This window comes from Streptomyces lunalinharesii, assembly GCF_039532155.1.
In the GTDB taxonomy this organism is placed as follows: domain Bacteria; phylum Actinomycetota; class Actinomycetes; order Streptomycetales; family Streptomycetaceae; genus Streptomyces; species Streptomyces lunalinharesii.
In genome coordinates this window covers 319955-376271 of the sequence record NZ_BAAARK010000006.1, presented here as the reverse complement: position 1 = coordinate 376271, position 56317 = coordinate 319955, and the positions used below count along the sequence as shown (strand labels likewise).

Genomic DNA, 56317 nt, shown 5'->3' with positions numbered 1-56317 from the left:
CCCAGCCGCGTGCACTGATCCCGTATGTCGTCCGGCACCTCAACCGCCATGGCCACGTCCCCCTCGTCTTCTTCCGCACCCCATCGATGGCGAGGTCAGATTGTCACCAAAGCCGCGGTGACGCGAGCGGTTGACGTGTCGCGGCGCGCGCGTTCACGTGCGTGGTGTGAGACGGATCAGGGCCGCCGACACCAGCGCGAGGACGCCGCACACGCCCCACAGCAACAAGTAGGCGTTCAGTGACGGCAGTTGTGTGGAACGGGTCAGCAGGCTGCTGAAGACCGCGGCCGCCGCGGCACCGGCGATGCTGCCGCCGGCCGTCTTGAGGTTGTAGTAGACGGCGGTCGAGGCCGCCGCCCGGTCGCGCGGGCTGCCCTCGGTGATGACCGTCGGCAGTCCGCTGACCGCGAGGCCGATGCCCGCGCCCGCGAGCATCTGCCCGGCGTACCAGGTCGCCATGACGGCGTGCCCCGCGATCTCCACCGCGAAGCCGGCGGCCACCAGGAGGAACGCCAGGGTGAGCATGGCGCGGTAGCCCAACACCCGGCCCACGGCGGCCGAGGCGCCGGCGGTCAGGAAGCTGATCAGGGCCGGGACGGCGATCCACAGGCCGATCTGCCAGTGCGGCAACCCGAAGCCGTACCCGGCCTCTTCGGGAGCGGCGTCGAGGAAGGCGACCGTGATGCCCTGGCCGCCCAGGACCACGACGCCCGCGGCGAAACCGCAGGCGAACGCCGGCGAGATGGCGCGGCTCGCCATGGCCCGGACGTCGACCAGCGGTTCACGGCTGCGCAGCGAGGAACGCACCCACAGGGCCAGGGTCACCGGTGCGAGCAGTAGTCCGCCGAGGACCAGTGGGGAGAGCCAACCCCGTTCGGTTCCCTGGGACACCGAGCCGAGCAGCAGGGTGAGGCCCAGGCCGAGCAGTACGGCGCCCGTCCAGTCCATCCGTCCGCCCGCCAGCCGCAGCGTCTCCGCGATCCGCGGGGTGAAGGCCAGTGCGAAGCCCGCGGCGGCCAGCACCGCCAGGTACCACAGCACCGTGCGGCCGCCACCGGTAACGGACGCCAGGGGCCCCGCCGTCGCCGTACCGGCCGTCGCCCCCAGGATGAGGGCCGCGGCGAGGAGACTGATCGCGCGACGGCTGCCCGCGGTGTCCAGGCGGTCCCGCACCAGTCCGACGGAGAGCGGGAGCAGGGAGCTGAGCGGGCCGAGCAGGAGACGGCCGGCGAGGAACAGCTCCAGCGTCGGCGCCACGGCGCACAGCAGCGAGCCGACGGTGACGGTCCCGAGCGCGATCCGCAACATGCGGCGGTGGCCGTGCAGATCGCCCAGGCGTCCGAAGGCCGGTACGCACACGGCGGCGGAGAGGAACTGCGCCGCGGTGATCCACATGGCCGGGCCGGTGCCGATGTGCAACGTGTCGCGGATGACGGGCAACAGGGACACGACACTGCCCTGGAGGAACCCGTCGAGGAGGACGAAGACGAGGAGGGGGCCGATGAGGGCCGAGGGAACGGACACGGACACACTGGGGGCAACAACCGTGCTCATGGCACTCCAGGGCAGTTCACAACCGACGGTCGCGGCGGACCGGTCCGCGGCGACGAAGGCATTGCCGGCGCCGTGCCGGCGAAACCCGACCACCCCACAACATCGCCTTCCCGGGCGACGCGATTGCGCTGTGTGAGGGACGGCCCTGTGCCTTCGGGCCCCCGTTCGGCACGTTGACCGTTGGGCCGACCGGAGTTCGCGTGCGTTTCCCCGCGGGACCCGCCGTTGCCGGCCGTCGCGCCGGGCGTCGAGGGCCGTTGCGGTGCGGGCCCGGCGATGCGCGCGCCGCGCTCCCGGGATGGCCGCCTATGATCCGTTTTCGGATACGGATACGGACGCGGACGCGGGCACGGGTTGGCGGGTTTCGGGATCGGGGATGCGGATGGGCCCTTCCTCCACGCGGTGGCCCCGGTACGTCTCGTTCCTGCCGACCGCCATGATCGTCGGCGGGATCCTCTGGAACCTCCTGTCGCCACGCGAGTACTGGGGCGACTACCTGCTGGTCGCCGCCGTGACGGTGGCCGGAGCACTGCTCTCGTTGCGGCACACGATCGTGGCGGCGGTGGCCGTCGTGGTGGTCGAGGCGGCGCTGCTGTTCGCCGGCGGATACCTCGGCAACGTCACCGCAACGGCGATCGAACTGGCCAACCTGGCGTTCACCGGCCTCATCGCCGTCGGGGTGAACCGGGTGGTCGCGCGGCACGGACGCCGCCTGGCGACCGTCCGGTCCGTGGCGGAGGCTGCCCAATGGGCCGTGCTGCCTCCGCCGCCAGCGCGGGTCGGCCCGTTGGCCGTCGCCGCGCTCTACAAGGCCGCACAGATCGAGGCGCTGATCGGTGGTGACGCCTACGCCGTGCAGGACACCCCCTACGGCACCAGGCTGCTGATCGCCGACGTGCGCGGCAAGGGCATGGGCGCGGTCGGGGTGGTGGCCGTACTGATCGGCGCGTTCCGGGTGGAGGCGGACCAGGCGCCCGACCTCGCGGAGTTGGCCCGCCAACTGGAGCGCGCCCTGCTCAAGGAGGGCGCGCGGCGGGAGGAGGAGATCCAGTTGGAGGGGTTCGTCACGGCGCTGCTCGGCGAGATCCCTCCGGACGCCGACGAGGTGCGGCTGTTGAACTGCGGCCATCCCGCCCCGTACCTCCTCGACGGCGGATCCGTCGCCACGTTGGAGCCCGGCGAACCGGGCCACCCCCTGGGCATGAGCGGCCTCGGCGTGCCCCAGGCCGCCCCGGAGACCTGGCCGCTGCCGCCGGGCAGCACCCTGCTGCTGGTGACCGACGGGGTCACGGAGGCCCGGGACCGTACCGGGGCCTTCTACGAACCGGCCGATCGGCTCCGCGGCCGGGGCCCGTTCCGGCAACCGCACCAAGTGATCGACACCCTGGTGCGCGACGTCGAGCGCTGGACCGGCGGCCCCCGCGACGACGACATGGCGATCCTGGCCCTCACCCGGACCACCGGCGGCCCGACCGGTCGCTGAGCGCGCCCGTACCGGACCGCACGCCCGCGATCTGCGGTCGACGCCGACGAACTTTCCTGGGACGCCGACGGGGTGGGTACGGGGGGCCGCGACGGAAGGCCGCTACACGGGCGGTCGCCGGGCGGTCAGGACCGGGCCTGCTCGACGCGGGCGCGCAGAGTGGCGGCGAACTCCTCGGCGCGGGAGAGCTGCACCCGTAGGTCCTCGATCTTGTGGGCGGCCGCGGCCTCGTAGGCGCGGACGCGCTCCAGCAGCGCCTCGCGCTCGCCCCGTTCCGCACCGGTGGGAGTGCCCCGGGCGTCGAGCCGGTCGGTGACCTCCAACAGGTCCCGCATCTCGTCGAGGGTGAAGCCGAGCGGCTTCATGCGGCGGATGACCATGAGGCGGGCGACGTCGGTCTCGGTGTAGAGGCGGAAGCCGCCCTGCGAGCGGGCCGAGGGGATGACCAGGCCGGTCTCCTCGTAGTGGCGGATGGTGCGCAGGGACAGTTCGGTCCGTGCGGAGACCTCGCCGATCTGCATGTGCTCGCTGCTCACGTGGGGCCCTCTCGCGGCTGTGCGGTGGCCGGGAGGCCGCCTTCCATCCCTACCCTAACGTTAGGGTAGAGTTCCGCTCCGGAAGAGGGCCCGGTGCCCTCTCTTCTCGTGCGGTCGGCATCCGGTGCCGTCCGCCCCGCCGGGACCGACGTCGCTCCCGGCGCACGTCATCGAGCCCGTAGGAGCGCGCACGTGTCCATGGTGCCCGGCGCCGCTGCCTGCCCGCCGTGACCGACGGCCGTTCGTAACGGGCGCCTCCCGGGCCACCGGCCCCGACGCCCGGCGCCGCCGCGCCCCGAGGCATCCCGCCTGCGTGCTGGTTCCGCCGCAGGCCCCGCACGGGTCGTCCGGATCCGCTGCGCCTCTTCCCGCACGCCCGCCCGGGCGTGCCCGAGCATGACGGGTAGTCCTCCTTGTCCTCCACCGCACCGTCCCCGGACGCGCGCCGGGGCCCGCACCTGCGCCGGCCGTCCTGGGCGTCCCCGAAGGTCTTCCGCACGGAGGTCCTGGCCGGCCTGGTCGTCGGTCTGGCGCTGATCCCCGAGGCGATCTCCTTCTCCGTGATCGCGGGTGTCGATCCGACGGTGGGGCTGTTCGCGGCCTGCACCATGGCCATGGTGATCGCCTTCGTCGGCGGGCGCCCCGCCATGATCTCGGCCGCCACCGGCGCCGTCGCGCTGGTCGTCGCGCCCGTCGTCCGCCAGCACGGCCTCAACTACCTGATAGCCACCGTGATTCTCGCCGGCGTCTGCCAGATCGTCCTCGGCGCGCTGGGAGTGGCGAGACTGATGCGGTTCGTGCCGCGTCCGGTGATGGTCGGCTTCGTCAACGCGCTGGGCATCCTGCTGTTCGCGGCGCAGCTCCCCAATCTCCGTGACGTGCCGTGGCCGGTGTACCCGCTGGTCGCCGCGGGCCTGCTGATGATGGTGTTCTTCCCGCGGCTCACCAGGGCGGTGCCCGCGCCGCTGGTGTCGATCGTGGTCCTGACCGTCGTCACGGTCGCGGCCGGGATCGCCGTGCCGACCGTCGGGGACAAGGGCAAGCTGCCCTCGTCGCTGCCGGTGCCCGGCCTGCCGGACGTGCCCTTCACCCTGCACACCCTCACCGTCATCGCGCCGTACGCGGTGGCGATGGCCGTGGTGGGGCTCATGGAGTCGCTGATGACGGCCAAGTTGGTCGACGAGATCACCGACACGCGTTCCAACAAGACCCGCGAGTCCGTCGGTCAGGGCATCGCCAACATCGTCACCGGGTTCTTCGGCGGCATGGGCGGTTGCGCGATGATCGGCCAGACGATGATCAACGTCAAGAACGGGGCCCGCACCCGCCTTTCGACGTTCCTCGCCGGTTTCTTCCTGCTCGTCCTCTGCATCGTGCTGGGCCCGGTCGTCTCCGAGATCCCGATGGCCGCGCTGGTCGCCGTGATGGTGCTGGTCTCCGTCGGCACCTTCGACTGGCACTCCGTCAAGCCCGCCACGCTGCGGCGCCTGCCGTTCGGCGAAACGGCCGTCATGGTCATCACCGTCGCCGTCGTCGTGGCCACCGACAACCTGTCCATCGGCGTGGTCGTCGGCACGATCACCGCCATGGTCGTCTTCGCCCGCCGCGTCGCCCGGTTGGCGAACGTCACCGCCGTCACCGACCCCGACGGCGGCCAGGTCGTCTACGCGGTGACCGGTGAACTCTTCTTCGCCTCCGTCAACGACCTCGTCATGGAGTTCGACTACGCGAACGATCCCGACCGGGTCGTCATCGACCTCTCCGCGGCACACGTGTGGGACGCCTCCTCCGTCGCCGCCCTGGACGCCATCGAGACCAAGTACCGGCAGCGCGGCAAGGACGTCGAGATCATCGGTCTGAACGCGCCCAGCGCCGACCTGCACAGGACGCTCAGCGGGGCGGTCGCGGGCGGCCACTGACCGGTCGCCGGGCCCGGGGAGGGCGTGCGGCGCCGCCACCCCGCCCGCGCCGCCGCGCGGCCGGGGCGCCCGCGTCCGCCTCAGGAAGCCCCCCGCGACAGGTCCAGGGCGATGTCCACGATCAGGTCCTCCTGGCCGCCGACCAGGCCGCGGCGGCCGGCCTCGACCAGGAGGCTGCGGGTGTCCAGGCCGTAGCGGGCGGCGGCGTCCTCGGCGTGCCGCAGGAAGCTGGAGTAGACGCCGGCGTAGCCGAGCGAGAGGGTCTCCCGGTCGACCCGGACCGGTCGGTCCTGGAGGGGGCGGACCAGGTCGTCGGCGGCGTCCATCAGGCGGAAGAGGTCGCAGCCGTGCCGCCAGCCCATGAGGTCGGCGACGGCGACGAACGCCTCCAGGGGGCAGTTGCCCGCCCCCGCCCCCATGCCGGCGAGGGAGGCGTCCACGCGGCGGACGCCGTGCTCCACGGCCACCACCGAGTTGGCGACGCCGAGTGCGAGGTTGTGGTGGGCGTGGATGCCCAGCTCGGTGCCGGGGTCCAGGACGTCGCGGTAGGCGCGGATCCGGTCGCGCACCCCGTCCATGGTGAGGCGGCCGCCGGAGTCGGTGACGTAGACGCAGTGCGCGCCGTAGGACTCCATCAGCTTGGCCTGTGCGGCGAGGGTCGGCGGGTCGGCCAGGTGCGCCATCATCAAGAACCCCGCGACGTCCATGCCCAGTTCGCGGGCGGTGGCGATGTGCTGGGCGGCGACGTCGGCTTCGGTGCAGTGGGTGGCGACGCGCACCGAGCGCACGCCCAGGGCGTGCGCGCGCTTGAGTTCGGCGAGGGTGCCGATGCCGGGCAGCAGGAGGGTGGTGAGGGTGGCGTGCCGCACCACCTCGGCGGCGGCCGCGATCCACTCCTCGTCGGTGTGCGCGCCGGGTCCGTAGTTGATGCTGGAGCCGGCCAGGCCGTCGCCGTGGGCGACCTCGATCGCGGCGACGCCCGCGGCGTCCAGGGCCCCGGCGACGGCCCGGACGTGGTCGATGCCGTACTGGTGCCGGAGGGCGTGCATCCCGTCCCGGAGGGTGACGTCCTGTACGTAGAGGTCGTGGGTCATCGGGTGGTCAGCCTCTCCGCGACCCGCAGTGCTGCGGACGTCATGATGTCCAGGTTGCCGGCGTAGGCGGGCAAGTAGTGGGCGGCGCCCTCGACTTCGAGGAAGGTCGAGACCAGCTGTCCGGTGGCGCCGGCGAGGGTGGTGAGCGGGTCGTCCGGGCGGATCGGGCGGATCTGGACCTCCTGCTTGAGCCGGTATCCGGGCACGTAGGCGGCGACCTCGGCGACCATGGCGTGGATCGCCGCGGTGAGGGCCGTGCCGTCGGCGGACCCGTCGACCACGCAGTGGACGGTGTCGCGCATCAGCGGTGGCGGATCGGCCGGGTTGAGGACGATCACGGCCTTGCCGCGGGCCGCGCCGCCGACGACCTCCAGGGCGCGGGCGGTGGTCTCGGTGAACTCGTCGATGTTGGCGCGGGTGCCCGGGCCGGCGGAGCGCGCCGAGATCGAGGCGACGATCTCGGCGTAGCGGACCGGGGTGACGCGGGAGACCGCGGCGACGATCGGCACGGTGGCCTGGCCGCCGCAGGTGACCATGTTGAGGTCGGGCGCGCGCAGGTGCGCGTCGAGGTTGACCGGCGGGACGACGTACGGGCCGAGGGCGGCCGGCGTGAGGTCGATCAGCTGCTTGCGGTGGGGCGCCAGCACCGCGGCGGTGTGCCGGTGGGCGGCGGCGGAGGTGGCGTCGAAGACCAGCGCGATCTCGTCGAAGTCGGGCCGGGCGAGGAGGCCGTCGACGCCGTCGTGGGTGGTGGGGACGCCCAGGCGGCGGGCGCGGGCCAGGCCGTCGGAGGCCGGGTCGATGCCGGCCAGCAAGGCCACCGTCAGCACGTCGGAGGTCCGGAGCACCTTGATCATCAGGTCGGTGCCGATGTTGCCGGACCCGACGATGGCGACCTTGGTGCGGGGCTGGTCGGGGCTCATCGTGCACCCGCCCCCGGCACCGTCGGGCCGAAGAAGCGGCGGGCGTTGCCGCCGAGCAGGGCCGCGCGGTCCGCGTCGGTCAGGCCGGTGCAGGCGCGGATGGTCGCACCGGGCTCCTGCTCGCCGAGCGGGAACGGGAAGTCGCTGCCGAGCATGACCCGTTCGGTGCCCATCACGTCCAGCAGCAGCCGCAGCGCCCTGGGATCGAAGACGGCCGAGTCGACGCAGAAGCGGTCGGTGTAGAAGGAGGGCGGGTGCGGGGAGTCCGCGCGGACGAGGTCGCGGCGGTGCCAGGCGTTGTCGGCCCGGCCGAGGAGGTAGGCGAAGCTGCCGCCGCCGTGGCAGAAGCACATCCGCAGCGAACGCGGGAGCCGTTCGAACCCGCCGGACAGGATCAACGACAGCAGCGAGAGCTGCGTTTCGGCCGCCATGCCCACCAGCCACGGCAGCATGTACCCGCGGGCCGTCCGGTCGGCGCCGAGCATGTCCCACGGGTGGACGAGGACGGGCATGTCCTGGTCGGCGCAGTGCGCGAGGAACGCCAGGAGGTCGGCGTCGTCGAGGTAGCGCTGCCCGACGTGGTTGCCGATGTGCACGCCGCGGTGGCCCGCCGCCTTGGCCCGGGTGACCGCGGCGGCCGCCGCCGCGGCGTCCTGCAACGGGACTTGGCACAGCGGCAGCAGACGGTCCGGGGCCTGTCCGCAGAAGTCCAGGATCCGCTGGTTGACCAGCTCGCACCAGTCGACGGCGCGGGCCGGGTCGGCGGCGTAGCCGAACAGCAGGGGAGTGGAGGAGACGGCCTGGACGGCGACGCCGGAGCGGTCCATGGCCGCGAGCCGGCTGCCCGCCTCCCACAGTTCGGCGCTGACCGGACGGTACGCGTCGGTGCCGCTCATCATCGTGCCGGTGCCGTCCCCCGCCTCCCGCAACCACGGCTCGCCGGCGCCGGCCAGGACGCGGCTCTCGGCGCGCGAGATCCGGGGGAAGAAGTGGGTGTGGACGTCGAAGACGCCGGCCGGTCCCGGGCGTTGGGCGGGGGTGCGGGGGTGCGCGTCGGTGGCGGTCACGGGACTCCGTTTCGAAAAGGCCCGTGGGCGGGCCGGCCAGGGGGTTCCGGCCCACCCACGGGGGCATGGCGGGCCCCTACCGGGGCGGGAGGGGGAGGGCTCCCCGGGTCAACCGCGGGCGCGGCGGACGGTCTGCGGGCGCTGGTGCTCCGGCCATTGGGCACCGGGGTGCCGGGCGCCGCAGTGCGGGCAGGAGCGTTCCCCGGCGTAGAAGCCGCGGAAGACCGGCGGCAGGTCGTCGACGATCGACCGGAGCTGCAACTCCGCCCGGTGGACGAGGTGGAAGCACTCGGTGCAGTACCACTCGAAGGCGTCCCTGCTGCCCCTGGGGCGGGCGAACTCCACCACCAGGCCGATCGAGCCGGGCTCCGGCCGCTGCGGGGAGTGCCGGACGTGCGGCGGCAACAGGAAGACGTCGCCCTCGTTGATCTGCACGTCGACGGGGGGCCGGCCCTCCGCCTCCATGACGCGCAGCACCATGTTGCCCTCCAGCTGGTAGAAGAACTCCTCGATCGGGTCGTCGTGGAAGTCGGTGCGCTGGTTGGGGCCGCCGACGACGGTGACCACGAGGTCGCTGTCCTGCCAGACCTGCACGTTGCCGACCGGCGGCCGGAGCAGTTCGCGGTGCTCCTCGATCCACCGCTCGAAGTTGAACGGCACGCCCATCGCCAGTTGGGGCAGGGTCATCTCTCGCGCTCCTCGGGACTCGTGGTCGGGGACGGACGGGCGGGACGCGGCTCGGTCAGTGCGGACGGTCGGCCCGACACGGGAGGTACGCGGTGCACGCGATCTCGACGAGCAGGTGCGGATGGGGCAGTTGGTGGACCGCGACGGTGGTACGGGCCGGTCCCGTCTCGTCGAAGTACTCGGCGTAGACCTCGTTGTAGCCGCCGAAGTCGTGCATGTTGACCAGATAGGCGGTGAGGTCGACCACGTCACCGAGGTCCCCGCCGGCCGCCCGCAGCAGATCGCGGAGGTTCTCGATGACCGCGCGGGTCTGCTCGCGGACGTCGACGCGGGTGACGCCCAGGTCGTCGGCTTCGGCGCCGGCGAACGTGCCGTCCGGCCGTCGGGAACTGGTGCCGGAGACAAAGACGAAGTCGCCGGCCCGTCGCAGGTGCGGGAACCGCCCGCGCGGTGCCGCCTTCCCCGCGACCACGATCGCCTCGCTCATACCGTCGTCACCGCCACGCTGCCCAGGCCCGCGCCGGAGACCCGGACGTGGGCGTCGCGGGGGAGCGGCACCGCGGCGGTGGCGGCGCCGGCCAGCACCACCCAGCCTGGTTCCAACGGGATGCCGGCCCGTTCGGCGAGCCGGGCGGCGGCGCGCAGCGAGCGCATCGGGTCGCCGAGGATCGCGGCCGACGAACCGGTCCGGGTGAGCCGCCCCTCGATCTCCAGCACCAGGCCGATGTTGTCGATGCCGCCCAGCTCGCGGGGGTCGTGCCAGGCACCGACGCCGAAGGCCGCGGCCGAGGCGTTGTCGGCGATCACGTCGGGCAGGGTGAACGCGAAGTCGCGGTAGCGGGAGTCGAGCACCTCGTAGCCGACCGCGACGCCCGCGACCGCGGCGTCCACCTCGACCGCCGACCGGACCCGGCGCCCGATCAGGAACGCGATCTCCGGCTCGATGCGCGGTTGGATCAGCCCGCTCAGGTCCAGCGTCGACTCCACCAGCATGCTGTCGGTCAACAGCCCCCAGATGACGTCGTCGACCCCCATCTGGACCATCTTGGCGCGGCTGGTGAAGCCCATCTTCACGCCGATCAGCCGCTCGCCGCGGGCCGTGCGACGGGCCAGGACGGCCCGCTGGACCCGGTAGGCGTCCGCGACGCCGAGCGGCCCGCCGTCGGTGAGCGGGGCGATCGCCCGGACGCTCCGCTCGGCGTCGTCGAGCGTCGCGGCCAGCTCCTGTACGTCGGTCATGCGGTGGTGCCTTCCTCGCTCGCGGCCCCGTCGTGGGCCGGCTCCTCAGGGGCGAACGCGACCCGGACGTCCCCCAGGCCCGCGATCCGCGCCTCCAGCACGTCTCCGGGGGCGGTGCGGACCATCGGGCCCAACGCACCGGTCAGCACGGTGTCCCCGGCGCGCAGCGGCTGCCCGCACCGCACCAGGGCGTCGGCCAGCCAGAGCGCCGCGTTCAGCGGATGGCCCAGGCAGGCCGCGCCGGCCCCGGTGGACACCTGCTCGCCTCGGCGCTCCAGGACCATGCCGCACAGCCGCAGGTCCACCTCGGTCAGCCGCGTCGGACGGTTGCCGAGCACGTACATCCCGCAGGAGGCGTTGTCGGCGACGGTGTCGGTCAGGGTGATGTCCCAGTCACGGACGCGGCTGCCCACCACCTCGATGGCCGGCAGCGCGAAGGCGGTGGCGCGCAGCAGATCCGTGACGGTGTGCCGTTCGTGGGTCAGGTCCCGCTCCAGGACGAGGGCGACCTCCGCCTCCGCCCGGGGCTGGAGGACCGCGCCGGCCGGGACCTCGCCGCCGTCCGGCACCGCCATGTCGCCGAAGAGCACCCCGAAGTCCGCGCTGGAGACGCCTAGTTGGTCCTGCACGTCCCGCGAGGTCAGGCCGATCTTGCGGCCCACCGGCCGGCGCCCGGCGGCCAGCCAGGAGCGGGTCACGATCTCCTGCACGGCGTACGCCTCGTCCGGGCCGTCGATCAGCTCGCGCACCGGTGCGCAGGGCGTGCGGGTGGCGTGTGCGGCCAGCAGTCGACGGGCGGCGGCGCCGACGCCGGTCTCGGTGCGGGGGTTCGCCGGGGCGACCGGCACGGTGCTCACCCGCCGATCCGGACGCAGACGTTGGTGGGCTCGGAGAAGAAGTCCAGCGAGTGCTCGCCGCCCTCCCGGCCGATCCCGGACGCCTTCCGGCCGCCGAACGGGGTGCGCAGGTCGCGCAGGTTCCAGCAGTTGACCCAGACGATGCCGGCCTCGATGCGCGGCGCCACCCGGTGCGCCCGGGACAGGTCGCGGGTCCACACGGTCGCCGCCAGCCCGTAGGGGCTGTCGTTGGCGAGCCGGACCGCCTCGTCCTCGGTGTCGAACGGGGCGACGTGGCAGACCGGTCCGAAGACCTCCTCGCGGACCGCCCGGGCGGTCGGCGGCAGCCCGGTCAACACCGTCGGCTCCGCGTAGAACCCCCGGTCCCGCGCGTCGCCGAAGACCGGGGTGCCGCCGCCGGCGACGACCGTGGCGCCCTCCTCGACGGCGAGCCGGAAGGACGACAGCACCTTGTCGCGATGGCGCGCGGAGATCAACGGCCCGTAGTCGGACAGCTCGCGGGCCCGGGCGCCCAACGCGGCGACGAACGCCTCGAAGACCGGGCGCTCGACGTAGACCCGCTCGGTGCACAGGCAGATCTGCCCGGAGTGGGTGAACGCGGAGCGGACCGTGCCGGCCACCGCCTCGTCGAGGTCGGCGTCGGCGAAGACCACCGCGGGGTTCTTGCCGCCGAGTTCGAAGGAGACCGGGGTGACGTGGTCGGCGGCGGCCCGCATGATGGCCGCGCCGGTCGCCGACTCGCCGGTGAACGCGATCGCGTCCACGTCCGGATGCGCCGTGAGGAACTCGCCCGCGGCGCCCGGCCCGTGCCCGTGCACCACGTTGAACGCGCCGTCCGGCAGCCCCACTTCGTCGATCACGTCGGCCAGCAGGGTCGCGGTGGAGGGGGTCTCCTCCGAGGGTTTGGCGACCACGGCGTTGCCGGCGGCCAGGGCCGGGGCGACCTTCCAGGTGAGCAGCAGCAGCGGGAGGTTCCACGGCGCGACGACCGCGACCACGCCCAGCGGGCGGCGGACGGTGTAGTTGAGCGCCTGTCCGCCGCCGCCGCTCCAGCCCGGCACCTCGGTGAGGTAGGCCCGCTCCGCTTGTGCGGAGAGCAGGTCGGCGTAGGAGCGGAAGTTCCCGATGGCCCGCGGGACGTCGACGGTGGCGGCCAGCTCGCGGGACTTGCCGGTGTCGGCGGATTCGGCCGCCACGAACGCCTCGAAGCGCCGCTCGATGCCGTCGGCGATCATTCGCAGGGCGGCCGCCCGCTCCGGCGCTGCGGTGGCGCCCCACGGGCCCTGTAGTGCCCGGCGCGCCGCGCGCACCGCCGCGTCGACCGTTGCGCGGGACGCCTCCGGGACGCGTCCGACGACCGACCCGTCCGCCGGGTCGACGAGCGGGAATCCGCCGTCGGACGCCTCGGACGCCTCGGATTCCGGGGGCAGGAAGGCCCCGCCGATGTAGTGAGCCGGCTGCATGCCGATACCGCTCCTCTCGCTGCGTCCCGGGCCGGTGGGCTGCCGACCCGTGGCGCCATCCTTCGCCCTCGGAGATATGCTCGTCCAATACCAATTCGCGTGACTGATATAGCTATTTAGTTATGTCTGGGGCGCCGGGCCGGTGGGGGAGTGCGGGATGGAGTTGCTGGACGGACGGCTGAAACTGCGGCACCTGGTGCTGGCGGTGGCCATCGAGGAGCACGGCAGCCTGCTGCGCGCCGCCGAACACCTGCGGCTGGCGCAGCCCGCGGTCACCCGCAGCCTGCGCGAACTCGAAGGGATCCTGGGCGTGGAGCTGTTCGTCCGCGGACCCCGCGGGGCGACCCCGACGCTGTTCGGCACGGCGTTCACCGAGCACGCCCGGTCGGTCCTCGCCGAGCTGCGGCGGGCCGGCGAGCGGATCAGCGGCCTGGCCGACGGCGCGGTCGGCACGGTGACCGTCGGCACCCTGGTCGCCGGTTCCAACGTCCTGCTGCCCAGGGCCGTCGCGGCACTGAAGGCGGCCCGGCCCGGCATCACCGTCGTCGTCCAGGAAGCCACCTTCGACGCCCAGGTGCCGCGGCTGCTGGACGGCGAGGTCGACCTGGTCCTGGGCCGCCTGAACCCCATCGACGACCAGCCGGCGCTCCGTCAGATCACCCTCTACCGCGAGCCGGTGCTGCTGGTCGCCCGGCCCGGCCACCCGGTCCGCTCCCGCCCCGGCCTGACCCTCGCGGACCTGCTCGACCACCCGTGGGTGGTGCCGCTCCGGCAGACCGCCCTGCGGCAGGAGCTGGAGCAGGTGTTCCACGACGCCGGCCTGCCGCTGCCCGGCAACCTGGTCGAGTGCAGCTCGGCGCTCACCGTCCGCACACTGGTCCGCGACACCGACATGATCGCGGCACTCCCGGAGTTGGTGGCCCGTACCGACGGCGAGATCGCCCCGCTGCCGGTGGCGCTGGAGCCGGTACGGCGCACGGTGGGCGTCACCCTGCCCGACCGTCGGCCGCTCACCCCCTCCGCCCGGTTGATGCTCGACCACCTGCGGGAACAGGCCGCCGAACTGACCGGCCCGCGGGACGACCCGCCGGCCTGACCCCGCTGGCCTGACCCCGCCCCGCCGCGGCCCGACCGCGCCCGGACCGCTGGCCCGCATCGCCGCATCCGGGATAGAACGTCCAAAGCAGCTGACCGGGAACGCACGCGCGGGGAAGGTGAGCACGATGACACAGGGAAACGAGCACGTGGTGGCCACGGGCCGGGGCCGGGTCCGGGGTCGGGGCGAAGGGCCGACGGTGGCCTACCGGGGGATTCCGTACGCCGCGTCCCCCGTCGGGGCCCTGCGGTTCGCCCCGCCGCAGCCCGCACCGCGGTGGTCGGGGATCCGCGACGCCGCGCGCACCGGACCCGCCGTGCCGCAGCGGCCGTCCCGGCTGGAGGCGGTGATGGGCCGCCGCACCCCGGACTGGGACGAGGACGGCTGCCTGACCCTGAACGTCTGGACCCCGTCGCCGCGCGGCGCGCAGCCGGCGGCCCGGCCCGTCCTGCTGTGGTTCCACGGTGGCGGGTTCAGCAGCGGCTCGGCCGGTTGGGACTGGTACGACGGCGCCCGGCTCGCCGCCCGCGGCGACCTGATCGTCGTCACCGCCAACTACCGCCTCGGGCCGCTCGGTTACCTCCACCTCCCGGACATCGGCGCGGACAACGCCGGCACCCAGGACCAGATCGCGGCGCTCGGCTGGGTTCGGGACAACATCGCCGCGTTCGGCGGCGACCCGGACGCGGTGACCGTCGGCGGCCAGTCCGCCGGTGCGTTCTCCGCCCTGGCGCTCGCCACCGAGCCGCGCACCGCCGGACTCGTCCACCGCGTCCTGCTGGAGAGCGGCCCCTGGGCCCTGTCGCCGCAGGACCCGGCACTGGCCGCCGAACACGCCCGGGCGTACCTGCGCCTGCTGGACCTGGCCGACGAGGCCGACCCCGGCCCGGCCCTGCGCGCCCTTCCCGTCGACCGACTCCTTGCCGCCTACGGCACGTTGGCGGCGCAGGTCGCCCGGTTCGGCACCGTCGCCCCGGCGATGTACCCGGTACTGGGCGGCGCCGGCGCCAGCCGCACCTGGCGCGACGCCCTCACCGCGGGCGCCCTGGACGGCAAGGACCTGTTGATCGGCACCACCCGCGACGAGATGACCGCCTTCATGGGGCTCGATCCGCGCGTCCAGTCCCTCAGCCGCGCCGACGCACTGGCCCTCCTGGCAGACCAGGCACCCGGAGAAGGCGAGGCCGAGCGCCGCTACCAGCAGTACGCCAGGCAGCTCCCCGGCGCCACCCCGGGCCGGATCGCCATCACCGCCAAGACCGATGCCGAGTTCCGCAACGGCGCACTGGAAATCGCCGACCACCACGCCACCGCAGGCAACCGCACCCACGTCTACCAGTTCGACTACGTCGCGCCCGGTGCCGACAACCCTCTCGGTGCCTGTCACTGCGGCGAACTCCCCTTCCTCTTCGGCACGTTCCACCACTACCCGGACAGTCCCATGCTGGGGCGTCCGGACGCCGCCGCCCGCGCCCTCGGCGACGTCTTCGCCGACGCCGTCACCTCCTTCGTCACCAGCGGCGCCCCGCACGGCATCCCCGCCTACGCCCCCGCCGCCCCGGACCGCATCCGGCACTTCGCCCCGGCCGCCGACGGGCCCGCCGGACGCTGAGCGCGCCCCGAACCGTCGCGGCGGGCCGCCCCGGTCACCGACCGGCCAGGCCGGCCGCGGCGGCCCGCCGCACCAGCACCAACTGCTGGGCCAGCAGGACCACGCCGAAGTAGACCAGCACGGTGACCGCGCCCAGTCCGGCCGCGACCCCGGTGTCTATCAGGAAGTGCTGCCCCAGCCCGACGCCCCACAGCGCCGCGGTCAGCGGAGTGCCCCGCCGCACGATCCGGTCGCCGCGCACCGACAGCCGCACGGTGAACGCCCGCACCGCCGCCAGCAACACCCCCACGGCCAGGCTCGCGACGACCAGCGCCCCGTCGCCCCAGGACAACGGATGCACCGTGACGTACCAGCCAGTCTCCACCGCACCGATGGTGAGCAGCACCAGGCCGATCGGGGACCGCTCCCGCAACGGCCGCTCCACGAGTTGGCGGGAGACCAACCACAGCAGCACGACGGCGGTGACGGCGAGATTGGTGGCGGTGGGATCGTCCATGGCTCCAGGGCCTTCCGTGCGAGGAGGTGTGCGGGCGGCGGTGTGCCGGCACCTCCCACCTTGCGGGCCCGACCACCGCCCGCGGATCGGCCACCGGGGTGGAGAAAAGGGTGGAGATCGCATCGGCCCGGTGCGGCCCGCCGGACGGATGACGGCAGGATGGAGTGGTGCGGAACGACAACGACGCGACCGGGCCGCCGGCCGGCGGCTTCCGGGACGGTCTCGACGGCGCCCGCCTCCGCCGGCTCGCCCTGAACGCCCTGGCCATCGGCCTGGCGTTGACCTTCGACGCCTTCAGTACCCACCCGCCGTGGCACAACGCACTGTTCGGCGCGCTCCTCGGGGTGTGGGCGCTCACCGCGGCCCTGCGGCACGTGCTGGCACGCCCGTGGCCGGACGTGGCGTGGAGCGTGTTGCTGATCGGCGGCGCGACGTGCGCCGGCCTCAGCCCCACCGACCCGTCCGCCCCGGCCTTCGTGGGGGCGACCGGCCTGTTCCTGCTGATCTCGACCGTCGAAACGCCCGCGCCGTGGATCAGCGGTGCCCTCGCGGCCGGTGTCGTCGGCTTCGTCCTCGCCCACGCCGCCACCGGAGGGGAACCCCGGGTCGCCGTCTCGGTGTTCATCTCGGGCGTGACCGGCGGCAGCTTCGGCTTCCTGGCCCGCATGAACGGCCTCGACCGGCGCACCGAACGCAGCACCGCCGAGCGCCGCGCGGAGCAGGCGGTGCAGGAGGAACGCGCCAGGATCGCCCGGGACATCCACGACGTCCTGGCCCACTCGCTGGGTGGCCTGGTGATCCAACTGGACGCGCTGGAGGCGGTTTCGGTGGCCCGCGAGGCCGATGACGACGTGGTGACCCGGGTCCGCGGCGCACGCGCCATGGCGGCGGACGGCCTGGTCGCCGCCAGACGGGCCGTGGACGCCCTGCGCCGGCTCCCCGCAGACGTCGATGCGGCGCTCGGCGACATCGTGGCCGGCGTCCGCGCGTCGGGGATGACGGTGGACGTCGACGTCCGGGGCGAGGCGGCACGGGTGCCGGTCCCGGTGGCGGAGGTGATCGCCTCGGTGACCGTCGAGGCGCTGACCAACGCGCGCAAGCACGCCCCGGGCGCCCCCGTCGCGGTCGTCGTGACGGCGGGTCGGGACACCGTCCTGCTCCGCGTCACCAACCGCCTGCACCCGATGGCGCGGCAGCCGGAACCCGGCGCCTCGGGCGGCCATGGCGTGCCCGGAATGCGGGAGCGCGCGGAGATCGTCGGCGGCAGACTGACCGCCGGCCCGGTGCAGGGGGAGTGGAGCGTGGAATGCCGGGTGCCCTATGAGTGACCGGCCGATCCGCGTGCTCGTCGCCGACGACCAGGCCGCGGTGCGCGACGGGTTGGTGACCATCCTGGAGCACGAACCCGACGTCGAGGTGGTCGGCTCCGCGGCGGACGGCGCCACCGCCGTCGCCCTCGCGCGCCGCCTGTCCCCGGCCGTGGTGCTGATGGACCTGCGGATGCCCGGGGTCGACGGCATCGCCGCCACCCGCGCCCTCACCGCACTGGACCCGCCGCCGGCGGTGCTGGTGCTGACCACCTACGCCGACGACGCCTCCGTCGTCGGTGCGCTCCAGGCGGGCGCCGCCGGCTACCTCACCAAGAGTGCCGGCCGCGCGCAGATCGTCTCCGCCCTCACCGCGACCGCCGACGGCCACCGCACGTTCGCCCCGGAGATCGCCTCGGTCATGGTGCGGGGCCTGACGCACCGCACGGCCCTGGAGCGGATCGCGGCCGCGCACGCCCTGACCGTGCAGGAGACCCGGGTCCTGGAACTGCTCGGCGAACGACGCACCAACCGCGCCATCGCCGAGGTCCTCTACGTCTCCGTCGCCACCGTCAAGACCCATGTCAACAACCTCTTCGGCAAGCTCCGGGTCGGCAACCGCGCGGAGGCCGCGGCCCTGGTCGAGCGGTTCCGCGCCCACGGCCCCTGACCCGCCCGACCGGCGTTCACCCCGCCGGTGCCGGCGCCGACACCGCCACCGGAAGCTGCCGCAGCGCGTGCGACCGGAACGACTGCCGCCACTCCAACTCCCGCTCGGGTACGGCGAGTCGGAGGTCGGGGAACCGTTCGAGCAGCGTGCCCAGCGCCACCCCGATCTCCATCCGGGCCAGCGACGCCCCCAGGCAGTAGTGCAGGCCGTGCCCGAGGGCGAGATGGGAGGTGTCGGCCCGGTGGATGTCGAAGACCTCCGGTTCGGGGTAGCGGTCCGGATCGCGGTGGGCCGAGGCCAGCCCCAGCAGTACGGTGTCCCCGGCCGGGATCCGCACACCGGCGATCTCGACGGCTGCGGTGGGGAACCGGCGGATGGCCATCTGGTTCGGGTGGGCGTAGCGCAGCAACTCCTCGACGGCGTCCGGCATCAGTTCCGGCCGGCTGCGGAGCGTCGCGAGGTGCTCGGGGTGGCGCAGCAGGGTGAGCAGCCCACCGCTGATGAGGTGCTGGACGTTCTCGGTGCCGGCCATCAGCAGCAGGAAGGCCAGCGACACCAGTTCGTCCTCGCTCAGCCGGTCGTCGGCGTCCCGCGCGGCGATCAGCGAGGACAGCAGGTCGTCTCCGGGAGCGGCCCGGCGGGTGCGGATCAGGTCCAGCAGGTAGCGGTGGATGCGGTCGATCGCGTCGGCGGTGTCGCCGGGGTGCGCGGGCGCGTGCATGGCGGCGACCCAGCGGGAGAACGCCCTGCCGTCGGCCTCGGGCACGTCCAGGAGCTGGCCGATGACGACCAGCGGCAGCGGGTTGGCGAACTCCGCGAGGAGATCGGCCGTTCCGTGTTCCGCGAGGCGTTCGGCCAGGCGGTCGGCGTAGTGGGCGGCCGCCGTCACGACGCGGTCGCGGAGCCGTTCGACGTGCCGGGGCGTGAACCCCCGGGAGACCAGCCGCCGCAGCCGGAGGTGGTCGTCCGGGTCGATGTTGAGGAGGTTGGCGTCCAGGGCGGGCGGCAGGGAGAAGCCCTGGTAGCCGTTGCGGGAGCGGGCCTTGTTCACCGACAGGAGGGGGTCGGTGAAGGCGGCCCGGACGTGTTCCTCCCGGGTGACGAGCCAGGCGTGCGAGCCGTCGGGCAGGACCACCTTCAGGACGGGGCCCGACGTCCGGAGCCGGGCGTAGACCGGGTACGGATCGCGGAAGAACCCGGCGTCGAAGGGCCGGTGGACGTCCGCAGCGGGTGCGGGGGCGGGGTCCTGACGTCCGCGACGCGGGCGTTCGGGGTCGGCGGTCCGTTGGGTCGGCTCGGTCGTGGGACGGTTCACGGTGACGGGCTCCGGGGTCTGTGGGGCGGTGGTTGGCGAGTCGGCCGACCCGCCGGCGTGCGCGCGGCCGGCGTGGCCCGTGCCGGATGCCGGAACAGGGTCGACGGCGATGATCGCAGAAGGCAACCCGCGGGCCGCCGCCTGCGTCTTCACCTCAAGGCCGGCCACGCCCGGTGACCACCACGTGGCGGCCCGGCCGACGCGCCGTCAACGGGACGGACGTTCCCCGAGCGGCGGGAGCACAGGAACCGTCGCAGGCAACGCAGACGAAGGAGAGTACGTGACCGACAAGCAGTCCGACGCCCCGGAGCAGGCGCCGGTGGAGGACGTCCCGTGGTGGGCGACGCTGGGTCCGATAGGCGGCGGGATGCTCGTCCTGCTCGGACTGGGGCTCGGGGCGTTCGTCCTGCTCCGCGACGCCGACGGATCCGACGACTGGGCGCACCTCTACGGGGCCGCCAAGGTCGTGGCCTTCGGCTGCGTGGCCGGCGGCGGGGCGCTGCTCGCGCGCCGGCGCGGCCGCAACGGGGGCGAGTAGGCGCAGCCGCGGGCGGGGCTTCGACCTCGTCCGAAGCCCGTCCCGCGGCATGGACCCCGCCCAACGCCACCTCGACGGAACGGACTTCGCCCGCGCACCTCGCCGGCGTCGGCCCGCGAAGGCCCCGAGGCGGGCGGGGTGGGCGGGGCGGGACGGCTCGACGCGGCGGCCCGGAACGGGTACACCGGCCGGTGCCACGTCACTACGAGGAGGGACCTGCGGGCCGCCGCGACCGTTGAACGGTCCGGGGACACCGCACCCACCGAAGGAGCGTCACCGCATGAGCACCCTCGACATCCTGTCCGCGGACGAGCGCCTGATCGTCGGCACCGTGCGCGACTTCGTCGACGACCACGTCCGGCCGGTCGTTCGGGAACTGGAACACGCCGACACCTATCCGGGCGCGCTGATTGAGCTGATGAAGCAGCTCGGCGTCTTCGGACTGGCGGTCCCGGAGGAGTACGGCGGCACGCCGGTCTCCACCCCGTGCTTCGTCCTGCTCACCGAGGAACTCGCCCGCGGCTGGATGAGCCTGGCCGGCGCGATGGGCGGGCACACCGTCGTCGCCAAGCTGCTCGTGCACTTCGGCACCGAGGAGCAGAAGCGGCGTTACCTGCCGCGGATGGCCACCGGCGAGGTCCGTGCCACCATGGCGCTGACCGAACCGCACGGCGGCTCCGACCTCCAGGCGCTGCGCACCGTCGCCCGCGCCGACCGCAGCGGCGGTGCCGACCAGTACGTCGTCAACGGCACCAAGACCTGGATCACCAACTCCCGCCACTCCCAACTGATCGCCCTCCTCTGCAAGACCGACCCGACCGCCACCCCGCCCCACCGCGGCATCTCGATCCTCCTCGTCGAACCCGGCCCCGGCCTGACGGTCTCCCGCGACCTGCCCACGCTCGGGTACAAGGGCGTGGAGAGCTGCGAGCTGGTCTTCGAGGACCACCGGACGCCGGCCGACGCCCTGCTCGGCGGTGTCGAGGGCGAGGGGTTCGGGCAGATGATGAAGGGGCTGGAAACGGGCCGGCTCCAGGTCGCGGCCCGGGCCCTCGGCGTCGGGCGCGCGGCGCTGGCGGACGCGCTCGCCTACGCCCAGCAGCGCGAGGCGTTCGACAAGCCGATCTGGCAACACCAGTCGATCGCCAACTACCTCGCCGACATGGCCACTTCCCTCACCGCCGCGCGTCACCTGACGCTGCACGCGGCCCGGGAAGCCGACGCCGGGCACCGGGTGGACATGGAGGCCGGCATGGCCAAGGTCTTCGCCTCCGAAACGGCGCTGCAGATCGCGATCAACGCCGTCCGCATCCACGGCGGTTACGGCTACTCCACCGAATTCGACGTCGAGCGCTACTTCCGCGACGCACCGTTGATGATCGTTGGCGAGGGCACCAACGAGATCCAACGCCAGGTGATCGCACGAGAGTTGGTCCGGCGCGGCGGACTCGACGGCTGAGTGCGCCCCGGCGACGAGAACCGGCCGGCGCGAAATGCCGGTGCCGGCCGCCGGCCCCGCTGACATGATCGGCACCATGAAGGTACTCGTCATCGGGGCGACGGGAACGATCGGCAGCGCCGTCGCCCAGGCACTGGAAGCCTCGCACGAGGTGGTCCGGGCGTCCCGCCGCGGACCGCTGCGCACCGACCTGGAGGACCCGTCCTCCCTGGACGCGCTCCTCGACGGCGTCCCGGACCTCGACGCGGTGGTCTGCTGCGCCGCCAGCGGCCCGTTGGTGGACCTGGCGACGGTGACGGACGACGCGTTCGTCGACGGCATCCAGGGCAAGCTGCTGGGACAGGTGGCGCTGGCCCGGCGAGCCGTGCGCCACCTGCGGGACGGCGGTTCCATCACCCTGACCGGAGGCACCTTCACCGCGCCCCTGGCCGGCGGATCGCTGTGCGCCCTGGTCAACTCCGGCCTGGCCGGCTTCGTCCGCAACGCCGCCGGCGAACTGCCCCGACGCCTGCGCATCAACCTCGTCAGCCCCGGCTGGATCAAGGAGACCTTGGAGGGCATGGGCGAGGACGGCGCCCCGGGCACCCCGGTGGCCGAGGTCGCCCGGGCCTACGTCGACGTCGTGGAGGGCACGATGCGTGGACACGTCGTGCGGCCGTGAGCCGCCCCGGGGCCGCGGACCGCGCACCGAACCGGAGAGCCGCACGGCCGGCTCAATCCGACCGAACTCCCTTGTACTGCTGCTGACTTCGCTTTCAAGGATGTCCGGGAATCCCCCTTCGCGACGGGGCCTCGGCAGGGCATCATGCCTGCGATTTACCCCGTGGCATCAGCCGAAGCGTCCGGAGCGCCGCATGGTCCGGCCGTCCGGAAGCCGCCGCGGGCGAGACGTGCGCGCAGGCCGCGTCCCGCCCGCTCGCCGATGCCGACCACCCCCCACGGAAGGCCATGTCATGCCCCGGAAAGCCCTAGTGACCACGGCTGCGGCAGCGATGGTCCTGGCGCTCACGGCCCTGTCCCCGATGTCCCCGTCCGCCCTCGCCCGGGCCCCGCAACGGTCCGACGCGTCCGGCGAGCGCACCGTCGTCGTCTACCGCGTCCCCACCCACGACCGGCAGGACGCCCAGAAGCTGATGTCCGCCGGCTTCGACCTGATCGAACGGCGCCAGGGCGACGACCTGTTCGTCATGGGCGACCCGTCCACGGCGGCCGGACTGCGCCGGCTCGGCTTCACCCCCACCGCCGTCGAGACCAGGCGGCAGCCGCTGGCCCACCAGCCCCGCGCGCCCCGCGCGGGCGGCGGCGTCGACGACACCTACGACGGCGGCTACCACACCGTCGACGCGCACTACGCCCACCTCGACCAAGTCGCCGCCCAGCACCCGGACATGGCCAAGGTCGTCACCTACGGACAGTCCTGGCTCAAGCAGCAGGGACGCGGCGGTCGCGACCTCAAGGCCATCTGCGTCACCAAGATGAAGCAGGGCGACTGCCAGCTCGACCCGAAGGCACCCAAGCCGCGCTTCTTCCTGATGAGCCAGATCCACGCCCGCGAGCTCACCACCGGCGAGGTCTCCTGGCGCTGGATCGACACCCTCACCAACGACTACGGCAAGGACCCCAAGATCACCGCGCTGATGGACTCCACCGAGATGTGGATCGTCCCGATCACCAACCCGGACGGCGTCGACATCGTCGCCCAGGGCGGTGACGACCCCATCCTCCAGCGCAAGAACGCCGACGACGCCAAGGGCGGCAGCTGCGGCGCCAACGGTCAGATCGGTGTGGACCTCAACCGCAACGCGGGCACCCACTGGGGCGGCGCCGGCACCTCCACGCAGCCGTGCAGCGAGATCTACCGTGGCCCCGCCGCCGACTCCGAACCGGAGAACACCGCACTGGAGGGCCTGTTCCGCAAGCTGTACCCGGCCGTGCGCACCGGCACCGGCGACAGCGATCCGGCGCCGGCCACCGCCAAGGGCCTGATGATCAGCCTGCACAGCGACGCCAGCATGGTCCTGCTCCCCTGGGAGGCCGACCACACCATCCACACCGGCAACGACGCCGCGCTGCGCGCCCTCGCCGGACGGCTCGGCTCGCTCACCGGGTACCAGTCCGGGCAGGCCGGCGAGATCCTCTACGACGCGTCCGGCGGCACCGACGACTGGACGTACGACAAGCTGGGACTGGCCAGCCTCACCATCGAGATCGGCGACAGCGACGGACGCGGCTGCTCCGGCTTCACGCCGGCCTTCTCCTGCCAAAACAGCTACTTCTGGCCGAAGTTGAAGCCCGCCCTCCTCTACGCGGCGCAGCAGGCCACGGCGCCGTACCGGACGTCGGCCAAGGGCCACTGACGCCCCGGCGGCGTCAGCCCTCGCGGATCGCGTAGGTGAGCGCCCGTTCGCCCAGCGTCTCCTCGACGACGTCGAGCAGCTCCAGCAGGGCCGCGGCGATCGTGGCGGGCTTTTCGCCCGCCACGATGCGCCGGCCGATCTCGCCGTAGACCAGCGAGTGGAACCAGCCGATCTGACTGGCGACCACGCGCGGCGTCTGGTCCCCGGGCGCCGCGCCGGTCTCCTCGGTCAGGACCGCCGCGAGGGCGTCGGTCATCTGCCGGCCGAGGTCCTCCAGCCGGGCCGTGAGGGTGGGGGCGGCCCGCATCATCTCGAAGACCGGGCCGAAGCCCGCGGTCAGGCCCACCGCCCGGTCGCGCCGCCGCAGTTCGTCCCGCAGCCGGTCGAGCACCGCCCGCGCGGCGGACTCGCCGGGCTGCCGGGCGCGCACGATGTCGGCGAGCCGTTGCGGAGAGGCTTGGTCCGGCGGCAGGACGAGGTCTTCCTTCGCCGCGAAGTAGTTGTAGAGGGTGTTGACGGAGACGTCCGCCGCCGCCGCGACCTCGGCGATGGTGACCCCGTCGAAGCCCCGCGCCACGAACAGGCCGAGGGCCGTCTCGGAGATGCGCTGCCGGGTCTGCCGCTTCTTGCGTTCCCGCAGTCCTTCGGTCACGGCACGTCCTTGGGGAGCCGTCGGGCGGCTGCCCGCGCGCGGGCAGCGAGGCGACGCGCGCAGACGTCCCGGACGCCGCCGTCCGGGGCGCCGGGACCGGACCCGTCGGCCGCCACGACGTTCGTTACGGAGTCCCCCGGGCACTGCTCGAAACCCGCGGTGCTGCTCCTACGGCCGCTGCGGACCTGCGCGCCTGCCTCGTTCACTGTCCTTCACGTTCCTGCCGGCTCGTGCAGTCGATTCATCCCAGGCCCTCCCCAACGGCCCGGACACTCCCCGAATTCGCCGGTTCCGGAGGTCGACGGAGGGCTTGAGCAGGAGGATTCTAGCCTCCGGCGGTCCGCCCCGGCACGCGTGGTGACGGCCGAACCGGAGCGTCCAGCAGATCCACGAGGACGCCCAAGACCAGGTCAGGGCCTTGCGGCCGGGGGAGCCGGCCCCGTTGGCGGGACCTGTGCGCGCACCGGTGCGGCATCGACCTCACGTCAGGCCCCGGAGGGCCGCGGTGCCGGGGAACCGTAGGCCGCGAGCGGAAAGCTTCGCAGCGACAGCCCGCTCGGCGGCGGCAGCGGTTCGCGGGCCGCCTCGGCGCGGAACGACTGGAGCAGGTACGCCACCAGGCGCCGGGACGCCGCACGGTCATCCGGAAGTGCGGTGACCAGACCGCAGTGGGACAACAGGGCCACGGCGAGGTCGGAGGGGTGGAAGTCGGCTCGCAGTGCGCCGGCCGCTTGGGCCCGGCGGACGAGGGCCGTGAAGTCCTGCTCGGCCCGTTCCCGTGCCCGCGCGTGTTCTCGCGTGCTGTGCGGGAAGGCCGCGACGAACGCGGCCGGGAAGCCCCGTTCCTCCCGTTGCAGTGCGCAGACCGTCTCGACCAGCCGCTCGAAGCCCCGCCACGGATCGGGATCCGCCAGTGCCTCGGTGAGCGCCTGGGCGCAGGCGTCCATCTGTTGCGCGAACGCGGCCCGCACCAGGGCGTCCCGGGTCGGGAACCGCCGGTACAGCGTCGCCACGCCGACCCCCGCCCGTCGGGCCACGGTCGCCATGGGCGCGTCGATGCCGTGGTCGGCGAAGACCGCGCGGGCAGCCGAGAGGATGCGCTGCCGGTTGCGCAGGGCGTCCGACCGCAACCCGTCGTGACCCGCGATCCGAGAGGATTCCCCCACCACTTTCTCTCACCTCCGACTCAAGTGGACGATCTCGTCCACTTGGCAGCCTACGCTCGGCGCCCAGATACCGGCCCCCGCGAAGGTGAGAACGATGAACGACCGCACGATGAAAGCCGTACTCTTCGACCGCTTCGGCGGCCCCGAGGTGCTGTACGTGGGCCGCGTGCCCCGCCCCGAACCGGCCCCCGGCGAGGTCCTGGTGCGGGTGCGCGCGCTCAGCGTGAACGGCGGTGAAATGGCGTTCCGCGCCGGCCGGACCCGCCTCCTGACCGGCCGGAAGTTCCCGCAGCGCATGGGGCAGGACTTCACCGGCGAGGTCGTCGCGCTCGGCACCGGCACGACCGGCGTCGCGGTCGGCGACCGGGTGTGGGGCGTCGCGGGCCGGCTCCCCGGATTCGGCAGCGCCGCCGAGTACCTGACGGTACCGCCCCAGCGGCTCGGCCGGGTCCCCGACGACCTCGACCTCGTGGCCGCCGCCGCCCTACCGGCGACGGCCACCACGGCCGTCACCGCCCTGCGCGACAAGGCCGCGCTGCGCCCCGGGGAACGGCTCCTCGTGCGGGGCGCGGCGGGCGGCGTCGGCAGCGCCGCCGTCCAGCTCGGAAGGGCATACGGGGCCCAGGTCACGGCGCTGGCTCGCGCCGCCAACCTCGACTTCGTGCGCACGCTCGGTGCCCACCACGCCATCGACCACCGGACCGTGACCCCGGCGGAACTGGGCCCGTTCGACGTGATCGTCGACACCGCCGGCACCGACCTGCGCACCTTCCGGCGGCTGCTGAAGCCCGGCGGACGCATGGTCGCCCTCGCGTTCGACATGACGCGGCCCATCGCCTCGCTGGGCTCCCTCGCGGCCAGCGCCGTACACGGTCCCGGCCGGGTGCACTTCTTCAGCGGCGACCCCGTACGCGCGCACTTCGACGACCTCGCCCGCCACGTGACGGAGGGCAAGCTGGAGCCGGTGGTGGACACGGTCTTCCCGCTGGAGGAGACGGCGGCGGCCCACCGGGCGCTGGAAGCGGGCGGGGTACGGGGCAAGTACGTCGTCAGGGTCGACTGAGCGGTCGTCCCGCACACGACACGGCGCTCTGCGACCAGGCGGGCGGAGCGGGCTGTGGTCGGTCGGGCGCGCGCCGCCTCGGGGGAGCCGCCGGTGCGGCCGGCGTCACCTCACGGGAGGGGCGTCCACGTCTGCCAGCCGAACCCCCGGACCCCCGGTCGGCGCGCGGACGCGGGCGGCGACGCAGGCCGTCGCTCACTGCTTCTCCTCCGCCGTCACCACCCGCGGCCCCCGGGCCGGCGCAGGCTGATCGCGCGCCGCCGTGCGGTCCCACCAGGCCGGGACGAGGGCCGTCAGCATCAGGAGCGCGGTCAGGGCGAACGCCCAGGGGTAGCCGGTCGAGCCGGCCACCGTGCCGAAGCCGACCGCGCCGATGCCCATGCCCGCGTCGTAGGCGATGTTCCACAGGGCGCTCACCGTCGCGTACCCGGAGGCCGGGACCCGGGAGTACATCAGCGTGATGGTGGCGCTCTGGGTGATGCCGAAGCCGGCCCCGAACACGGCCGCCCCCATCACGACCGCCACCGGGAAGTCGGTGCGGGTGACGACGAGGATGCCGGCGGCCGAGACCACCAGTCCCGGCACGACCAGCCCGGCGGCTCCGCTCCGGTCGGCGCGCCGGCCGGCGAACCAGCGGGAAGCGGTCGCGGCGGCCGGTTGCACGAAGAGCGCCGCCGCGACCACGCCCGATCGGCCCGGCGCCACGGCCAACGGCAGAAACGTGACGATGATTCCCGCGCCGATGGCCGTCACCGCGAACATCGCCGTGGGGCGGCCGAGCGTGCCGGAACGGGCCCCGGCGAAGATCCCCGGCGACGGCCCCTGCGCCGCTTCCCGACCGGGCAGGCCCAGGACGGCGACGACGGAGACCAGGGCGAGCAGCGCCGCCGCCGTGCAGACGGGCCCGTACCCCGTGTGCAACGCCAGCCAGGATCCGAGCGGCAGGCCCACCAGCGACGGCACACCGGCCATGACGCCGATCAGGGCCAGCCCCTCCCCACGACGTTCGGGCGGGATCAGCGACGCCGTCAACGCCCCGCCCGCCACCAGGGTGAAGGCGAAGCCGAGCCCGCGGACGAGGCACACCGCCACGATCCACCCCATGCTCTGCGACGCGGTCAGGACCAGCGCCGGGGCACCCAGCAACAACAACCCCGCCCCCAGCAGCATGCGGTGGCCGCAACGCGCCGCCAGCCACGGAGCGATCAGCTCGCCGCCCACCGTGGCCGACATCAACGCACCGGTGACCAGGCCCGCCTGGTCACTGCCCCGGCCCGGCACGCTCTGCGCGTACGCCGGGACCACCGACAGCAGCAGGAAGAAGCTCGCCGAGGAACCGACGACCGTCACGAAGCGCAACAGCAGCGGACGGGTCACCAAAGGCGGTCGCGCCTCGCCAACTCGGTTCTCAGGATCGCCGGTTGAGGCCATGGAACGAACCTAGGGGACGGGGCCGCGCGTAGGGGTCCCCTTTCGGTACCTGCTCGGCGGGCCGGCTCGGCACCGCAGCGCCGACCGAAAAGTCACTTTGTGTTAGGGTCAAATGTTTGGACGGAAGTGAGGGCTGGCGACTCCGTTCGTGCGGTTCCTCCTGATCGTCGGCTGCTCGTTCCTGCCGGGCCTTCCTCGGTACGTTCCCCCTGCGGAAGGCTCTTCATGAACCACCCGGACCACGTCGGCACCGCGTACGGCGACCCCGCCCGGCCCGTGACCCCCGCACCGGCGGTGCCCCCGATCGGCTTCGCCGACATGGAACTGCCGGCCGAGGTGCTGCGCACGCTCACCGCGCTCGGCGTGCGCGAACCCTTCCCGATCCAGGCAGCCACGCTGCCCAATGCCCTCGCCGGACGCGACGTCCTGGGGCGCGGCCGCACGGGATCGGGCAAGACCCTCGCCTTCGGCCTGCCGCTGCTCGCACGGACCGCCGGGCGGCGCGCCGAGCCGAAGCAGCCCCTCGCCCTGGTCCTGGTGCCCACCCGGGAGCTGGCCCAGCAGGTGACCGAGGCGCTCGCGCCGTATGCCGACGCCCTCCGACTGAGGATGGCCACCGTCGTCGGCGGCCTGTCGATCGGCCGGCAGGTCGCCGCGCTGCGCGACGGGGCGGAGGTCGTCGTCGCCACGCCCGGCCGCCTGCACGACCTCATCGAGCGCCGGGCCTGCAACCTGGGACGGGTACGGATCACCGTCCTCGACGAGGCCGACCAGATGTGCGACATGGGCTTCCTGCCGCAGGTCACCGAGGCGCTCGACCAGGTGCACCGCGACGGTCAGCGGATGTTGTTCTCGGCCACCCTGGACCGCGACGTCGAGGACCTGGTCCGCCGCCACCTCCACGACCCGGTCGTCCACTCCGTCGATCCGTCCGCCGGTGCGGTCACGACGATGGACCACCACGTGCTGGTCGTCCACGGCCCCGACCGGTACGCCGTCACCACGGAGATCGCCGCCCGCGACGGCCGCGTACTGCTGTTCCTGGACACCAAGCACGCCGTCGACCAGCTCACCCGGCACCTGCGGGCCAGCGGGGTGCACGCCGAGGCCCTGCACAGCGGAAAGTCCCAGCCGCAGCGCACCCGGACCCTCGCACAGTTCAAGAACGGCCAGGTCACCGTCCTGGTGGCGACCAATGTCGCGGCCCGTGGCCTGCACGTCGACGACCTCGATCTCGTGGTGAACGTCGACCCGCCCACCGATCCCAAGGACTACGTGCACCGTGCGGGCCGCACCGCCCGGGCCGGTGAGTCCGGCAGGGTCGTCACGCTGGTGCTGTCGGGCCAGCGCCGGGAGACGACCCGGCTGATCGCCGAGGCCGGCATCGAGCCGACGGTCACCAAGGTGCGGTCGGGCGAGGCGGAACTGAGCAAGATCACCGGCGCCAAGGCCCCCTCCGGCGTCCCCCTCGACGGCGGGCCCGCCGCACCCCGCCCCAAGAACACCAACGTCCCCTTCCGCGGCCTGGGCAGCAACAAAGCCACCGCCACCGCCCGCGGCACCGGCGGAAAGTCCCGTAAGGCAAACGAGGCCCGCAAGCTCGCCGAGGCCCGCGCGGCGGCCCGGGTACGACGCGGCGGCTGAGCGCCGCCGGCCTTACGCCGCGCGCCCGTTGACGGGGACGAAGTCACCGGGCGCCCTCTCGGCAACGCCCTCGCCGATGCTCCCGACGACGTCGGCGGCCTTGTGTCCGAGCGGGCACGGTAAGTCGTCGGATGCCGCTCCGCACCTGTTGCGGCAGGGCGTTCTCGCTCTTCGAAGCGGTGATCTGACACGTCGCAGGCGAGGGGTGAAATGGTACCCAAAGGGTGAAAATGGCATGATTTTCGAGCCGTGAGCCATGGTTGTGCCGCCCGTCCGCTTCGTGTTCCACGGTCGTTCCGTGCGGCACGGCGGGTGCAGGCGTCGTCGGCACGGTGAAGGATTCCAGCGGTACGAGGGGCGGTATGGCAGATACCAGCACCGTGGACAGGCTCGATCGGCAGCTGCTGCACGCACTGCAACTCGACGGGCGGGCGCAGTTCCGCCGCATCGCCCCGGTCGTCGGCGTCTCCGAACACACCATCGCCCGCCGGTACCGGCGGATGCGCACCGCAGGGCTGCGCGTCGTCGGCGAACCCGACCCCGAACGCCTGGGCTACACGCGTTGGCTGCTGCGGTTGCGGTGCGCGCCGGACGCCGCGACCACCATCGCCGACGCCCTCGCCCTGCGCCCCAACACTGGTTACGTCAGCATCGCGTCCGGCGGCACGGAGCTGCACTGCGCGATCAACACCACCAGTGCCGAGGAGGACGAGGACGTCCTGTTGCGCACCCTGCCCCGCACGCCCCGCATCGTCGCCTTCGACGCCCACTGCTTCCTGCGCACTTTTTGCGGCAACCCTCCCCACTGGTACACGAAACTGGGCGCCCTCACCCCCGAGCAGCACCAGGCGCTGCTCCCGCCCGGCACCGACGAGCCGTTCCCCGCGGCGGATCCCCCTTCCCTGACGGCACTGGGTGCGGCGCAGGAGACGGTCACGCTCGACGACGCCGACCACGGGTTGCTCGGCGCACTCGCCAAGGACGCGCGTGCCACGCTGCCGGAGTTGAGCACGGCCGTCGGCCTGTCCGCGTCGAGCGTCCACCGACGCCTGGACCGGCTCCGGGAGACGGGTGCGATCCGCATCTGTGTCGACTTCCCCCCGGCCCAGCTCGGCTACCGCAAACAGGCCGTGCTCTGGCTCCGGGTCGCGCCCGGGGCACTGCAGACCGTCGGGGAAACCCTCAGCGCCCATCCGCAGACCGACCTCGTCGCCGCCACCTCGGGCCCCTCCAACCTCGTCGCTACCGTCATCTGCCGCAACGCCACCGAGCTGTACCTCTACCTCAACCACTACGTCGGTGCCCTCCCCGAGGTCCAGGCCGTCGAGACCACACCGATCATCCGTGAGGTCAAACGCCTCACCCCGCGCGTACCGACGCGCCAGGCACCCGCCACCCACCTCCCCAGGAACCGCGGTCGCTGACCTGCCTGGCTGCCGGTCCGGCAGGGTCCTGGCTCGCTGCGGTGCTCCGTGCTGCCACTGAGGGCTGCCGCGGTCTGTCGCCGTCCGGCGGGGTCCGGCCCGGTCTGACGGCGGGTCGTTCGGTCGAGCGTGCGGAAATCTCTCATGGCACCCCTGCGTCGTGCTGGTTTCCTCCGGAACACGGCGGGTGGCTCCCCGGGCGGGCGGGGCGGTGCCCACGGTGGAGCTCCACGGGGGTTACGCCCCCAAGACAGCCGTGAGTTTGGAGACTTCCCATGCGCAAGTGGGGACCCCTGGTGGCGATATGCCTGGGGACGTTCATGTTGCTGCTGGACGTGACCATCGTCCTGGTCGCACTGCCGGCGATGTCGGACGCCTTGGGCACCGACCTGTCGGGCCTGCAGTGGGTGATCGACGGCTACGCCCTGGCCCTGGCAGCGGCCCTCCTCGGCGTGGGCATGGTCGCCGACATCAAGGGACGACGGCCCGTCTACCTGGCGGGTCTGGTGCTCTTCGCCGTCGCCTCGTTGGCCTGCGGCCTGGCCTCGTCGACCGGCATGCTGATCGCCGCCCGGATCGTCCAAGGGCTCGGCGCTGCCGCGATGTTCACCGCCACGTTGTCGTTGCTGACCGCCGCCTACACGGGCCGTGCACGGTCGGTGGCGCTGGGGGTCTGGGGCGCGGTGGCCTCCGGTGCCGCGGCGCTCGGTCCGGTCCTGGGCGGCCTGCTGACGCAGGGACTGACCTGGCGGTGGATCTTCTTCATCAATCTGCCGATCGCCGCCGCCACGGTGCTGCTGACCCAACGGGTGATCACCGAGCGGCCCGTGACGGAGCCGGCGATCGCCGTGCAGCGGCGGCGGATGGACGTCCCCGGCCTGCTGTTGTTCGCCCTCGCAGGCACCATGCTCGTCTACGGACTGACCCAGGCGCACGGTAGCGGATGGGGCGGCCTGCAGACCCTCTTCCCGCTGGGCATCTTCCTGGTCGCCGCGGTGGCCTTCGTCCTCGTCCAGCGGCGCAGCGCCCATCCGATGCTGGACCTCGCGCTGTTCCGACAGCCGACGTTCGTCAGCGCCGTGTTGGCCATTTTCGTCGGGCAGGTCGTGGCGTTCGGCTTCCAGCCCTACACGTCGGTGTGGCTGCAGTCCCTCACGGGCCTGTCCCCGTTGCGCGCCGGACTGGTGATCGTGCCGCAGGCCATCGCCGCGGTGCTGGTCTCCGCACTCGGCAGTCGGGCCCTCGCGCGGGTCCCGCTCAAGGCGAGGATGCTGGCCGGACTCGCACTCATCGGCGTCGGCGCGCTGGGGCAGGCCGTGCTGCACGCCTCCGCGGGCTGGGCGGTCCTGGTGCCCGGGCTCATCGTCAGCGGCCTGGGCGTGGGCCTGCTCACGCCGGCCTCCTCGGCCCTGGCGATGGAGGCGGTGGACAGCCGGCGCTCGGGGATGGCCAGTGGCGCCTACAGCACCTTCCAGCAGCTCGGCTACGCCCTCGGCGTCGCCGTCTTCGGAACGCTCACCGCCGCCCGGATGCAGCACGAGCTGACCGGCCACGTCCCCGACGCCCACCGGGCGGCCGGCCAACTCTCCGCCGGAACCATCGGGGAGCTGACCGACCACCTGACCGGGTCGGCGCGCGCCGCCACCGACCACCTGCTGCACGCGGCGTTCGCCTCCGGCCTGAACGCCACCGCCGTCATCGGCGCCGTTCTCGCCGGCGCGACCGTCGTGCTGATCACGGCCGTGCGCTTTTGCGCCCACACCTCCCCGGCGCCCGCATCCCGGGCCGCGGCGGCGTCCGAGCCCCGACGGCGGGCGACGCAGGACACCGCCCGCACCACCCACCCGTAAGGCACGACCCGCCGCGTCCCGACCGGGACGGGGCGAGAGCGGAGAACCACGATGAACACCTTCGCGACCGCGCACGAGGACCACCTGATCCCCGATCTGGTGGCCACGAACCTGGACCTCGTCGTTCAGGAGAACGCCCGGCTCGTCGCCCGGCTGGACCCCGACCGGTTCCGGCCCGTGCCCCGCCTGATCGACGACGCCTGGGCCCTGTACTTCACCGGGGCCGGCCGCTCGGGACTGGTGATGAAGGCGGCCGCGATGCGGATGATGCACCTCGGACGCACCGCGCACGTGGTGGGGGAGAGCACCACGCCGGCCATCACGGAAGGCTGCCTGCTGTGGGCGGCCTCCGGATCGGGCACCACCCCCGGTGTCCTGCGCACCGCCCGTGAAGCCCTCGACACGGGGGCTCGCGTGCTCGCCTTCACCACCGACCCCACCTCCCCGCTGGCCGCCGTCGCCACGCACACCGTCGTGCTGCCGGCCCCGGCCAAGCAGAGCCCCGACCAGGCAGCGTCCAGGCAGTTCGCCGGCAGCCTCTTCGAACAGTCGCTGCTGCTGACGACCGACGCCCTCTTCCACACCCTCACACAGCTCCAGGGCGAGGAACACGGCCAGTTGTGGTCCCGCCACTCCAACCTCGAATAGCCCGACCACCGACCCCACGCATCGCTCATCACCAGAAGAGAACGGAGTCCGTCATGCAGCTGCAGGCAGCCATGGACGTCACCACCACCCGACAGGCCCTGGACCTGGCCGCGAAGGTCGCCCCGTGGGTCGACATCCTCGAACTCGGCACGCCACTGATCAAGAACGAAGGACTCGGCGCCGTCCGCGCCGTCAAGGACGCCCACCCGCTGACCACCGTGTTCGCCGACCTGAAGACCGCCGACGCCGGCGAACTCGAAGCCGACCTCGCCTTCGGCGCGGGCGCCGACCTCGTCACGGTGTTGGGAACGGCGGGAGACTCGACCATCGCCGGCGCCGTCCGCGCCGCCGAACGGCACGGCAAGGCCGTGGTGGTCGACCTGATCGGCGTCGCCGACAAGGCCGGTCGGGCCCGCAGCGCGACAGGGCTCGGAGCGCGGTTCGTCGAGATGCACGCCGGCCTGGACGAACAGGCCGAACCGACCTTCAGCTTCCAGCGGCTGCTCGACGCCGGCCGGGAATCCGGCGTGCCGTTCTCCGTCGCGGGCGGCGTCAACGCCACGACCCTCGTGGCCGTCCGGGACGCCGGTGCCCTCGTCGCCGTCGTCGGCGGTGCCCTCTACAACGCGCCCGACCCCGCCCGCGCGGCACAGGCGCTGCGCTCCGCCCTCACCTGACGCCCCCTCACACGCGGTGGTCGGGGCGGCCCGAACGCCCCGGCCACGACACCGCAAAGGCAACTGCCATGAACGACACCACCGTGGTCAACATGAAGGGCCACGTCCACGACACCGCCTGGCGGGAGGGCGTGCGCTACGTGGGCCGCAGGATGGCCCGCGGCGGCTGGGACCTCCCGTCCTCGCGCTGGCACAACCCCTTCCCCGTCCTGCCCGGGCCCCCCGAGGCCCGCGAAATCGCCCTCCGCGCCTTCCACGACTACCTTCTCCACACCCCCCAACTCCTCGCGGACCTACCCCACTTGCGTGGGCAGGCGCTGGGCTGTTGGTGCGCACCTCGGCTGTGCCACGCACACGTCCTGGCCGCCCTGGCCGACCACCCGCGGTGGACCACCCTCGCCTGGTCCCGACTGCGCCCCCGCCTGCCCGGCTGACCCGGAACGGGCCGCACGCCCCGGCAGGTCACCACCCGCACAACCTCCCGTACGACTGAGGAAATCCAACGTGAGCACAGACAACTCCCCGCGCCGTCCCCGCATCCTGGCGGTGTCCGGCAGCCTGCGCGCCGGCTCCCACAACACCCAGGCCCTACGGGCCGTCGCCGCCTTGTTGGTGGAGGACGCCACCGTGACGGTGTGGGACGGCCTGGCGGCCGTGCCGCCCTTCTCGGAGGACGACGAGCACCTCATCGCCGGCGCCGTCGAGTCCCTGCGGGCCGCACTGCGCGACGCCGATCACGTCCTGATCGCCACGCCGGAGTACAACGCCTCGATTCCCGGGCAGCTCAAGAACGCCCTTGACTGGGCCTCCCGGCCGTTCGGCGACGCCGCCCTCACCGGCAAGGCCGTCACCGTGATCAGTGCCAGCCCCAGCACCTACGGTGCCCAATGGGCTCAGGACCACCTGCGCACGGTCCTCAGCACCGCGGGCGCCCACGTCACGGACTTCTCCCTCGCCATCCCGCAGGCACACACCGCCTTCACCGACGACGACGCCGCGCACCGCGCGGAGCTGCGCGGGCGTCTCACCGCCCTGGCCGACCACCTCCGGCGCCAGGCACGCCCCGAATGCGGGCAACCCGCACGTGACCAGGGCGCCCCGCGACGGCGCCTCAACCGGTGATGACGCGACTGACGGCACGGCCCAGGTCCTGCTGTTCGTTGTCCCGTAGCGGGGGCAGGGGGGTGGCCTGGGCCGGGTGGAGGGAGTCGAAGAGCAGGGCGATGAACCGGGCCCGCATGGAGGCGGTGGTGCCCGGCAGGGCGAGCCCCGCGATGCCCATCACCAGGAAGTGCGGGATGTCGGCCGCGGTGAGGTCGTCCCGCACTTCACCCGCCTCCTGGGCCCTCGCCAGCAGCGGCGCCAGCGAGTCGCTGAACTGCTGCAGGGCGTCGACGGCGACGTCGGCGAAGTTGCTGGCGAACGTGACCAGGCCCCGTTCGTCAGTGATCAGTTCGAGGAGGCGGGTGGCGACGTCCTGGAGGCTCTGGCGCGGGTGTGCGGAGTCCGTGGCCGCCTCGACCAGGGGGAGCAGATCGGTGCCGAGGATGTCGTCCAGCACCGCCCGGACGATGGCCTCGCGGTTGGGGAAGTGCCGGTACAGGGTGGCGATGCCGACGCCGGCCTCCGAGGCGATGCGGTCCAAGGAGCCCTCGCCGGACCCCAGGACAGCGCGTCCGGCCGCGACGATGCGCTCCACGTTGGAACGGGCGTCAACCCTGCGCGCTCGCGGCGTGCGGGACGTTTCCTTCGGCATGGGGCACTCCTCGCTGATTCACGTTGCAGGGTACCCACCTGCCCGTAGTGATAGTCTCCTATCGTATTGATAGGGCACTCTCACTTAACGGGTGGGGTGACTCCTGACCTGGGGAAGTGGGAAGCGGTTGTGTCCGTACTGCTGTACAAACTGGGACGGTTTGCCTACGCCAGGCCGTGGTTCGTGATCGCCGGATGGGCGGCGATCGCCGCGGCCGTGGTGTCGTTGCTGGTCGTCAATCCGGTCAAGCTCAGCAACGAGGTGCGCATCGACGGGACGCCGGCGCAGAAGGTCATCGACGACCTGGCCAAGGACATGCCGGAGGCGTCCGGAGGCCAAGGCATGCTGGTGTTCCGGGCGCGGGACGGCGGCCGGATCGATCGGCCGGCCAGTCATGGTGCGCTGCGCGCTGCCGTGGACGCCGTCTACCGGCACGAACACGTCGTCGACGCCCGCAAGGCACTGGCGCAGCAGGCGGACAAGGGCTCGGCTCATCCGCTGGCCCGCGCCCAGGATTCGGTCGCCGAGGCGGCGGGCCCGCCCAAGACGACCACGCCACCGGTGCCGTTGCTGGGGGCCGGCGGCCGCCCCCTGCCCGGGGTGCTGGTCTCCGCCGACGGATCCACCGCCATGCTGCAGTTCCAGTTCGACGAGCAGACCTACGAGTTGCCTGCCGGCACCATCGACCGCCTGGTCGAAGCCGCCCGGCAGCAGGCGGACCGCGGCCATCTGGAGGTGTTGCCCTCGGCCACGATGATGGAGATGCCCGAGGTCGTCGGCGTCGGCGAGATCGTCGGCCTGGTTGTCGCGGCCCTCGTCCTCCTGATCGCCCTCGGGTCCCTGGTGGCCGCCGGCCTGCCGCTGCTCGTGGCCATGACCGGCGTCGTCATCGGCGTGGGCGGCACCTTCGCCCTCTCCGGCGTTCTCGAAATCCACTCCCTCACCGTCATGTTGGCGCTCATGTTGGGACTGGCGGTCGGCATCGACTACGCGCTGTTCATCATCAACCGCCAGCGGCGCCTCATCCTCGACGACGGGCTGAGCGCCCGGGAGGCCGCGGCCCGCGCGCTCGGCACGGCGGGCAGCGCCGTGTTCTTCGCCGGCGGCACCGTCATCATCGCGCTCGCCGGACTCCTCGTCGTCGGCATCACCCTGCTCACCAGCATGGCCCTGGCTGCCGCCGCCACGATCGCCATCGCCGTGCTGCTCGCCCTGACGTTCCTCCCCGCCGTGCTGGGCCTGGTGAAGGAGGACATCTGCTCCGCCCGCGCGCGAGCCCGTGCCCACGAGCAGGTCGGGAACTCCGCACGGCGCGCGACGCGATGGGGCGACGCTCTGGTGCGTCGCAGAGGGCCGGTCTTCCTCGTCACCTGCCTGGTGACGCTGGCGCTGGCCGCCCCCGCCGTCGACATGCAACTCGGCTTGCCCTCGGGCGCCAGCTACCACTCCGACACCCCGCAGCGCCAGAACTACCAGGCGGTCAGTGCGGCGTTCGGCCCCGGATACAACGGCCCCCTGATGGTCGTGGCGCGCTCCGCGGAACGGGGCCGCCCGCTCACACCGCAGAGCCTGGCCGCGATAGCCCGCGAACTCAAGGCGGCCGAGGGCGCCGACTCGGTGAGCCTCGCGGCGATGAACTCCACCGGAAACACCGCCCTGTTCGGACTCGTCCCCCAACGCGGGCCGAACGACGAGGGCACCAAGCAGCTCGCCGCCACGGTGCGCGCCCAGAGCCACTCGCTCGACGCGGCGCACGGCGTCACCTTGGGCATCACCGGCTTCACGGCACTGGCCATCGACGTCTCCGACCGCCTCGCCGACGTTCTGCCGCTCTACCTGATGACCGTTCTGGGCCTGTCGCTCGTCGTCCTGCTCCTGGTGTTCCGCTCCCTGCTGATCCCGCTGATGGCCACCGCCGGGTTCCTGCTCAGCGTGACCGCCACCTTCGGCGTCACCACGGCGGTCTTCCAGTGGGGTTGGCTCCAGCCGTTGATCGGGCTCGATGCGACCACCCCCGTCGTCAGCCTGCTGCCCGTCATCGTCACGGGCGTGCTCTACGGACTGGCCATGGACTACCAGGTGTTCCTGGTCACCTCCATGCGCGAGGCCCACGTGCGCGGCGCGGACCCGGTACGGGCGACCGTCTTCGGCTTCGCCCAGGCGAGCAGGGTGGTCATCGCAGCCGCCACGATCATGGTGGCGGTCTTCTCCGGATTCGTCTTCAACGGCCAGCCGATGATCAAGCAGCTCGGGTTCGCCCTCGCCGTCGGAATCCTGATCGACGCGTTCGTCATCCGGATGACGTTCGTTCCCGCGGCCATGGCGCTCGCCCGGGGAAAGGCGTGGTGGCTGCCCGCCTGGCTGGACCGGATCGTGCCGGACCTCGACGTCGAGGGCGACAAGCTCGACCTGCGCCTGTCGACACCGGATGCCGGAGCCCGGCGCGAAGGGCACCGGACAACGCGCTGACCGTTTTCCCGTCGCGCCACCGGCAGCGCGTCGCCACGCCGGGCCGATCCGGCCCGGTCAGGCGATGTCGGCGTGGTGCCGGTGCGCGTGCCGGTGGAACTCGGTGCCCAGCCGGGTCAGCTCCGACTCGGGGCAGACCCGGCACAGGCGGGGGAACAACTGGTGCTCGCAGAGCCGGACGTGCCGACCGAACGCCGCCGACAGCCGCTGGACCTGCCCGTCGAAGCCCGGCCCGCGGGACGAGGCGGACTCCGCCGGCTCCAGGGCCCACAGCACGTCCGGGTACTCGGCCTCCAACTGCCCGGCTAGGGCGTCGCCGCCCCGCACCTCGTACCGCACCGTCGGCAGCAGGAACCGGCGTTCCGCGACGGCGTGCCGCTCCAATTCGGCGGCGGCGTGCCGTACGAGTCGCTCCTGTTCGGGGCTTCCCGCCCCGGCGCTGCCGATCCGGTCCAGCAGGGCCTGGAGCGTGCGGTGGTCGCGCTTCAGCTCCCACGTCAGCTCGGACTGGCGCATGATGCGGCACATCGGAACTCCTCTCGGCCACGACGGGCTGGATTTCGGAATCGCCACTGGTGTCCGCGCGGAAATGCGTCCTGCGCGGCAGTGGGGAATCCGGGTGGGAATCTCCGGGAGTGGAATTATCCGAGCGAGGCTCGGGAATTCCCGAAAATCCACTGTACGGGGCCGCGCGATCGTCAGTATCGGCTGATCGGTGGATGGGGTGGTGGAACGGCTTCCCGGCGGGCGTGTTCAGCGGCGAGGGCGGGGGGGGGGCTGGTGCCTGCGAGCGATGTTCCTGCTGCTGGCGGGCATCTTGCAGCTGCTTTGGGGGCCTTTCGGTGCCTGATATTCGGGGTGTGCCGGCCGCGCGGACGGCCCCCGCCTGCGGGTGCGGGAATTCGTAGGGGGACCGCCCCATCCTCCTTTCGGTTGGAATCCCTCGATGACCAGTTGAACCTTTCTCCATTCTCTTCACTACGCTCTTTTGGCTCCTTAGCGTTGATGCCATGAAAGCGAACGTAGAGCAAATGAACGTGGAATGCGTCGACCCGGTGCGCCTCTGTGCCTTCTGGTCCCAGATCCTGTCCGGCGCGTCGACCCCGCCCCGAGGCGAACCGGCGGCGGTCACCTCCGCCGGCCCGATCGCCATGTCCTTCTACCGGAGGCGTGCCGCCGCCTGCCCCCGCTCCTGCGTGGACATAGCGGTGGACTACCTGGAGTCGGCCGTGGTGCGTGCCGTGCGCCTGGGCGGGACGCCGATCGGCGGCATCGATCGCAGCGGGGAACGCCCGCTCCAGGTCATGAAGGACCCCGAAGGCAACGTCTTCCGCTTCCTCGCCCGATGACCGGCGGGCTCTCGCTGCGGCAGTTGGAATACCTCACGACGGTGGCGGACGAGGGGCGCCTCACCCCCGCGGCGGCGCGCCTGTTCGTCACGGTCCCCACCCTCTCGCAGCAACTCAAGACCTTGGAACGGGGCGTGGGCACCGCACTGGTGGAGCGCGGCGCGAACGGCGTGCGCCTCACCGCCGCGGGTGAGGCGTTCCTGCCGTTCGCCCGTGCCGCGTTGCGCAGCGCACGGCTCGCCCAGGAGGCGGCCCGCGCCGCGGACGCGCGGAGACGCGCGGCGGTCCGTTTGGTCACGCTGCCCCCGCTCCTGCCCGGCCTGCTGCCCGCGCTCGTGGACACGGCACGGGCACACGTCGACGCCCCGCTCGTCGTCGAGGTCCGCGAAGAGAGCCGCCAACTCCGAGCGGCCGTGCGATCCGGCGCGGCGGACGTCGCCGTCGGACCGCGTCCTGGCCGCTGGGACGGTCGCATCGACTGCCTGGCAGCCGAGGAAGCCGTGATCGTGTGCGCGTCGGACGACCCACTGGCCGGGCGGGAAAGCCCCCTGGAGAACCTGCTGCAACGTGACTGGATCGTCCACCACGGCGAGGGCTGGGACCCGCAAGACCTGACGGCCGGCGCACCGGGGGGCGATGCACTCCGCTGGCCGTTCCCCGTGGCCGAGGTGCCCACCGTCGAAGCGGCCGTGGTGCTCGCCGTGGCCGGCGCCGGCGTCACCGTGGCCCCGCGCAGCGCACTGCCCGACGGGGCGGCGGACTGCGTCATCCGCCTCGCGCCGAGGCAGATCCGCGAAACCTCGATCTATCGAGCGGCGGGAGCGGCAGCGCCGGTCGAGCGCTGCTGCCAGGCACTGCGGACCGCGGTGGCCCGCGCCGCACGCTCCGCGGAAGCCACGGGCGGCGCCGACGAGCAGCAACGCCCGCCCGCTGGATGACTCCGAGCCACCGCACACGAGGTCCGACCGAGGAGGCGGCACATGAACCCCACACCCCCGCCCGGCGGGAGGCCGAGGAGCCCCGCGGTGCTCGACGACGCCCGCGTCACCGACGTCCACGGAGCCCTGGGCTCGATCCGCGCGGCTGCCGACGGACCCCGCCGGGGGACCGGAACGAAGGTCAAGACCTTGCTCGCCGTCGTCGGCCCGGGCCTGATCGTGATGGTCGGGGACAACGACGCCGGCGCCTTCGCCACCTATGGCCAGGCGGGCCAGAACCACGGGACCGCGCTGCTGTGGACGCTCCTGCTGCTGATCCCCGTGCTGTACGTGAACCAGGAGATGGCGCTTCGGCTCGGCGCCGTCACCGGGGTGGGGCACGCGCGCCTCATCCTGGCGCGCTTCGGACGGTTCTGGGGCGCCTTCTCCGTCGTCGACCTGTTCGCGCTCAACGCCCTGACGGTCGTCACGGAATTCATCGGCATCGCGCTCGCCCTGCGGTACCTGGGACTGCCGGAGGTGCCCGGCGTGCTGGCCGCGGCCTGCCTGGTCGTCGCCGCGGCGTGCACCGGCTCGTTCCGCCGCTTCGAACGCTTCGCGGTCTTCCTCTGCGTCGGGAGCCTGTTGGCCGTCCCGCTGTACGTGATGGCCCACCCGCCGGCCGCGCAGATCGCCCGAGGACTCCTGCCGTCCGCCCCGTCCGGCGGTTCCGGGCTCGGTGACGTGCTGCTGTTGATCATCGCGATCGTCGGCACGACGGTGGCCCCCTGGCAACTGTTCTTCCAACAGTCGTACGTGGCCGACAAGCGGATCACTCCGTGCCTCCTGCGCTACGAGAAGGCCGACCTGTGGATCGGCATCGCCGTGGCGATCGTCGGCGCGGGTGCCGTCATGGCCTTCACGGCTGCGGCGTTCGCCGGAACCGCGGGCTTCGGCCACTTCGGCGACGCGGCGGGCATCGCCCGAGGTCTCGAAGCCCATGCGGGTCGGGCCGCCGGCGTCCTGTTCGCGGTCGCCCTGCTGGACGCCTCGGTCATGGGCGCGTCCACCGTGTCCCTGTCCACCGCCTACGCCCTGAGCGACGTGCTCGGCGTGCCGCACTCCCTCCACCGGGGCGTGCGCGGAGCGAAGGGGTTCTACGCCTGCTTCGCCTTGGTGGTCGCCGTCGCAGCGGCCGTCGTGCTGATCCCCGGATCCCCGCTCGGTCTGCTCACCGAAGGCGTGCAGACGCTGGCCGGCGTGCTGTTGCCGTCGGCCACGGTCTTCCTGTTGCTGCTCTGCAACGACCGCATGGTCCTGGGGCCTTGGGTCAACGGGCGGCTGACGAACGCCTTCACCGCGCTCACGGTCGGTGTGCTCGTCGTGCTCTCGTTGATCCTCACCGCGACGGTGCTGCTTCCCCACCTGTCTCCTGCCTGGACGGCGGGCATCGCGGCGGCCACCGGCGGCTTCTCGGGACTTTCGGCGCTGGGGTACGCGGAGGTGCGGCGCAGGCGTCGCGGCTTCACCCGCGCCCCGTTGCCCATCGACCGGAGCCAACGGCAGGGCTGGCGCATGCCGCCGCTGGCGGAACTCCCGGCGCCCGTCGTCTCCACCGCCCGCAAGGTGGGTCTGACCGTGCTGCGCACCTACCTGGGGTTTGCGGTCGTGCTCGTCATCGTCCGCATCGTCCAACTGGCCACGGGATGACGGCCACCGGGCGCGCCGTCGCGCACCGCCGGCTCCGCTCCGTCCCGTTCCCGCGCCGGTCCCGGCTTCGCCCGGGCGAGCCGGTTCGGGTGGGGCGCTTCGGCCGTCGGGAGGAGTGGGCGGCGCGGTACCCATGAAGCGGGCGGGAAGCGGGGACAGCCCACGGGGCGGCCCGCGCGGCGGAGCCCACGGAACGAGCGGGAGTGGTGGATGCACCGGCAGGACGACGTCGACGGCCGGCACGTGGCGGTGGCCCGCGTCACGTCCTGGCTGCGGGTCGACTGGGAACCGCAGGCGGCCGCCCGACCGGGCCCGGGGGTGGCGGCCGGGGTGGCCCTCGCCGCGCCACTGCTGGTCGGGCTGGCGGTGGGACGTCCCGAGGCGGGTGCCGCACTGCTCCTCCCGGCGCTCCTGGTCGTCCTGCCGCTGCCGCCGGACGCCGACCTCGGTGAGCGGGCGCGACAACTGGTGGCCCGGGTCGCGGCCGTCACCCTCGCGGGCGTGTACGCCTACCTCGTCGGCGGACGGGTGTGGGCCCTGGTGCCCGCGATCGTGGTGGCGGCCGTGCTGGGCGCGCGGGCGCCGCGGGTCGGATCCGTGGCGCCCCTGGCCGTGGTCCTGATCGGCATCGGCGGTCCCACCGCGGCCTTCGGCGTACCCGGCCTGGCGCAGCTCGCCGGCGGCCTGTGGGGCGCTGCCCTGATGCTGCCCCGTTGGCGGCGGCATCCGTCCGGGGGGCCCGCCCCGCCGCCGCCCCGACCGGACCGGACGCACCTCGTGCGGCTCGGCCTGACCGTGGCGGCCGCCGCCACGCTGATGGCGGCCGTGCACCACTTGACGGGGAGCGGCCACTGGTTGGTCACCGGCACCCTGCTGGCCCTGCGGCCCACCCCGGAAGGCACCCGCGCCAAGACGCGGCAGCGCGTCATCGGCAACACGCTCGGCGGGGTCGTCGGTACGCTGCTCGTCCTCTTCCGCCCCGGGCAGCTGACCGTCGCCCTGCTCATCGGCGCGGTCGGGACGCTCGCCTACGCCTTGCGGCCCGCCAACTACCTGTACTGGTGCCTGGCCTTCCCGATGCTGCTGCTCCTGATGGACGCCTATCGCGAACCCGTCCCGTGGTACACGGCCGTGGTCCGGGTGGCCCTCGTCCTCGCGGGCGGCCTCCTGGCCGTGTTCGCCACCCGCTGGCCGCGACCGCCGGCGCCGCCCCCGCCCGACGTCTGACTCAGCCCGTAGCCGCCCGCTCCAGCCCGAGCGCGGTGGCCACCAGCCCGATGTGGCTGAACGCCTGGGGGAAGTTCCCCAAGTGGCGGCGGGCCAGCGGGTCGTACTCCTCGGCCAACAACCCGACGTCGTTGCGCAGTCGCAGCAGCCGCTCGAAGAGCGCGGTCGCCTCGTCGACGCGCCCGGTCAGTCGCAGCGCGTCCGCCAGCCAGAACGAGCAGATCAGAAACGTCCCCTCGGTGCCGGGCACCCCGTCGGCCGGGCCGCCCGTGGTGCTGTAACGGCGTACCAGACCGTCGTGGGAGAGGGCCGCACGCACGGCATCCACGGTGCCCGTCACGCGGGGATCGTCGCCCGGAAGGAAGCCGAGCTGCGGAATCAGCAGCGTCGCCGCATCCAGGTCGGCGGACCCGTACGCCTGGGTGAAGCTGCCGCGTGCGGAGTCGAAGCCCCGGTCACAAACGTCCCGGTGCACCTCGTCGCGCATGCGCCGCCAACGCTCCGGATCACCCTCCAGTTCGGGATGGGCCTCCAGGGTGCGCACCGCCCGGTCCGCCGCCACCCACGCCATGACTTTGGAGTGCACGAAGTGCCGGCGGGGGCCGCGCACCTCCCACAGTCCTTCGTCCGGCTCGCGCCAATGGGACTCCAGGAAGGCCAGCAGGCTCAACTGCAGCCGCCAGGCATGCGGTTGGGGCGCCGGAATGCCCGAGGTCCGCGCCACGTGCAGGGCGTTGATGACCTCGCCGTACACGTCCAGTTGGAGCTGGTCGACGGCGGCGTTGCCGACCCGTACGGGACGCGAGTCGACGTGCCCGGACAGCCAGGGGAGTTCCATTTCGGGCAGCCGCCGTTCACCGGCGAGCCCGTACATGATCTGTAGGTCTTCGGGGTCGCCCGCGGCGGCCCGCAGCAGCCAGCTGCGCCAACTCGCGGCCTCCTCGACGTACCCCGCCGACAACAGGGCACCCAGCGTCATCGTGGCGTCGCGCAGCCAGCAGTAGCGGTAGTCCCAATTGCGGACCCCGCCCGGTTCTTCCGGCAGCGACGTGGTGGGGGCGGCCACGATGCCCCCGGTCGGGCGGTAGATCAACGCCTTCAGCGTGATGAGCGAACGCACCACGGCATCCCGGTACGGCCCGTCGTAACGGCACCGCCCGGTCCACTGCCGCCAGCCCTTCAGCGTGCGCGTCAGCGTCTCGTACGGATCGGTCTCCGGCGGCCGCTCCAGATGGGAGGGGTGCCAGGTGAGCGTGCAGGCCACCCGCTCACCCGCCCGCACGGCGAACTGCGACCCGATGCCCGACCGCGCACCCCGGGTGGCCACCGCCGGACGGGAGCGCAGCCACACCGAGTCCGGTCCGGCGACGGCCACGTGCTGGCCGTCCGCCTCGTAGACCCACGGCGCGACCCGCCCGTAGTCGAACCGCAGCCGCAGCTCGGACTCCATGACGACGGAGCCCGACACGCCCTCGACGACGCGGACGACCTCGGGGGCCGTCACCCGCTGCGGCATGAAGTCCACCACTTTGACGGTGCCGTCGCCCGTCTCCCAGAGGGTCTCCAGGACCAGGGAGTCCGCGGCGTACGCCCGCCGGGTGCAGCAGCCCTCGGACGCGGCCGCCGGGGCGATGCGCCAGTGGCCGTTCTCCGGGCCGCCGAGCAGCGCGGCGAAGCACGCGCCCGAGTCGAAGCGGGGCAGGCACAGCCAGTCGACCGAGCCGTTCCTGCCCACCAGGGCCGCGGTCTGGAAGTCGCCGATCAGGGCGTACTGCTCGATCGGGAGGGGGACCGGCGCCATGTGCACCTCCTACCGGCCGCCGGCCGGCGCGGAGCCGGATGCCGGGTGGGCATCGGGCCCCGGAGCCTCGTCGGCTCGGGAAGCTCGGCCGGGCTGACCATTGTGGAGCCAGGCACCCGTGGGTGCCACCGGCGCCTGGGGGGCCGGCCGCCTCGCGACGCGGCGATCGCGCGCGGCGCAGGCGGGCGGGTTCCCCTCCGAACGGGGGATGCCCGCACCACCCGGGACCGCCCGACTGGCCGATGGGATCCCCCGCCACCGCTCCCTACCGTCGCAACTGTGACGGCCACGACCCGGACCGGGGCGGGGCCCGACCCGGTCCGATCCGCCGTGCGACCGCGCGGCCCGCGAGGGAGGAGGCCAGTGATGGACCAGGAAGTACGGCACGTGGTGGTGGAGGCGGGCGATCCGAACGGCGGCCGGAGTGCCCTGCGCCGGGCCGGTCAGGAGGCCGTGCGGCACGGCGCCCGACTGTGTCCGGTGCTCGTGCGCCCGCCGGCCCGGTCCGCGCCCCCGGGCGGGCCACGACCGCCGCTGCCGGAGGACGAGACCCTGGAGACGTGGGCCGACTGGCTGCGGAGCCTCGATGCGGCCCTCGGCACGGCGCTGGGCGGACTGGCGCCCACCGTGGACTGCGATCCCCTCGTGGCATGGGGTTCTCCCGGACCGGCCATGGTGGCCGCCGCCGAACGGGAGGGCGACGACACCCTCCTGGTCGTACGGGCCGACGAACCCGGTGTCCGGCACCTGCTCGGGCCCCCCTCGACCGCCCGGTACTGCCTGAAGCACTGGCTCGGTCCGCTCCTGCTGGTGCCCGCCGACCCGCCGGAAGGTCCCGCCGTGGGGAGCGGCGGCGGGGGAGCCGAAGCGTTCGCACGAGGGCTGGGGGCGAGGTGCCGCGGTCCTGCGACGCCTCCGTCCACCGGGGCAGGGGGACCCCGTGGCTGACCCCTCCCTCGACGTGTTCGAGGCAGCAGCCCGCCACCGCGCCGCGGCGGGAGCCGGTGCGGCGCCCGGGTCCGTGCCCGCACTGGCCCGGATCGCCTTCGTCCACGCACCCGGCGGCATCGCGCTGCTCGACACCTGCGGCTACGAACTGATCACCAACCCCCGTTGGGAAAACGTGCTCGGCCCGCTGCCGGCCGTCGGAGTCCGCCCCTGGACCGCGCGGCTACCGGCCGAATTGCGCCGCGCCGGCCGTGGCCTGCTGGAACATGCCCTCGCGGACGGCGACGGGCGTCCCGTCGAGCGTCTCTTCACGCTCCCCGGAACCGGAGAGCGGGACCGCTCGGTGCTCGTCAAGATCCGGAACACCCCGGCACTCGGGCACTGCGTCGCCACGGCGTTCGACGTGACCGACGAACTCGCCGAACGCCAGCAGCAGTTGAGCCTCGCGCTGCGCACCGCGTCCCTCGCGGCGTGGAGCGTGGACCTGACCACCGGGGAGGAACGCTGGTTCGACGATTCCGAGGAGCTGTACGGGATGCGCGCGGCGGCGCACCGGTTGGTGCCCCGGCTCCAGGAGGCCATCGCACCGGAGCACCGCCAGGCCGTCCAAGAGGCGTTCGCCGACCTGGAGGACGCGGGCGACCAGGTGGAGACCACGTACGCCATGCACGACGACGAGGGCCGGCGCCGCTGGATGCGCGTCGACGCCCGGATCCACCCGCTGAGCACCCCGCCGCACCGTTGGTTGGTCGGCGTCACCCGCGACGTCACCGACGAGGTCGACCGGCGCGGCGCCCTGGAGGAAACGGTGCGGCAGGAGGCCGACCGCGCGGACCGGATCGAGGAGATCGCCGCGGCCCTGGTCTCCGCGTCCACCACCGGCGCGGTCGGCGCGGCGATCACCGAACGCGTCCCCCAGGCGATGGGCGCCATCGGCACGCTGGTCATGAGGGCCGAGCACGGGCGGTTCAGGTCGCTCGCCGCGTCCGGGGCCGGCACGCCCATGGCGCAGCTCCTCGACGGCATGTCCCTCGACGCCCAGGTGCCCGCCGCGCGCGTCGTACGCGACGACCGCGCCTGCTACATCAGCAACCCCCAGGAACACCGCGCCGTCACCGAGGGCGATCCGTACGACCTGCTCTCCCGCACCCAGGCACGGTCCTGGGCCATGCTCCCGCTGAGCTGCGCGGGCCGGCCGTCCGGCGTGCTCGCGTTGGACTTCGCGCGCTGGCACGACTTCCCACCGTGCGAACGCGCACTGCTGTCGACCGTCGCCGGCCTGACCGGCCAGGCACTGGCCCGGACCGCCCTGGTCCAGGACCGCGTCGAACTCGCCCAGGCGGTCCAGCACCTGCTGATGCCGTCCCGGCTCTCCCAACTGGCCGGACTGCGGATGGCCGGACGGTACGTGCCCGCCTGCGACGGCGTCCGCATCGGCGGTGACTGGTACGACGCGTTCCCCCTCGCCGACGGGCGCTACGCACTGTGCGTCGGCGACGTCGAAGGCCACGACGTGCGGGCGGCCGCCGTCATGGGACAGATCCGCACGGCGGTACGCGCCTACTCCCAGACGGAGCCCGGGCCGGGCGCCGTCCTGGCCAAGGCGAACGACCTGCTCTCCTCCCTCGGCGGTGAGCACTTCGCGACCTGCACCTACCTGGTCCTCGACGAGCAACGCGGCTGCCTGGAAGCGGCCACCGCCGGCCACGTGCCCGGCGTCGTAGGACACACCGACGACACCACCGAACTACTGGCCCCGCCGCCCGGACCGCCGCTGGGCGTCCAGCCAGGCAGCGCCTACGTCACCGTGAGTCGTCCGCTGACCGCGGTGCGCACGCTGGTGCTGCTCAGTGACGGCCTGGTCGAGGGGCCGGAGCTGGACCTGGACGACGGACTGGAGCGGGTGCGCGCGATCGTGGTGGACCACCGCGACGCGTCCCCCGAAGACCTGGCGGACGCCCTGCTGACCGTGAGCGCACGCACCGGCCACCTCGACGACGCCGCCCTCCTCGTCGTCCGCCAGGAGCCGACCGGTTGACGGCAGGGTCCACCGGCAGGACCTCCCATCGGCGGGAGGCCGATCGGACTCCCGTTTCCTAGCCTGGCGGAAGACCTTCGAGAAACGGGAGACCTCCGAGAAACGGAAGACCTCCGAGAAAGGGGAAAGACCATGCCCAGCACCGAAGACGTGGAGCGGGTCGTCGTGGGTGTCGACGGCTCGGAAGGGAGCCTGGCAGCGCTCCGGCAGGCCGTGCACGAGGCCCGGTGCCACGGGGCCGAACTGTGCCCCGTCATCGCCTGGACCCCGCCCGGCGGCGAGGCGCTCACCGCGCAGTGCCCCGTCCCCGAGCCCGAGGACCTGCGGAGGGAGTGGATACGCCTGGCCCGGGCCCGCCTCGACGCCGCCTGCGCACGGATCCTGGGCGATGCCGGCGCCGACCTGACGGTCTCGTCGAGGGTGCTGCGCGGGCGGGCCGAGGACGTGCTGACCCGCTCCGCCCGCAAGCCGACCGACCTCCTGGTCATGGGCGCGGGAAGCCACGGGCGCCTCCACCGCCTGCTGTTCGGCTCGGTCAGCCGGCTCGCGCTGAAGCGTGCCCAGTGCCCCGTCCTCGTCGTCCACCCCGACCAGGGGCACGCGGCGCTCGACCCTGGGCAACGCACTGCCGCGACGGACCAGGCGACCTCGGCCGACCGCTGACGGGACCGCCCGGGCCCCTACTCCAGGAGGCCGCGCCGCATGGCTTCGGCCACCGCGGCGGCACGGTCGGAGACGCCGAGCTTCTCGTAGAGCCGCTGGGTGTGCGTCTTGACGGTGCTGGCGCCCAGGAACAGTTCCTCGGCGAGTTGCGGGATGCTCTTCCCGTCGGCGAACCCGTGCAGCACCTGGCGTTCGCGCTCGGAGAGCACCGCCGGATCGCGGTCGGCACGGAGCCGGATCTGGTCCACCAGGCCGCCGGCGAGTTCTTCCGGGACGACCCGCTTGCCGTGCGCCACCTTCAACACCGCGTGCACGATCTCGCTACGCTTGGCGTCCTTGGCGAGGTAGCCGCAGGCCCCCTCCTCGATGGCGCGGAAGACGACGGCGCTGTCGGTCGTCGTCGACAACAGCAGTGTGCGGGTGGGCAGTTGGTCCCGGACGACGGCGTGCACGACGGCGATGCCGTCCAGCTTGGGGATGCGGTAGTCGAGCAGGGCCACGTCGGGCTTCAACTCGCGGATGGCGGCGAGTGCCTGTTCGCCGTCCGCGGCCTCGGCCAGCACCTCGATCTTGCCGCTGAGCTGGAGGCCCCGGGTGACGCCCTCGCGGAACACCGGATGGTCGTCGGCGACAACGACCGTGACCTGCCGGCTCGAACTCGTCATCGGTCCGTCACCTTCCGTCGCGCCGCACGGGAGAACGCTGGGAGCGTTCACCACCGTAATCGGGGCCCGCGGTGCACGCCTCTCGGACTGGGCCGGACAACCGCGCCCACGAGGGGATTCCCACCGCCGACCGGGGGCGGATGCGCACCCGCAGGATCCGTCGTACGGTCGGCCGGTGAAGCAGCCCCCGTCGACCGACATCCGGGCGGTATCCGGGCGGTGGACGCGTTCGGACGGTGCACGATGACCACACGGTGGCGTGAGCAGCAGTTCACGGCGATGTCCGACCTGACCGGCCGCTACGTCGCGCGACTGCGGCTGCCGGCACTGCTGCCGATCCTGTTCGCCGGGCTCGCCGCCGAGCAGCGCCTGATCACCCCGTGGTTCTTCGTCTGCTTGGGCCTGTACGCCGTCTGGGCCCTGGTGCGGCTCGCCCTCGTACACCGCCCGCACGCGGCCGGGGCGCGCGGCGCGGTGACCGCGGCCGCCATCGACGTGGTGGCCGTGACGCTGCTCGGGGGACTGTCCGGAGGCCCCGAATCAGCGGTGCGCTACGCCTACTTCGTGCTGCCGATGGCGAGCGTGATGTGGCAGCGGCCCAGGCTCACCGGCTGGCTCAGCGCGGCCTGCGTGGTCGGGTACCTGGCGATGACCCTGCCGCACCTGTTCCTGACGCCCCACGCGGACTACTGGCCGGTGCTGGTGGACGAGGCCTACCTGTTGTGGAGCGTCGGCGTGTGCGTGCTCGTCGCGGCCCTGCTGCGCCGGCGCAGCGAACGCGTCGCCCAACTGCTCGACAACCGAGAGACGCTGTTGCGCGACGCCCTGGACGCCGAGGAACGCGAACGGGCCCGACTCGCCGACGCCTTGCACGACGGCGCGGTGCAGAACCTCTTCGCCTCCCTCCACGACCTGGAGGAGGCCGAGGCCAAGGCACCCTCAGCCGAACTGGACCGTGCCGCGCGGGAGATCCGCGGCTCGGTCCGCGAGATCCGTGAAGTGATCTACGTGCTCCACCCCCAGGTACTGGCGGCCGCCGGACTGGCCCCCGCGTTGGAGTCCCTGGGGGAGCGGTTGGCCCGGCGCGGCGGCTTCGTCGTCCACTACGACCTGGACATGCCGGACCGGGACCCCGCCGAGGCGTTGCTGTTCTCCGTCGCCAGGGAACTCCTCACCAACGTCGTCAAGCACGCGGACGCCGACAACGTCTGGCTCACCCTCGCGCACGACACCGACCACGTCGTGCTGCGGGTACGCGACGACGGCAGGGGATTCGACACCGACGTCGTCCAGGAGCGCCTGAAGGCCGGGCATATCGGCCTGGCCAGCCACTACGTCCGCGTGGAGAGCGCGGGCGGAACCTTCTCCTTGGACAGCTCCCCGCAGGGCTCCACCACCGTCGAGGTGCGGCTCCCCACCCGGCCGCAGACCGACCCCCACTGAGGGCGCACGGTCCGGCACCCGCCCGATCGGCGGACCGCACCGTCAGGAGGACGAGCGGCCGATCGGACGCGGTCCCGGACCCGGCCCGGATGCCAGTGTGGACGGCGAGCGGCCGTCCCGAGTCCCGCCCGACCGACTGATCGGACCGGTGCCGCGCCACGCCGCGGCCCAGCGTCCTCGCGTGCCGCGCAACCCGAACCGGAGCGGCACGCCCCTGTCTGTCGCCGCCCAGGAGGCATCTTCATGTTCCGCGCGTATCGAGCACTCGGCCAGGTGTCCGGTGCCCGACCCCTGTTCGCGGCAGGCGTCGTCGCCCGGCTGCCCAGGGCCATGATCGGCCTGGGCATCGTCACCATGGTGGCGCGCAGGACCGGCGACTACGCGCTGGGCGGAGCGGTGTGCGCCGCCTACTCGCTGGCCGTGGCCGCGCTCGGACCGCTGGTCGCGCGGGCGGTGGACCGCCACGGCCAACGCCGTGTCGCCCGCCCCGCCCTGGCCTGCGCCTTCGGAGCCCTGAGCGGCCTCGTCGCGTGCAGCGCGGCCGGCGTTCCCGGCTGGGCGCTGTTCCCGTGCGCCCTGGCCGCCGGCACCATGCCCAACGTCGGCGGCCTGGTCCGGGCACGGTGGGCCCACCTCTGTCGAGACGACCGGATCCTGCACACCGCGTACTCGGCGGAATCGGTGGCCGACGAACTCGCCTTCGTCGCCGGCCCCATCCTCGCCGTCATGCTCGCCACGGTCCTGTTCCCCGAGGCGGGCGTGCTCGCCGCGATCGCGGCCGGGGCGATGGGCCTGCTGGCCCTGACCGCACAACGGCGCACCGAACCGCCCACCAGGCCCGCTCCCGGCCGCGCGCCTCGCCACAGCGTGCTGCGCACCCCCGGTATGCCCGTCCTGGTCACCGTGTTCGTCGCGTTCGGCACGATCTTCAGCAGCACCGAGGTGATCACCGTCGCGTTCGCCACCGCACAAGGGCACCGGGGTGCCGCGGCGTTCGCCCTGGCCGCCTTCGGCGTCACCAGCGCCGTGGCCGGACTGGTCGTGGGGGCCTGCAAGCCTCGTTGCAGCCCGCCGGTGCGGCTCGCGATCGCGCTGCTGGCCCTCGCGCTGAGCCTGCTGGGCATGCCGTTCGCGAGCGGCGTGGGCCACCTGACGCTGGTCCTGCTTCTCGCCGGGCTGTTCATCTCGCCGAGCCTGATCACCACCTACGGCCTGGTCGAGCGGCTGGTTGCCAAGGAGCGGCTCAATGAGGGCATGACCTGGTTGCTGTCCGCCATCACCTTGGGCCTGTCATTGGGTTCCGTGACCGGCGGGTACGCCGCCGACCGGCTCGGCGCGCAGCACGCCCTCTGGCTGCCGGTGTGCTGTGCCGTGGCCAGCGCGCTGCTCGGCGCCCTCGGGACCGTTCGGTTGCGCGGCACGTCGGGGGGATCCGCGGCCCTCGCCCCGGCCCGGTCGGTCGGGGGCGCCCGGTCGGCGGGGACGCCGGGCCCGGTGTCCGTCGCGCCTGGCCCGCATCGTCCCCGGTGTTCCTCGCACGGTCGACCGCCGCGCCGCACGTCCCACGAGGGTGACGACCGCACCGCGGCCCGACGCCTGATCGCCCGCATCAAGCAGTGACGCCCGACAGCTGGGAGGGAGCGCCCGCCATGTCGAACTGGATCTTCGCCGCCAACCTGGGAGTCGCCCTCTTGCTGGGCGCCGCCATCGGCCTCGAACGCCAGTGGCGGGCCCGCGGCGCCGGACTGCGCACGACCGCCCTGGTCGCGGCGGGCGCGGCACTGTTCGTGATGCTCAGCAAGTACGGCTTCGCCGATCTCGCCGACATCCCGCACCAGACGTACGACGGTTCCCGGGTCGCCGCCCAGATCGTCTCCGGCATCGGCTTCCTCGGCGCGGGCGTGATCATGCGCAGCGGGGAACGGGTGCACGGCCTCAACACCGCCGCCACCATGTGGTGCGCGGCAGCCGTGGGCGCCCTGTGCGGCGCGCAGATGCAGCCCGTCGCCGCGATCGGCACCGCCGGCATCGTGTTCGTCCACACCGTCCTGCGCCCGCTGGCCCGTTGGGTGGACCGCACGTCCTCCGGCGGTGAGGAGGCCGACGCCGTGCCGTGCCGTTATGCCATCCGCCTCCGCTGCACGACGGACGCGCTGCCGCAGGTCCGCACGCGGCTGGTGCGGGAACTGCACGGTGAGTCGTTCTCCCTGGTGGCCGTCCGCGGCGGCCCCGTCGACGCCTCCACCGATCGTGCGGTGAACGCCGTGGTGAGCGCACCGGACCGGTGGGAGCCGCGGGTGGAGCAGGTCGTCGGCCGGCTGGCCCGGGAGGCCGGTGTGCGGGAAGCCGCCTGGCGTGCCGCAGGGCCGGACGAGCCGCGCCGCGCCCGCAGCCGGGTGCGCAGTGCCCTCACCGCTTGGCGGTCCCGCGGCGCGGCGCGGTCGGGCTGGTTCCGGAGAGGGGTGGGCGCGCCGTCCGGACGTGAGGAGGAACGATGACGCTGCCCGGCCGGACCTCCGCCCGCACCGGCCTTCGCTTCCGCCGGCCGGTGTTGCGCTGCGGACGGCGGCGGCACCGGCTTCCCGCTCGGTGCCCGGCCCTCGACCACGTGGCGTGTGGCCTCGGCGGTGCCGTTGCTGAACTTCGTGACGACCGGGTAGGTGCCGGGCCCTGCGTTGATCCGCAGGAAGCCCCGGACGTGTTGGGCCCCGGCGTGGGTGACGTGGACGACGCCCGCCTTGGTGAAGACGGATGCGTACCCGGCTCCGGGAGCGGGCGCCGCGGCTCCGGTCACCCGGATCGTCCGGCTGCGGCGGGCCGTGTTGGGGCCCGCCGGCCGGCCGCAGGGCGGCAGTCGGCACGCCCGCCGCCGCCCTGCTGGCCTCCTCGCGCCTCACGGTGTGCGGTGTGCGTCCTCTTCGCGGGCGTTCGGGCTCTTGCCGTCTCCGGGCTGCGGGGTCTGCGAGGAGGGCGCGGGTCGATCGGGCACGGTCTTCTCCACTCGGAGCCCGCTGGTGAACGCCCGCTTGCCGTGGACCTCGCAGGACTTCTTCTCCTGGTCGGTCATCGGGCGGGTCTTCACCACCACGGCGTTGCTGACACCGTCGGTGCCGTTGGGGGCCGGGCTCGTGATGGTGTCCTTCCAGAACCAGTAGTAGTGGCCCCAGTGCGGGTTGTCGTAGTGCGTCTGCCAGGTGCCGGAGACCTCCCGCATCGCCTGGGCGCGCGATATCCAGCCGACCTCGCCCGGCTTCACCGTCATCCCCAACGAGCCCCCGTCCCGGTGTTCGGTGGACCAGGTGTGTCCGTACTTCGTGGTGATGCTGAGGTTCACGATCCCGGCGATCTTGCCGCCCGCGGTGATCGACGCCTCCAGGCTGTCGGTGGAGCCCACGCTGTCCGACCAGTCCATGGACTGGCTGGCGGGCGAAGTGCTGCAGTTGTAGAGGGTGTTGGACACCTGGTGGTAGTTGCCGAGGTAGGCCCCCTTCACGACGGGGTCGTTGAAGGTGCACTTTCCGGTCCCACTGGCGCAGTCGGCCATCAACTGCTTGATGGTGGGCTCGCTGCTCGCGAACGCCGTCGCTGAGCCGGCCGCCACGACCGCTGCCGAGAGTGCGCTCACCGCCAGGGCGCGGCGCAGGTTGATTCGTGAATTCGACATGGAGGTTTCTCTATTCTTGTGCGTTTCTTCCTTTTTCGGGTGGAGCACTGGAACTGTCGCAGGGAGAAAACGGCGGCGACGACCAAGAAAGGGTAAAAGATGCCGGAAGTGATGGCGCTCACGAGAATTGCCCCAGGTGTGGAGTGGGAATTTCTCCCCGTGGTTCCGTGCGGGAAAGTGAAAGATTCTCGCTGCCGTGAGGGAGAGTCATCGTCGGAATCCGGTACTCCGGGTCCGGCGGCCCGCGGCGGACTTGTACGGTGATTCCGTGCCCTGCTGGAACTGGAGGCTGGGCCCAGAGGCCGTCCGGGTGGTGGGCGTGGCCTAGCCCCCCGCGGACGGCCACCCCGAGACGATCGAGGTGTTTCTCGGCTGCTGCTGCTCGAAAAAATCGGCATTCCCCGGAAGATCCCGAGGATGCTTTGTAGGTGTCGCGGCGTCGCGTGGTTATTTCGCCGCGCGAGCCTTTTGCGTGGAGTGTGACGGATGAATTGTCTCCGCAGTGTTTTCCGTTCCCTGGGCCTACTCGTCGCCGCTTTCGTCGGGGCGGACGGTTGGCATCTGCTACAGCCGAAAAGGTCTGGCGGGCGGGACCAGTCGCCCGGTGCCGCCGGCCCGCGACGTCGCGAGGACGGCGGGGGAGGGCCGACGCCGGCCGAGTGAGCACGGCGGACCGAAGCCGCGCCCCCAGCAGGCCGGGCGGGGCACCCAGGAATCGAACGACTTTCCAGGCAGGAACGACGACCACTCGCCCGGCCCGGCGTCGTCCGGGCGCGTAACGCGCATCCCGGTGAACGGTGCGCCGACGGCGTTGCGCCGCCCGGCCGGCCGGATGGTCCCCGGGCCGGGCAGTGGCTACGTTCGAAGCCATGAACCTGTCGGTCGTGCTACAGGAGCCCCGCCGATCCGCACGGGCCCGGCGGGCCCACGGCGACGCCAGAGCATGCGACCGCGGAAGGACCCGATGAAGAGACTTCCCCAAACCCGGACGTCCGCACCCGCCCCGTGCCTGGACCAGGCACAACGCACTCGCGTCCTCTTCGTGCTGAGTCTGTGCCTGTTGTTGGTGGTCATGGACGCCACCATCCTGCACACGGCGATGCCCAGCATCATCGACGACCTGCAACCGACGTCCATCGCCCAACTGTGGATCGTCAACGCCTACGCCCTGGTCCTCGCCGGTCTCCTCATCACCACCGGAGCCGTCGGCGACCGCACCGGCCGCAAACGCCTGCTCCTACTGGGACTTGCCGTCTTCACCGGTGCCTCGCTGCTCGCCGTGGCCGTGCCCACGCCGGGCGTGCTCGTCCTGAGCCGGGCACTGCTCGGGGTGGGCGGCGCGATGATCATGCCGTCGACGCTGTCGATCCTGCGCAACGTCTTCACCGGCCCCGCCGAGCGGGCACGGGCCATCGCGGTGTGGGGCATGATGGCGGCCCT

At 73.0% G+C, this 56317-nt stretch carries 51 protein-coding genes (2 of these 51 cut by a window edge); 30 read left to right on the top strand and 21 right to left on the bottom strand.

From position 1 onward, the window contains the following. Window positions 1-50: the start of an SMI1/KNR4 family protein gene (locus ABD385_RS13070; RefSeq protein ID WP_344575348.1), read on the bottom strand. The gene continues 889 nt to the left of window position 1, outside the view; only the first 50 of its 939 coding nucleotides appear in the window; the start codon lies at window positions 48-50; the stop codon falls past the left edge of the window. Window positions 51-153: 103 nt separating this feature from the next. Further along, the gene (locus ABD385_RS13065; RefSeq protein WP_344575347.1) at window positions 154-1524 is read right to left on the bottom strand and encodes an MFS transporter; all 1371 of its coding nucleotides are present in this window, start codon (window positions 1522-1524) and stop codon (window positions 154-156) included. Between the two features lie 412 nt (window positions 1525-1936). On the opposite strand from ABD385_RS13065, the gene ABD385_RS13060 reads away from it, so the two are divergent. Continuing rightward, window positions 1937-3037 (top strand): PP2C family protein-serine/threonine phosphatase, encoded by a 1101-nt coding sequence (locus ABD385_RS13060; RefSeq protein ID WP_344575346.1) that lies wholly within the window; start codon window positions 1937-1939, stop codon window positions 3035-3037. Window positions 3038-3162: 125 nt separating this feature from the next. On the opposite strand, the gene ABD385_RS13055 is transcribed toward ABD385_RS13060, so the two are convergent. Then, entirely contained in the window at window positions 3163-3573 is a 411-nt protein-coding gene (locus ABD385_RS13055) for a MerR family transcriptional regulator (protein ID WP_344575345.1), read from the bottom strand. 413 nt (window positions 3574-3986) lie between these two features. Between ABD385_RS13055 and ABD385_RS13050 the strand changes: the two genes are divergently transcribed. Beyond that, the gene (locus ABD385_RS13050; RefSeq protein ID WP_344575344.1) at window positions 3987-5492 is read left to right on the top strand and encodes a SulP family inorganic anion transporter; all 1506 of its coding nucleotides are present in this window, start codon (window positions 3987-3989) and stop codon (window positions 5490-5492) included. An 80-nt stretch (window positions 5493-5572) separates the two neighbouring features. Here the strand turns inward: ABD385_RS13050 and dmpG are convergent, their stop codons facing one another. The 8 genes from dmpG to ABD385_RS13010 all read right to left on the bottom strand — a co-directional run bounded on the left by dmpG (window position 5573) and on the right by ABD385_RS13010 (window position 12822). Next, window positions 5573-6586: a 4-hydroxy-2-oxovalerate aldolase gene (gene dmpG / locus ABD385_RS13045; RefSeq protein WP_344575343.1), complete on the bottom strand. Its 1014-nt coding sequence runs from the start codon at window positions 6584-6586 to the stop codon at window positions 5573-5575. Next, the gene (locus ABD385_RS13040; RefSeq protein ID WP_344575342.1) at window positions 6583-7509 is read right to left on the bottom strand and encodes an acetaldehyde dehydrogenase (acetylating); all 927 of its coding nucleotides are present in this window, start codon (window positions 7507-7509) and stop codon (window positions 6583-6585) included. The genes dmpG and ABD385_RS13040 overlap by 4 nt, the downstream gene beginning before the upstream one ends. Then, entirely contained in the window at window positions 7506-8576 is a 1071-nt protein-coding gene (locus ABD385_RS13035; protein ID WP_344575341.1) for an amidohydrolase family protein, read from the bottom strand. The genes ABD385_RS13040 and ABD385_RS13035 overlap by 4 nt, the downstream gene beginning before the upstream one ends. A 108-nt stretch (window positions 8577-8684) precedes the next feature. Continuing rightward, complete coding sequence (locus tag ABD385_RS13030; protein ID WP_344575340.1) at window positions 8685-9263, bottom strand: 3-hydroxyanthranilate 3,4-dioxygenase; 579 nt, start codon at window positions 9261-9263, stop codon at window positions 8685-8687. Window positions 9264-9318: 55 nt separating this feature from the next. Further along, window positions 9319-9750, bottom strand: a complete 432-nt coding sequence (locus tag ABD385_RS13025) for a RidA family protein (protein WP_344575339.1) — start codon at window positions 9748-9750, stop codon at window positions 9319-9321. Beyond that, complete coding sequence (locus tag ABD385_RS13020) at window positions 9747-10502, bottom strand: 2-keto-4-pentenoate hydratase (RefSeq protein ID WP_344575338.1); 756 nt, start codon at window positions 10500-10502, stop codon at window positions 9747-9749. The genes ABD385_RS13025 and ABD385_RS13020 overlap by 4 nt, the downstream gene beginning before the upstream one ends. Next, the gene (locus ABD385_RS13015) at window positions 10499-11359 is read right to left on the bottom strand and encodes a 2-keto-4-pentenoate hydratase (RefSeq protein WP_425585392.1); all 861 of its coding nucleotides are present in this window, start codon (window positions 11357-11359) and stop codon (window positions 10499-10501) included. Before ABD385_RS13015 ends, ABD385_RS13020 begins: the two co-directional genes overlap by 4 nt. Continuing rightward, window positions 11356-12822 (bottom strand): 2-hydroxymuconic semialdehyde dehydrogenase, encoded by a 1467-nt coding sequence (locus ABD385_RS13010; RefSeq protein ID WP_344575337.1) that lies wholly within the window; start codon window positions 12820-12822, stop codon window positions 11356-11358. The genes ABD385_RS13015 and ABD385_RS13010 overlap by 4 nt, the downstream gene beginning before the upstream one ends. Before the next feature lie 157 nt (window positions 12823-12979). Here ABD385_RS13010 and ABD385_RS13005 point away from each other — a divergent pair, with 157 nt between their 5' ends. Together ABD385_RS13005 and ABD385_RS13000 are read left to right on the top strand one after the other, a co-directional pair. Next, window positions 12980-13918 carry a LysR substrate-binding domain-containing protein gene (locus ABD385_RS13005; RefSeq protein WP_344575336.1) on the top strand — a complete coding sequence of 313 codons (939 nt, stop codon included), beginning with the start codon at window positions 12980-12982 and terminating at the stop codon, window positions 13916-13918. A gap of 127 nt (window positions 13919-14045) precedes the next feature. Next, a complete protein-coding gene (locus tag ABD385_RS13000) occupies window positions 14046-15530 on the top strand; it encodes a carboxylesterase/lipase family protein (protein ID WP_344575335.1) in 1485 nt (494 codons plus the stop codon). 34 nt (window positions 15531-15564) lie between these two features. Here the strand turns inward: ABD385_RS13000 and ABD385_RS12995 are convergent, their stop codons facing one another. Continuing rightward, entirely contained in the window at window positions 15565-16026 is a 462-nt protein-coding gene (locus ABD385_RS12995) for a hypothetical protein (RefSeq protein WP_344575334.1), read from the bottom strand. A 167-nt stretch (window positions 16027-16193) separates the two neighbouring features. On the opposite strand from ABD385_RS12995, the gene ABD385_RS12990 reads away from it, so the two are divergent. Together ABD385_RS12990 and ABD385_RS12985 are read left to right on the top strand one after the other, a co-directional pair. Further along, entirely contained in the window at window positions 16194-17354 is a 1161-nt protein-coding gene (locus ABD385_RS12990) for a sensor histidine kinase (RefSeq protein WP_344575333.1), read from the top strand. Further along, window positions 17347-18003, top strand: coding sequence for a response regulator transcription factor (locus tag ABD385_RS12985; RefSeq protein ID WP_344575332.1), 657 nt, complete (start codon window positions 17347-17349; stop codon window positions 18001-18003). The genes ABD385_RS12990 and ABD385_RS12985 overlap by 8 nt, the downstream gene beginning before the upstream one ends. Before the next feature lie 16 nt (window positions 18004-18019). Here the strand turns inward: ABD385_RS12985 and ABD385_RS12980 are convergent, their stop codons facing one another. Next, window positions 18020-19318, bottom strand: a complete 1299-nt coding sequence (locus tag ABD385_RS12980; RefSeq protein ID WP_344575331.1) for a cytochrome P450 family protein — start codon at window positions 19316-19318, stop codon at window positions 18020-18022. Between the two features lie 280 nt (window positions 19319-19598). On the opposite strand from ABD385_RS12980, the gene ABD385_RS12975 reads away from it, so the two are divergent. The 4 genes from ABD385_RS12975 (at window position 19599) to ABD385_RS12960 (ending at window position 23672) form a co-directional block, all read left to right on the top strand. Further along, window positions 19599-19856: a hypothetical protein gene (locus ABD385_RS12975; RefSeq protein ID WP_344575330.1), complete on the top strand. Its 258-nt coding sequence runs from the start codon at window positions 19599-19601 to the stop codon at window positions 19854-19856. A gap of 280 nt (window positions 19857-20136) precedes the next feature. Further along, complete coding sequence (locus ABD385_RS12970) at window positions 20137-21315, top strand: acyl-CoA dehydrogenase family protein (protein WP_344575329.1); 1179 nt, start codon at window positions 20137-20139, stop codon at window positions 21313-21315. A gap of 76 nt (window positions 21316-21391) precedes the next feature. Further along, window positions 21392-21976 (top strand): short chain dehydrogenase, encoded by a 585-nt coding sequence (locus ABD385_RS12965; protein WP_344575328.1) that lies wholly within the window; start codon window positions 21392-21394, stop codon window positions 21974-21976. 310 nt (window positions 21977-22286) lie between these two features. After that, the gene (locus tag ABD385_RS12960; protein ID WP_344575327.1) at window positions 22287-23672 is read left to right on the top strand and encodes a M14 family zinc carboxypeptidase; all 1386 of its coding nucleotides are present in this window, start codon (window positions 22287-22289) and stop codon (window positions 23670-23672) included. Between the two features lie 13 nt (window positions 23673-23685). Here the strand turns inward: ABD385_RS12960 and ABD385_RS12955 are convergent, their stop codons facing one another. Both ABD385_RS12955 and ABD385_RS12950 read right to left on the bottom strand, forming a co-directional pair. After that, complete coding sequence (locus ABD385_RS12955; RefSeq protein WP_344575326.1) at window positions 23686-24324, bottom strand: TetR/AcrR family transcriptional regulator; 639 nt, start codon at window positions 24322-24324, stop codon at window positions 23686-23688. 485 nt (window positions 24325-24809) lie between these two features. Continuing rightward, window positions 24810-25490 (bottom strand): TetR/AcrR family transcriptional regulator, encoded by a 681-nt coding sequence (locus ABD385_RS12950; RefSeq protein ID WP_344575325.1) that lies wholly within the window; start codon window positions 25488-25490, stop codon window positions 24810-24812. A gap of 94 nt (window positions 25491-25584) precedes the next feature. On the opposite strand from ABD385_RS12950, the gene ABD385_RS12945 reads away from it, so the two are divergent. Then, window positions 25585-26553 (top strand): NAD(P)-dependent alcohol dehydrogenase, encoded by a 969-nt coding sequence (locus ABD385_RS12945; protein WP_344575324.1) that lies wholly within the window; start codon window positions 25585-25587, stop codon window positions 26551-26553. Window positions 26554-26748: 195 nt separating this feature from the next. Here the strand turns inward: ABD385_RS12945 and ABD385_RS12940 are convergent, their stop codons facing one another. Continuing rightward, on the bottom strand, window positions 26749-27930 hold the full coding sequence (locus tag ABD385_RS12940) for an MFS transporter (RefSeq protein ID WP_344575323.1): 1182 nt from the start codon (window positions 27928-27930) through the stop codon (window positions 26749-26751). 279 nt (window positions 27931-28209) lie between these two features. Here ABD385_RS12940 and ABD385_RS12935 point away from each other — a divergent pair, with 279 nt between their 5' ends. From ABD385_RS12935 to ABD385_RS12905, 7 genes are all read left to right on the top strand, one after another. Beyond that, window positions 28210-29628 carry a DEAD/DEAH box helicase gene (locus ABD385_RS12935; protein WP_344575322.1) on the top strand — a complete coding sequence of 473 codons (1419 nt, stop codon included), beginning with the start codon at window positions 28210-28212 and terminating at the stop codon, window positions 29626-29628. A 362-nt stretch (window positions 29629-29990) separates the two neighbouring features. Beyond that, a complete protein-coding gene (locus ABD385_RS12930; RefSeq protein ID WP_344575321.1) occupies window positions 29991-31052 on the top strand; it encodes an Lrp/AsnC family transcriptional regulator in 1062 nt (353 codons plus the stop codon). 275 nt (window positions 31053-31327) lie between these two features. Further along, a complete protein-coding gene (locus tag ABD385_RS12925) occupies window positions 31328-32902 on the top strand; it encodes an MFS transporter (protein WP_344575320.1) in 1575 nt (524 codons plus the stop codon). Window positions 32903-32953: 51 nt separating this feature from the next. After that, window positions 32954-33550 (top strand): 6-phospho-3-hexuloisomerase, encoded by a 597-nt coding sequence (hxlB, locus tag ABD385_RS12920; protein ID WP_344575319.1) that lies wholly within the window; start codon window positions 32954-32956, stop codon window positions 33548-33550. Between the two features lie 53 nt (window positions 33551-33603). Next, window positions 33604-34227, top strand: coding sequence for a 3-hexulose-6-phosphate synthase (hxlA, locus tag ABD385_RS12915; protein WP_344575318.1), 624 nt, complete (start codon window positions 33604-33606; stop codon window positions 34225-34227). A gap of 68 nt (window positions 34228-34295) precedes the next feature. After that, entirely contained in the window at window positions 34296-34661 is a 366-nt protein-coding gene (locus tag ABD385_RS12910) for a DUF4326 domain-containing protein (RefSeq protein ID WP_344575317.1), read from the top strand. A gap of 70 nt (window positions 34662-34731) precedes the next feature. After that, entirely contained in the window at window positions 34732-35349 is a 618-nt protein-coding gene (locus ABD385_RS12905; RefSeq protein WP_344575316.1) for an NADPH-dependent FMN reductase, read from the top strand. Here ABD385_RS12905 and ABD385_RS12900 read toward each other — a convergent pair. Continuing rightward, window positions 35339-35983 (bottom strand): TetR/AcrR family transcriptional regulator, encoded by a 645-nt coding sequence (locus ABD385_RS12900; protein WP_344575315.1) that lies wholly within the window; start codon window positions 35981-35983, stop codon window positions 35339-35341. The genes ABD385_RS12905 and ABD385_RS12900 overlap by 11 nt on opposite strands. 129 nt (window positions 35984-36112) lie before the next feature. Between ABD385_RS12900 and ABD385_RS12895 the strand changes: the two genes are divergently transcribed. Further along, the gene (locus ABD385_RS12895) at window positions 36113-38452 is read left to right on the top strand and encodes an MMPL family transporter (protein WP_344575314.1); all 2340 of its coding nucleotides are present in this window, start codon (window positions 36113-36115) and stop codon (window positions 38450-38452) included. Between the two features lie 57 nt (window positions 38453-38509). On the opposite strand, the gene ABD385_RS12890 is transcribed toward ABD385_RS12895, so the two are convergent. After that, window positions 38510-38980: a hemerythrin domain-containing protein gene (locus ABD385_RS12890; protein ID WP_344575313.1), complete on the bottom strand. Its 471-nt coding sequence runs from the start codon at window positions 38978-38980 to the stop codon at window positions 38510-38512. 482 nt (window positions 38981-39462) lie between these two features. Here ABD385_RS12890 and ABD385_RS12885 point away from each other — a divergent pair, with 482 nt between their 5' ends. From ABD385_RS12885 to ABD385_RS12870, 4 genes are all read left to right on the top strand, one after another. Beyond that, the gene (locus tag ABD385_RS12885; protein WP_344575312.1) at window positions 39463-39801 is read left to right on the top strand and encodes a VOC family protein; all 339 of its coding nucleotides are present in this window, start codon (window positions 39463-39465) and stop codon (window positions 39799-39801) included. Beyond that, entirely contained in the window at window positions 39798-40739 is a 942-nt protein-coding gene (locus tag ABD385_RS12880; RefSeq protein WP_344575311.1) for a LysR family transcriptional regulator, read from the top strand. Before ABD385_RS12885 ends, ABD385_RS12880 begins: the two co-directional genes overlap by 4 nt. A 42-nt stretch (window positions 40740-40781) precedes the next feature. Continuing rightward, on the top strand, window positions 40782-42428 hold the full coding sequence (locus ABD385_RS12875) for an NRAMP family divalent metal transporter (RefSeq protein WP_344575310.1): 1647 nt from the start codon (window positions 40782-40784) through the stop codon (window positions 42426-42428). A 210-nt stretch (window positions 42429-42638) separates the two neighbouring features. Further along, window positions 42639-43655 carry an FUSC family protein gene (locus tag ABD385_RS12870; protein ID WP_344575309.1) on the top strand — a complete coding sequence of 339 codons (1017 nt, stop codon included), beginning with the start codon at window positions 42639-42641 and terminating at the stop codon, window positions 43653-43655. A gap of 1 nt (window position 43656) precedes the next feature. Here ABD385_RS12870 and ABD385_RS12865 read toward each other — a convergent pair whose 3' ends face one another. Beyond that, on the bottom strand, window positions 43657-45456 hold the full coding sequence (locus ABD385_RS12865) for a glycoside hydrolase family 15 protein (RefSeq protein WP_344575308.1): 1800 nt from the start codon (window positions 45454-45456) through the stop codon (window positions 43657-43659). Between the two features lie 366 nt (window positions 45457-45822). Between ABD385_RS12865 and ABD385_RS12860 the strand changes: the two genes are divergently transcribed. From ABD385_RS12860 to ABD385_RS12850, 3 genes are all read left to right on the top strand, one after another. Continuing rightward, on the top strand, window positions 45823-46404 hold the full coding sequence (locus tag ABD385_RS12860; RefSeq protein WP_344575307.1) for a universal stress protein: 582 nt from the start codon (window positions 45823-45825) through the stop codon (window positions 46402-46404). Continuing rightward, the gene (locus ABD385_RS12855; protein WP_344575306.1) at window positions 46397-48442 is read left to right on the top strand and encodes a SpoIIE family protein phosphatase; all 2046 of its coding nucleotides are present in this window, start codon (window positions 46397-46399) and stop codon (window positions 48440-48442) included. The genes ABD385_RS12860 and ABD385_RS12855 overlap by 8 nt, the downstream gene beginning before the upstream one ends. Before the next feature lie 132 nt (window positions 48443-48574). Further along, the gene (locus tag ABD385_RS12850) at window positions 48575-49105 is read left to right on the top strand and encodes a universal stress protein (RefSeq protein ID WP_344575305.1); all 531 of its coding nucleotides are present in this window, start codon (window positions 48575-48577) and stop codon (window positions 49103-49105) included. A 17-nt stretch (window positions 49106-49122) separates the two neighbouring features. Here the strand turns inward: ABD385_RS12850 and ABD385_RS12845 are convergent, their stop codons facing one another. Further along, window positions 49123-49770 carry a response regulator gene (locus ABD385_RS12845; RefSeq protein ID WP_344575304.1) on the bottom strand — a complete coding sequence of 216 codons (648 nt, stop codon included), beginning with the start codon at window positions 49768-49770 and terminating at the stop codon, window positions 49123-49125. A 243-nt stretch (window positions 49771-50013) separates the two neighbouring features. Between ABD385_RS12845 and ABD385_RS12840 the strand changes: the two genes are divergently transcribed. From ABD385_RS12840 to ABD385_RS12830, 3 genes are all read left to right on the top strand, one after another. Beyond that, window positions 50014-51213, top strand: coding sequence for a sensor histidine kinase (locus ABD385_RS12840; RefSeq protein WP_344575303.1), 1200 nt, complete (start codon window positions 50014-50016; stop codon window positions 51211-51213). A 243-nt stretch (window positions 51214-51456) separates the two neighbouring features. Continuing rightward, window positions 51457-52833, top strand: coding sequence for an MFS transporter (locus tag ABD385_RS12835; protein ID WP_344575302.1), 1377 nt, complete (start codon window positions 51457-51459; stop codon window positions 52831-52833). A gap of 29 nt (window positions 52834-52862) precedes the next feature. After that, the gene (locus ABD385_RS12830) at window positions 52863-53711 is read left to right on the top strand and encodes an MgtC/SapB family protein (RefSeq protein WP_344575301.1); all 849 of its coding nucleotides are present in this window, start codon (window positions 52863-52865) and stop codon (window positions 53709-53711) included. Window positions 53712-54106: 395 nt separating this feature from the next. Here ABD385_RS12830 and ABD385_RS12825 read toward each other — a convergent pair whose 3' ends face one another. Next, window positions 54107-54877, bottom strand: coding sequence for a hypothetical protein (locus ABD385_RS12825; protein ID WP_344575300.1), 771 nt, complete (start codon window positions 54875-54877; stop codon window positions 54107-54109). Between the two features lie 964 nt (window positions 54878-55841). Between ABD385_RS12825 and ABD385_RS12820 the strand changes: the two genes are divergently transcribed. Next, window positions 55842-56317, top strand: the beginning of a protein-coding gene (locus ABD385_RS12820; protein ID WP_344575299.1) for an MFS transporter. The gene runs 1072 nt beyond the window's last position; only the first 476 of its 1548 coding nucleotides appear in the window; the start codon lies at window positions 55842-55844; its stop codon lies beyond the right edge, outside the window.

Bases quoted from the DNA above. Each gene is read 5' to 3' on its own strand.
- ABD385_RS12850 (WP_344575305.1), top strand. From the start codon at position 48,575: ATGCCCAGCACCGAAGACGTGGAGCGGGTCGTCGTGGGTGTCGACGGC.
- ABD385_RS12945 (WP_344575324.1), top strand. From the start codon at position 25,585: ATGAACGACCGCACGATGAAAGCCGTACTCTTCGACCGCTTCGGCGGC.
- ABD385_RS12845 (WP_344575304.1), bottom strand. From the start codon at position 49,770: ATGACGAGTTCGAGCCGGCAGGTCACGGTCGTTGTCGCCGACGACCAT.
- ABD385_RS12870 (WP_344575309.1), top strand. From the start codon at position 42,639: ATGCACCGGCAGGACGACGTCGACGGCCGGCACGTGGCGGTGGCCCGC.
- ABD385_RS12830 (WP_344575301.1), top strand. From the start codon at position 52,863: ATGTCGAACTGGATCTTCGCCGCCAACCTGGGAGTCGCCCTCTTGCTG.
- ABD385_RS12865 (WP_344575308.1), bottom strand. From the start codon at position 45,456: ATGGCGCCGGTCCCCCTCCCGATCGAGCAGTACGCCCTGATCGGCGAC.
- ABD385_RS12890 (WP_344575313.1), bottom strand. From the start codon at position 38,980: ATGTGCCGCATCATGCGCCAGTCCGAGCTGACGTGGGAGCTGAAGCGC.
- ABD385_RS13020 (WP_344575338.1), bottom strand. From the start codon at position 10,502: ATGACCGACGTACAGGAGCTGGCCGCGACGCTCGACGACGCCGAGCGG.
- ABD385_RS13025 (WP_344575339.1), bottom strand. From the start codon at position 9,750: ATGAGCGAGGCGATCGTGGTCGCGGGGAAGGCGGCACCGCGCGGGCGG.
- ABD385_RS12880 (WP_344575311.1), top strand. From the start codon at position 39,798: ATGACCGGCGGGCTCTCGCTGCGGCAGTTGGAATACCTCACGACGGTG.
- ABD385_RS13005 (WP_344575336.1), top strand. From the start codon at position 12,980: ATGGAGTTGCTGGACGGACGGCTGAAACTGCGGCACCTGGTGCTGGCG.
- ABD385_RS12835 (WP_344575302.1), top strand. From the start codon at position 51,457: ATGTTCCGCGCGTATCGAGCACTCGGCCAGGTGTCCGGTGCCCGACCC.
- ABD385_RS13040 (WP_344575342.1), bottom strand. From the start codon at position 7,509: ATGAGCCCCGACCAGCCCCGCACCAAGGTCGCCATCGTCGGGTCCGGC.
- hxlB (WP_344575319.1), top strand. From the start codon at position 32,954: ATGAACACCTTCGCGACCGCGCACGAGGACCACCTGATCCCCGATCTG.
- ABD385_RS12885 (WP_344575312.1), top strand. From the start codon at position 39,463: ATGAAAGCGAACGTAGAGCAAATGAACGTGGAATGCGTCGACCCGGTG.
- ABD385_RS12985 (WP_344575332.1), top strand. From the start codon at position 17,347: ATGAGTGACCGGCCGATCCGCGTGCTCGTCGCCGACGACCAGGCCGCG.
- ABD385_RS13010 (WP_344575337.1), bottom strand. From the start codon at position 12,822: ATGCAGCCGGCTCACTACATCGGCGGGGCCTTCCTGCCCCCGGAATCC.
- ABD385_RS12995 (WP_344575334.1), bottom strand. From the start codon at position 16,026: ATGGACGATCCCACCGCCACCAATCTCGCCGTCACCGCCGTCGTGCTG.
- ABD385_RS12910 (WP_344575317.1), top strand. From the start codon at position 34,296: ATGAACGACACCACCGTGGTCAACATGAAGGGCCACGTCCACGACACC.
- ABD385_RS12970 (WP_344575329.1), top strand. From the start codon at position 20,137: ATGAGCACCCTCGACATCCTGTCCGCGGACGAGCGCCTGATCGTCGGC.
- dmpG (WP_344575343.1), bottom strand. From the start codon at position 6,586: ATGACCCACGACCTCTACGTACAGGACGTCACCCTCCGGGACGGGATG.
- ABD385_RS12825 (WP_344575300.1), bottom strand. From the start codon at position 54,877: ATGTCGAATTCACGAATCAACCTGCGCCGCGCCCTGGCGGTGAGCGCA.
- ABD385_RS12860 (WP_344575307.1), top strand. From the start codon at position 45,823: ATGGACCAGGAAGTACGGCACGTGGTGGTGGAGGCGGGCGATCCGAAC.
- ABD385_RS12935 (WP_344575322.1), top strand. From the start codon at position 28,210: ATGAACCACCCGGACCACGTCGGCACCGCGTACGGCGACCCCGCCCGG.
- ABD385_RS12840 (WP_344575303.1), top strand. From the start codon at position 50,014: ATGACCACACGGTGGCGTGAGCAGCAGTTCACGGCGATGTCCGACCTG.
- ABD385_RS12875 (WP_344575310.1), top strand. From the start codon at position 40,782: ATGAACCCCACACCCCCGCCCGGCGGGAGGCCGAGGAGCCCCGCGGTG.
- ABD385_RS12930 (WP_344575321.1), top strand. From the start codon at position 29,991: ATGGCAGATACCAGCACCGTGGACAGGCTCGATCGGCAGCTGCTGCAC.
- ABD385_RS13030 (WP_344575340.1), bottom strand. From the start codon at position 9,263: ATGACCCTGCCCCAACTGGCGATGGGCGTGCCGTTCAACTTCGAGCGG.
- ABD385_RS13060 (WP_344575346.1), top strand. From the start codon at position 1,937: ATGGGCCCTTCCTCCACGCGGTGGCCCCGGTACGTCTCGTTCCTGCCG.
- ABD385_RS13000 (WP_344575335.1), top strand. From the start codon at position 14,046: ATGACACAGGGAAACGAGCACGTGGTGGCCACGGGCCGGGGCCGGGTC.
- ABD385_RS12965 (WP_344575328.1), top strand. From the start codon at position 21,392: ATGAAGGTACTCGTCATCGGGGCGACGGGAACGATCGGCAGCGCCGTC.
- ABD385_RS12900 (WP_344575315.1), bottom strand. From the start codon at position 35,983: ATGCCGAAGGAAACGTCCCGCACGCCGCGAGCGCGCAGGGTTGACGCC.
- hxlA (WP_344575318.1), top strand. From the start codon at position 33,604: ATGCAGCTGCAGGCAGCCATGGACGTCACCACCACCCGACAGGCCCTG.
- ABD385_RS12925 (WP_344575320.1), top strand. From the start codon at position 31,328: ATGCGCAAGTGGGGACCCCTGGTGGCGATATGCCTGGGGACGTTCATG.